Origin of the sequence: Phycicoccus flavus (assembly GCF_004025965.2) — a bacterium.
GTDB classification, from domain to species: domain Bacteria; phylum Actinomycetota; class Actinomycetes; order Actinomycetales; family Dermatophilaceae; genus Phycicoccus; species Phycicoccus flavus.
In genome coordinates this window covers 1-55,286 of sequence record NZ_SAYU02000011.1, presented here as the reverse complement: position 1 = coordinate 55,286, position 55,286 = coordinate 1, and the positions used below count along the sequence as shown (strand labels likewise).

The 55,286-nt window shown below is 72.9% G+C and carries 54 protein-coding genes and 1 tRNA gene (1 of these 55 running past the window's edge); 19 read left to right on the top strand and 36 right to left on the bottom strand.

Going from position 1 to position 55,286, the window contains the following annotated elements; genetic code table 11:
• Nucleotides 1–89: the beginning of a divalent-cation tolerance protein CutA gene (cutA, locus tag EPD83_RS05320; protein ID WP_128365555.1), read on the bottom strand. It extends 283 nt beyond the left edge of the window; only the first 89 of its 372 coding nucleotides appear in the window; the start codon lies at nt 87–89; its stop codon lies beyond the left edge, outside the window.
• 188 nt (nt 90–277) lie between these two features.
• On the opposite strand from cutA, the gene EPD83_RS05315 reads away from it, so the two are divergent.
• Nucleotides 278–351: transfer RNA gene (locus EPD83_RS05315), tRNA-Gly, on the top strand.
• A 91-nt stretch (nt 352–442) separates the two neighbouring features.
• Here EPD83_RS05315 and EPD83_RS05310 read toward each other — a convergent pair.
• The 7 genes from EPD83_RS05310 to EPD83_RS05280 all read right to left on the bottom strand — a co-directional run bounded on the left by EPD83_RS05310 (nt 443) and on the right by EPD83_RS05280 (nt 5,919).
• Entirely contained in the window at nt 443–1,546 is a 1,104-nt protein-coding gene (locus tag EPD83_RS05310; RefSeq protein WP_128365556.1) for a tyrosine-type recombinase/integrase, read from the bottom strand.
• Nucleotides 1,546–1,761 (bottom strand): excisionase family DNA-binding protein, encoded by a 216-nt coding sequence (locus EPD83_RS05305; protein ID WP_235950354.1) that lies wholly within the window; start codon nt 1,759–1,761, stop codon nt 1,546–1,548. The genes EPD83_RS05310 and EPD83_RS05305 overlap by 1 nt, the downstream gene beginning before the upstream one ends.
• A 5-nt stretch (nt 1,762–1,766) precedes the next feature.
• Nucleotides 1,767–3,188, bottom strand: a complete 1,422-nt coding sequence (locus EPD83_RS05300; protein WP_128365557.1) for a replication initiator — start codon at nt 3,186–3,188, stop codon at nt 1,767–1,769.
• Between the two features lie 147 nt (nt 3,189–3,335).
• A complete protein-coding gene (locus tag EPD83_RS05295; RefSeq protein WP_128365558.1) occupies nt 3,336–3,713 on the bottom strand; it encodes a WhiB family transcriptional regulator in 378 nt (125 codons plus the stop codon).
• Nucleotides 3,710–4,543, bottom strand: coding sequence for a hypothetical protein (locus EPD83_RS20325; RefSeq protein WP_205859422.1), 834 nt, complete (start codon nt 4,541–4,543; stop codon nt 3,710–3,712). The genes EPD83_RS05295 and EPD83_RS20325 overlap by 4 nt, the downstream gene beginning before the upstream one ends.
• A 708-nt stretch (nt 4,544–5,251) precedes the next feature.
• Nucleotides 5,252–5,512 carry a hypothetical protein gene (locus EPD83_RS05285; protein ID WP_128365559.1) on the bottom strand — a complete coding sequence of 87 codons (261 nt, stop codon included), beginning with the start codon at nt 5,510–5,512 and terminating at the stop codon, nt 5,252–5,254.
• On the bottom strand, nt 5,509–5,919 hold the full coding sequence (locus EPD83_RS05280; RefSeq protein ID WP_128365560.1) for a plasmid replication, integration and excision activator: 411 nt from the start codon (nt 5,917–5,919) through the stop codon (nt 5,509–5,511). The genes EPD83_RS05285 and EPD83_RS05280 overlap by 4 nt, the downstream gene beginning before the upstream one ends.
• Nucleotides 5,920–6,026: 107 nt before the next feature.
• On the opposite strand from EPD83_RS05280, the gene EPD83_RS05275 reads away from it, so the two are divergent.
• Together EPD83_RS05275 and EPD83_RS05270 are read left to right on the top strand one after the other, a co-directional pair.
• Nucleotides 6,027–6,809 carry a GntR family transcriptional regulator gene (locus tag EPD83_RS05275; RefSeq protein ID WP_128365561.1) on the top strand — a complete coding sequence of 261 codons (783 nt, stop codon included), beginning with the start codon at nt 6,027–6,029 and terminating at the stop codon, nt 6,807–6,809.
• Entirely contained in the window at nt 6,809–7,333 is a 525-nt protein-coding gene (locus EPD83_RS05270; protein ID WP_128365562.1) for a GNAT family N-acetyltransferase, read from the top strand. Before EPD83_RS05275 ends, EPD83_RS05270 begins: the two co-directional genes overlap by 1 nt.
• Before the next feature lie 133 nt (nt 7,334–7,466).
• Here EPD83_RS05270 and EPD83_RS05265 read toward each other — a convergent pair whose 3' ends face one another.
• The 6 genes from EPD83_RS05265 to queD all read right to left on the bottom strand — a co-directional run bounded on the left by EPD83_RS05265 (nt 7,467) and on the right by queD (nt 12,423).
• Entirely contained in the window at nt 7,467–8,168 is a 702-nt protein-coding gene (locus EPD83_RS05265) for a hypothetical protein (RefSeq protein ID WP_128365563.1), read from the bottom strand.
• 618 nt (nt 8,169–8,786) lie between these two features.
• Nucleotides 8,787–9,716, bottom strand: coding sequence for a CBASS oligonucleotide cyclase (locus EPD83_RS05260; RefSeq protein WP_128365564.1), 930 nt, complete (start codon nt 9,714–9,716; stop codon nt 8,787–8,789).
• A 2-nt stretch (nt 9,717–9,718) separates the two neighbouring features.
• Complete coding sequence (locus EPD83_RS05255) at nt 9,719–10,309, bottom strand: hypothetical protein (RefSeq protein ID WP_128365565.1); 591 nt, start codon at nt 10,307–10,309, stop codon at nt 9,719–9,721.
• Between the two features lie 433 nt (nt 10,310–10,742).
• Nucleotides 10,743–11,300, bottom strand: coding sequence for a 7-cyano-7-deazaguanine synthase (locus EPD83_RS21035; protein WP_407676014.1), 558 nt, complete (start codon nt 11,298–11,300; stop codon nt 10,743–10,745).
• 65 nt (nt 11,301–11,365) lie between these two features.
• Nucleotides 11,366–12,082, bottom strand: coding sequence for a 7-carboxy-7-deazaguanine synthase QueE (locus EPD83_RS05245; protein WP_128365567.1), 717 nt, complete (start codon nt 12,080–12,082; stop codon nt 11,366–11,368).
• A complete protein-coding gene (queD, locus tag EPD83_RS05240; protein ID WP_164896131.1) occupies nt 12,079–12,423 on the bottom strand; it encodes a 6-carboxytetrahydropterin synthase QueD in 345 nt (114 codons plus the stop codon). Before queD ends, EPD83_RS05245 begins: the two co-directional genes overlap by 4 nt.
• A 487-nt stretch (nt 12,424–12,910) precedes the next feature.
• Between queD and EPD83_RS05235 the strand changes: the two genes are divergently transcribed.
• Entirely contained in the window at nt 12,911–13,378 is a 468-nt protein-coding gene (locus tag EPD83_RS05235; protein ID WP_128365569.1) for a hypothetical protein, read from the top strand.
• A gap of 448 nt (nt 13,379–13,826) precedes the next feature.
• A complete protein-coding gene (locus tag EPD83_RS05230; RefSeq protein ID WP_128365570.1) occupies nt 13,827–15,131 on the top strand; it encodes a D-alanyl-D-alanine carboxypeptidase/D-alanyl-D-alanine-endopeptidase in 1,305 nt (434 codons plus the stop codon).
• 26 nt (nt 15,132–15,157) lie between these two features.
• On the opposite strand, the gene EPD83_RS05225 is transcribed toward EPD83_RS05230, so the two are convergent.
• A complete protein-coding gene (locus EPD83_RS05225) occupies nt 15,158–15,700 on the bottom strand; it encodes a hypothetical protein (RefSeq protein WP_128365571.1) in 543 nt (180 codons plus the stop codon).
• A gap of 1,013 nt (nt 15,701–16,713) precedes the next feature.
• Here EPD83_RS05225 and EPD83_RS05220 point away from each other — a divergent pair.
• On the top strand, nt 16,714–18,585 hold the full coding sequence (locus EPD83_RS05220) for an acyl-CoA dehydrogenase (RefSeq protein ID WP_165566301.1): 1,872 nt from the start codon (nt 16,714–16,716) through the stop codon (nt 18,583–18,585).
• A gap of 401 nt (nt 18,586–18,986) precedes the next feature.
• On the opposite strand, the gene hisD is transcribed toward EPD83_RS05220, so the two are convergent.
• From hisD to EPD83_RS05185, 7 genes are all read right to left on the bottom strand, one after another.
• Nucleotides 18,987–20,273, bottom strand: coding sequence for a histidinol dehydrogenase (hisD, locus tag EPD83_RS05215; RefSeq protein ID WP_165566300.1), 1,287 nt, complete (start codon nt 20,271–20,273; stop codon nt 18,987–18,989).
• A complete protein-coding gene (locus EPD83_RS05210) occupies nt 20,270–21,568 on the bottom strand; it encodes a DegT/DnrJ/EryC1/StrS family aminotransferase (protein WP_165566299.1) in 1,299 nt (432 codons plus the stop codon). The genes hisD and EPD83_RS05210 overlap by 4 nt, the downstream gene beginning before the upstream one ends.
• A gap of 84 nt (nt 21,569–21,652) precedes the next feature.
• Nucleotides 21,653–21,904, bottom strand: a complete 252-nt coding sequence (locus tag EPD83_RS05205) for a DUF6458 family protein (RefSeq protein ID WP_128367534.1) — start codon at nt 21,902–21,904, stop codon at nt 21,653–21,655.
• Nucleotides 21,905–22,035: 131 nt separating this feature from the next.
• A complete protein-coding gene (locus EPD83_RS05200) occupies nt 22,036–22,218 on the bottom strand; it encodes a hypothetical protein (protein WP_165566298.1) in 183 nt (60 codons plus the stop codon).
• Between the two features lie 99 nt (nt 22,219–22,317).
• Nucleotides 22,318–23,685, bottom strand: a complete 1,368-nt coding sequence (locus EPD83_RS05195) for an FAD-binding oxidoreductase (RefSeq protein WP_165566297.1) — start codon at nt 23,683–23,685, stop codon at nt 22,318–22,320.
• An 82-nt stretch (nt 23,686–23,767) separates the two neighbouring features.
• Entirely contained in the window at nt 23,768–24,574 is an 807-nt protein-coding gene (locus tag EPD83_RS05190; protein ID WP_165566296.1) for a nitrilase-related carbon-nitrogen hydrolase, read from the bottom strand.
• 197 nt (nt 24,575–24,771) lie between these two features.
• Nucleotides 24,772–26,787 (bottom strand): cytochrome c oxidase assembly protein, encoded by a 2,016-nt coding sequence (locus tag EPD83_RS05185; RefSeq protein ID WP_165566295.1) that lies wholly within the window; start codon nt 26,785–26,787, stop codon nt 24,772–24,774.
• Nucleotides 26,788–26,813: 26 nt separating this feature from the next.
• On the opposite strand from EPD83_RS05185, the gene EPD83_RS05180 reads away from it, so the two are divergent.
• From EPD83_RS05180 to EPD83_RS05165, 4 genes are all read left to right on the top strand, one after another.
• Entirely contained in the window at nt 26,814–27,662 is an 849-nt protein-coding gene (locus tag EPD83_RS05180) for a maleylpyruvate isomerase family mycothiol-dependent enzyme (protein ID WP_128367235.1), read from the top strand.
• Between the two features lie 24 nt (nt 27,663–27,686).
• Nucleotides 27,687–28,163, top strand: coding sequence for an SRPBCC family protein (locus tag EPD83_RS05175; protein WP_165566294.1), 477 nt, complete (start codon nt 27,687–27,689; stop codon nt 28,161–28,163).
• 191 nt (nt 28,164–28,354) lie between these two features.
• Nucleotides 28,355–28,825, top strand: coding sequence for a MarR family winged helix-turn-helix transcriptional regulator (locus EPD83_RS05170; protein WP_164896526.1), 471 nt, complete (start codon nt 28,355–28,357; stop codon nt 28,823–28,825).
• Nucleotides 28,822–30,744 (top strand): MDR family MFS transporter, encoded by a 1,923-nt coding sequence (locus EPD83_RS05165; protein WP_128367232.1) that lies wholly within the window; start codon nt 28,822–28,824, stop codon nt 30,742–30,744. Before EPD83_RS05170 ends, EPD83_RS05165 begins: the two co-directional genes overlap by 4 nt.
• 31 nt (nt 30,745–30,775) lie before the next feature.
• On the opposite strand, the gene EPD83_RS05160 is transcribed toward EPD83_RS05165, so the two are convergent.
• Nucleotides 30,776–31,996, bottom strand: a complete 1,221-nt coding sequence (locus tag EPD83_RS05160) for an MFS transporter (protein ID WP_165566293.1) — start codon at nt 31,994–31,996, stop codon at nt 30,776–30,778.
• A 244-nt stretch (nt 31,997–32,240) separates the two neighbouring features.
• On the opposite strand from EPD83_RS05160, the gene EPD83_RS05155 reads away from it, so the two are divergent.
• A complete protein-coding gene (locus tag EPD83_RS05155) occupies nt 32,241–32,618 on the top strand; it encodes a VOC family protein (RefSeq protein ID WP_128368104.1) in 378 nt (125 codons plus the stop codon).
• 6 nt (nt 32,619–32,624) lie between these two features.
• On the opposite strand, the gene EPD83_RS05150 is transcribed toward EPD83_RS05155, so the two are convergent.
• Nucleotides 32,625–33,812: an acyl-CoA dehydrogenase family protein gene (locus tag EPD83_RS05150; RefSeq protein WP_205859421.1), complete on the bottom strand. Its 1,188-nt coding sequence runs from the start codon at nt 33,810–33,812 to the stop codon at nt 32,625–32,627.
• Nucleotides 33,813–33,980: 168 nt separating this feature from the next.
• On the opposite strand from EPD83_RS05150, the gene EPD83_RS05145 reads away from it, so the two are divergent.
• The 4 genes from EPD83_RS05145 to EPD83_RS05130 all read left to right on the top strand — a co-directional run bounded on the left by EPD83_RS05145 (nt 33,981) and on the right by EPD83_RS05130 (nt 37,885).
• Nucleotides 33,981–35,120, top strand: coding sequence for a carboxylate-amine ligase (locus EPD83_RS05145; RefSeq protein WP_128368102.1), 1,140 nt, complete (start codon nt 33,981–33,983; stop codon nt 35,118–35,120).
• A gap of 77 nt (nt 35,121–35,197) precedes the next feature.
• On the top strand, nt 35,198–36,151 hold the full coding sequence (locus tag EPD83_RS05140) for a DMT family transporter (protein ID WP_165566292.1): 954 nt from the start codon (nt 35,198–35,200) through the stop codon (nt 36,149–36,151).
• Between the two features lie 178 nt (nt 36,152–36,329).
• Nucleotides 36,330–36,737 (top strand): YciI family protein, encoded by a 408-nt coding sequence (locus EPD83_RS05135; protein ID WP_128368532.1) that lies wholly within the window; start codon nt 36,330–36,332, stop codon nt 36,735–36,737.
• On the top strand, nt 36,734–37,885 hold the full coding sequence (locus EPD83_RS05130; RefSeq protein WP_235950353.1) for an RNA polymerase sigma factor: 1,152 nt from the start codon (nt 36,734–36,736) through the stop codon (nt 37,883–37,885). The genes EPD83_RS05135 and EPD83_RS05130 overlap by 4 nt, the downstream gene beginning before the upstream one ends.
• Before the next feature lie 134 nt (nt 37,886–38,019).
• Here EPD83_RS05130 and EPD83_RS05125 read toward each other — a convergent pair whose 3' ends face one another.
• From EPD83_RS05125 to EPD83_RS05080, 10 genes are all read right to left on the bottom strand, one after another.
• Nucleotides 38,020–39,492: a Rossmann-fold NAD(P)-binding domain-containing protein gene (locus tag EPD83_RS05125; protein WP_165566291.1), complete on the bottom strand. Its 1,473-nt coding sequence runs from the start codon at nt 39,490–39,492 to the stop codon at nt 38,020–38,022.
• A 3-nt stretch (nt 39,493–39,495) separates the two neighbouring features.
• Complete coding sequence (locus tag EPD83_RS05120; RefSeq protein WP_165566290.1) at nt 39,496–40,986, bottom strand: dihydrolipoamide acetyltransferase family protein; 1,491 nt, start codon at nt 40,984–40,986, stop codon at nt 39,496–39,498.
• A 15-nt stretch (nt 40,987–41,001) separates the two neighbouring features.
• Entirely contained in the window at nt 41,002–41,973 is a 972-nt protein-coding gene (locus EPD83_RS05115; RefSeq protein WP_205859420.1) for an alpha-ketoacid dehydrogenase subunit beta, read from the bottom strand.
• Complete coding sequence (pdhA, locus tag EPD83_RS05110) at nt 41,970–43,169, bottom strand: pyruvate dehydrogenase (acetyl-transferring) E1 component subunit alpha (RefSeq protein ID WP_407676013.1); 1,200 nt, start codon at nt 43,167–43,169, stop codon at nt 41,970–41,972. The genes EPD83_RS05115 and pdhA overlap by 4 nt, the downstream gene beginning before the upstream one ends.
• A 155-nt stretch (nt 43,170–43,324) precedes the next feature.
• On the bottom strand, nt 43,325–43,729 hold the full coding sequence (locus EPD83_RS05105; protein ID WP_128366539.1) for a hypothetical protein: 405 nt from the start codon (nt 43,727–43,729) through the stop codon (nt 43,325–43,327).
• A gap of 139 nt (nt 43,730–43,868) precedes the next feature.
• On the bottom strand, nt 43,869–45,545 hold the full coding sequence (locus EPD83_RS05100; RefSeq protein ID WP_128366540.1) for an alpha-amylase family protein: 1,677 nt from the start codon (nt 45,543–45,545) through the stop codon (nt 43,869–43,871).
• Between the two features lie 31 nt (nt 45,546–45,576).
• Complete coding sequence (locus EPD83_RS05095; protein ID WP_128366541.1) at nt 45,577–46,065, bottom strand: hypothetical protein; 489 nt, start codon at nt 46,063–46,065, stop codon at nt 45,577–45,579.
• A complete protein-coding gene (locus EPD83_RS05090; RefSeq protein WP_128366542.1) occupies nt 46,062–47,243 on the bottom strand; it encodes a molybdopterin-dependent oxidoreductase in 1,182 nt (393 codons plus the stop codon). The genes EPD83_RS05095 and EPD83_RS05090 overlap by 4 nt, the downstream gene beginning before the upstream one ends.
• Nucleotides 47,243–47,932, bottom strand: a complete 690-nt coding sequence (locus EPD83_RS05085; protein WP_128366543.1) for a TIGR04282 family arsenosugar biosynthesis glycosyltransferase — start codon at nt 47,930–47,932, stop codon at nt 47,243–47,245. The genes EPD83_RS05090 and EPD83_RS05085 overlap by 1 nt, the downstream gene beginning before the upstream one ends.
• Nucleotides 47,929–48,603, bottom strand: a complete 675-nt coding sequence (locus EPD83_RS05080) for a glycosyltransferase family 2 protein (protein ID WP_128366544.1) — start codon at nt 48,601–48,603, stop codon at nt 47,929–47,931. The genes EPD83_RS05085 and EPD83_RS05080 overlap by 4 nt, the downstream gene beginning before the upstream one ends.
• 171 nt (nt 48,604–48,774) lie before the next feature.
• Between EPD83_RS05080 and EPD83_RS05075 the strand changes: the two genes are divergently transcribed.
• Nucleotides 48,775–50,190, top strand: coding sequence for a hypothetical protein (locus EPD83_RS05075; protein ID WP_165566289.1), 1,416 nt, complete (start codon nt 48,775–48,777; stop codon nt 50,188–50,190).
• A 36-nt stretch (nt 50,191–50,226) separates the two neighbouring features.
• Here the strand turns inward: EPD83_RS05075 and EPD83_RS05070 are convergent, their stop codons facing one another.
• Nucleotides 50,227–51,279: an NAD-dependent epimerase/dehydratase family protein gene (locus tag EPD83_RS05070; protein ID WP_128367278.1), complete on the bottom strand. Its 1,053-nt coding sequence runs from the start codon at nt 51,277–51,279 to the stop codon at nt 50,227–50,229.
• 4 nt (nt 51,280–51,283) lie between these two features.
• The gene (gene hisC, locus EPD83_RS05065; RefSeq protein WP_128367279.1) at nt 51,284–52,402 is read right to left on the bottom strand and encodes a histidinol-phosphate transaminase; all 1,119 of its coding nucleotides are present in this window, start codon (nt 52,400–52,402) and stop codon (nt 51,284–51,286) included.
• Nucleotides 52,403–52,490: 88 nt separating this feature from the next.
• Between hisC and EPD83_RS05060 the strand changes: the two genes are divergently transcribed.
• The 3 genes from EPD83_RS05060 to galE all read left to right on the top strand — a co-directional run bounded on the left by EPD83_RS05060 (nt 52,491) and on the right by galE (nt 54,917).
• Nucleotides 52,491–53,333 (top strand): aldo/keto reductase, encoded by an 843-nt coding sequence (locus tag EPD83_RS05060; protein WP_128367280.1) that lies wholly within the window; start codon nt 52,491–52,493, stop codon nt 53,331–53,333.
• A 111-nt stretch (nt 53,334–53,444) separates the two neighbouring features.
• Nucleotides 53,445–53,825 carry a phage holin family protein gene (locus EPD83_RS05055; protein ID WP_235950352.1) on the top strand — a complete coding sequence of 127 codons (381 nt, stop codon included), beginning with the start codon at nt 53,445–53,447 and terminating at the stop codon, nt 53,823–53,825.
• A 72-nt stretch (nt 53,826–53,897) separates the two neighbouring features.
• Nucleotides 53,898–54,917 carry a UDP-glucose 4-epimerase GalE gene (galE, locus tag EPD83_RS05050; RefSeq protein WP_128367787.1) on the top strand — a complete coding sequence of 340 codons (1,020 nt, stop codon included), beginning with the start codon at nt 53,898–53,900 and terminating at the stop codon, nt 54,915–54,917.
• Nucleotides 54,918–55,286: the final 369 nt, after the last annotated feature.

Genomic DNA, 55,286 nt, shown 5'->3' with positions numbered 1-55,286 from the left:
ATCCGCAGCGCCGACTCCCGGTCGGGCGTCGTCACGTGCACCTCGACGAGCGCGTCGCCGTCCTCGTGCTCCGCGTCCCGACCGCTCATGCCCGCCACGCTAGCCACGCAACCCAGCGCGCCTCTCGCGAATGTGGACGACGACCGACGTCCCCGGGCAGGATCCCACCCGCGTCCGCAGCGACCGACCGACAGACCGGGGGAGGTCAGGACGATCGGCGACGGTGGGCTAGACTTCCGTGCGCCGGGGAGGACCTGCGGAGGTCTCGACCCGGCTCGCCGGTGTAGCTCAATGGTAGAGCGCCAGCTTCCCAAGCTGGACACGCGAGTTCGATTCTCGTCACCGGCTCCACCCCATCACCCCAGGTCAAGCCGCACGAGGCGGACCCGCCCCCTCACCGGCACCACGGCGCAGGTGCCTCGCGTGCCCAACGCGTGCCCAATCACCGCCCGGCACCCCCACTCAGGACCTGGTTCAAGGTCACCGCGATCCGAGCATCCCGCTCCGCCGTCGCATGCTGGTAGATGAGCGCCGCACGCATGCTCGCGTGTCCCATCCGGTGCATCAGCTCGCGCGTGCTCGCCCCCGAAGCTGCCGCGAAGTGGTTGCCCGTGTGGCGCAGGTCGTGGAGATGCACGCGCGGATCGAGGTCGGCCGCCGACCGGGCCGCGACCCACACCGTGGACCAGTTCGATCGGTGCAGGGTGTTGCCGCGGTGGCCCACGAACAGCCGGCCCTCCGGCCCCTTCTCGGCGAACGCGTCGAGGTGCTGCTCGATGTCCTCACGCAGACCGAGCGGAAGCGCGATGGTCCGCAGCCCCGCCCGCGACTTCGGCCCCTTGACCACCAGCCGGCCCCCGACCTCCGAGACCGAGCGCCGCACCGTCAGGGTCATCAGGTCCAGGTCGAGGTCGTTCCGCTGCAAGCCCATCAGCTCACCCCACCGGAGCGAGCCGTACACCGCCAACAGCACCACGAGCCGGTAGCGCGGCTCGATCACCTCGGCCAGCCGCGCGACCTCGGCCGGGGTGAGGATCGGCCGCTCCGAGGCCACCTCGCTCCCCGCACCCTTGATCCGGCACGGGTTCCGCAAAATCACCTCGTCATCCACCGCCGTCGCCATGATCGAGCGCAGCAGCCGGTACGCCTTCGCGATGGTCGACGCCCCAACCCCCGCATCCTGACGTCCCTGCCGCCACCGCCGCACCAGCGCGGGTGACAGGTACCGCAGCTGAACCTCGCCCAGGAAGGGCGCGAGGTGCAGCCGGAGTAGCGTCCCGTACAGCTCGCGGGTCCGGCCCGTGATCGTCGCCCGCTCCGCCACCCATCGAGCGGCGTACGTCCCGAACGTCACCCCCGCCAGCGACGGGTCGACCCACCGGCCGGTCGCCATATCCGCCGCGACGATCGCGTACGCCGCCTCGGCCTCGGCCTTCGTCCGGTGCGTCTGCTCCAACGTTCGGCGCAGGCCGTCCAGACCCGTGTACCGGACCTGCCAGCGCCCGGACGGCAGCCGGCGGATCGACCCGCGCACCCGCTTGCCCATCACGCACTCCGCCCGCGTGACGGCAGCGGCTCCACCGTCACCGCAGCCAGGTACTCCGGCACCGCCGACGCCGGGAACCGCAGGTGCTTGCCCACCCGCAGGAACCGGATGCGCCGCGCCGCCACGAGCTGCCGGACGAACCCGTCCGCCGTGCCCAGCACCTCCGCCACCTCGTGCACCGTCAACAGCCGCTGCATCTCCGTCGTCTCTTCCATCGCCATCACCTCGTGCTCGTCGTTGCTCCGCTGATCCCTGTCCCCTTGTCGTGTCCGTCCCGTCGATCCGCTCGCCACTGGTCGTACTCCCGGGCCCGAGCCGCAGCCGCTAGGGCGAGGGCTTCCTCGGCGGCGTCGCGCCACCCGGTGCCCAAGTAGGTCCACGAGCCGACGACGACGGTGGTCTCGTCCTCGTCGTCGGCCAGGAGACGACGCTCGAGGTCGCGGGTGTCGATCGGCTCCCCTGTGCGGCGCGACTCCGCGGCCATCGCCTGCCACCGGGCCCGGGCACGGCGGAGCGCGCCCAGAGTCACGGAGTAGCGGCGTGACTTGGTGCCGAAGTGGCCGCGGAAGCCGAGCATGTGGACCCACTTGCCCATCCGCTGGTAGTCGTGCTCCTCGCCGTGGTGCCGTGCAGCACGGTCGGCAAGGTGCTCACAGGCGGCCCGGAAGGCGGCGACGTGCGGCCGATGCTGTCCCTCGCCGTGCAGACCGGAGACGTCCTTGGTGGCGTACTTCGCGAGGTAGCCGGCGACCTGTCCCGGTGTGAGAGCCGCGGTCGGGTCGTCGCTCCGGTGGGCGGGGGTGACCACACGAACGTCGATCTGCACACCCCAGGCCAGGACGCGCGGGCTGTCCTCGTCGTCGATGGCTTCGGCCAGGACGGTCACACCCGGAGCGGCCTCCCGCACCAGAGCCGCGAGAGTCGGGCCGTCGAGAGCCGCGGGTGCCGGTGCACCGATACCGGCGCCGCCGGGTCCGTCGAGGCGGATCAGGGCGTGGAAGTGGACCAGGCCGCGGTCTTGGTACTCCGCGACCTTGGCGTACTGGATCGACGCGCGCTCCCCCAAGGCGGACTCCATCACCTCGAGGTGACCGGCGACCGCGCGGCGGAGCGCGATGGTCGTGCGCCGCCACAGCTCGGGCGCGTGCCACTGCCACATGACCGCCGACGCGGTGTCGTAGCACTCCGGGCACAACGGAGCACCCGAGCGGGCATCGCCGGGCTCGTGGACGGCGGTGCACCACTGCGGGCGTCCGTGGGGGCAGCGGGTGCGGTCGTCCCGACGACGCGGGCGACACGGCTTTCCGCCGCGGTGACCGTGCACCAGCCCGAATGAAGGGGCGGTGAACGTCGCGAACAGGAGCGGGTTGTCCGCCACCTGCTCCGGCACCCTTTTGCCACCGGCGACTCCCGCGCTGATGAGCGCGAAGGTGTCGCGGGCGTAGGTGCGTGAGCAGGCCGGGCAGATGTGGGCGCGGCGGTTGCCGCACGGCCGGTACAGGACCCCCAGCGGCGCGTCGGCCGAGCGAAACGTCGAGAGAACTTCCCCGGTCCGGGCATCGACCGTCGCCGAGGACCCCGCCAGCCGCACCGGGCGGGCGCAGTTGTGCACCGCGGCCATGGTGTCGGCGAATGCGTCCATCGAACCGTCCGCAAACCGGCCCAACAACCCTGCACCGTTCGCACCGCGCAGGGCGGCCACGTCGAGCGGGGCGTCCTCACCGAACCCGCCGAACCGTGCCGGGGGTTCGGTGGTAGGGAGCGCGGCGGTAGGCATGGCGGCCTCGGGTCAGGCGACCCGGTCGGTGTGGAGTGCGGCGTCGACGACCCTGCCCAGCGGCGCGCCGTCGCGGAGGACGTCGTCGAGCGGAAGGCGCTCGTCGGGATCGAGCCCACCCCAGATGCCGTACTCCTCGCCGTACAGCAGCGCGGCGGCCAGGCACTTGCGCCGGACCGGGCATCCCGCGCAGATGGAGCGGGCGCGCTGAGCCGCGGGGGCACGCGTGTCCTCGAACCAGCCGACGTGCGGGGTGCCCGAGCAGGAGCCGCGTTCGCGCCAGCGGATGCCGTCGAGTTCATCAAGGACGGCGGCGCTGGCGTTGACGTACGGCAGGCGGATTCCATGGGGGTGCAGCGCGACTCGGTCCGGGCCGTACCGGTGGCTCATCCCGACCGCCTCCCCTCGGCCGACGTCGCACCGGCAGCGGCACGGGCTCGCGGGGCCCGCGGCGAGCGGGGACGCCGAGCGCGGGGCGCCCTCTCGGGCAGGCCGGACGGCACAGACCGCAGTCGCGGCCCGTCCTCGGCGCTCTCGTCGATGGAGTCCGTGCCCTGCGGGTCGGGCGGGGACGGCACGATCTGGCTCCGGCAGGGGTAGCGAGTGGCCAGCTCGCGGATGGCCGGGTCGGGCCAGTAGTCGGCGCGGACCCGGTCGCTGTTGCCCTCGTCGTCGACCACCCAGGCCGTACCCGGCGCGGTCGGAGAGATCCGGTGTGCCGGAGCAGTCCGGGCCGCGCCGTCCCCGAGGACCATCGCGCTCTCCTGGTCCGACAGCAGCCGGAGGGCGACCCGCTGGGTGAACAGGTTCCGCATCGTCACGACGTCCTTGCGCGGGTCCTGCACGAACGCGGCCACCACCACCCCGAGCGCACGGCCCTTGGTCAACAGCCGGGCCAGCAGGCGCGCCGCCTCCATGCGCGTCTCCCGGTCGGCGTACGCGACCAGGTCGGCCAGCTCGTCGATGACCAGGACGTGGAGCGGGTCGCCCGGTCGCGGGGTGTGGGCGCGGACCTGACCGGCCATCGCCTGCCCGCGCCTCTCCGCGACGTCGAGCAGGGCGGCCAGGACCGCGAGGGCATCGGGGCCGGTGTCGGCCACCGTGGCGAACAGGGCGCGGCCCATCCGCAGCTCGACGCCGTGCTTGAGGTCGATCCCCCACAGCCGGATCGTGTCGGACGGCACCAGCGGCGCGAGCCCGGCGACCAGGCCCCACAGCACCGAGCCCTTCCCGGAAGCCCGAGCAGCCGGCGACGAGTGTGTGCCGCCCGGCGACGGTCAGCCCCCAGGTGCCACCGACGTCCCGGCGTCCGAGCGGCAGGAGGTGGCCCGGCTCGGCAGACGTCCGGGCGAGCGGGACTGTCCCGTCCCGTGGCCCCCGGAGCGCGTCGTGCATGACCAGCTCGACGCGGAGGGTCGAGGTCGAGCCCCGGTAGGCGGTGCACCGCCATGACAGGGCGTCCAGCGTCGCCGCCAAACCCGGCACGCCCGCTTCGAGCTGGTCCAGGGTCTGACCAGCCCGTGCCCGGACGACGAGGGTCACCGTCGAGCCTTCCGCGCGGACCGACCGCAGCCGTGGGACCGCCTGTGCCGACCGCTGCCGGGAGCCGACCACCGAGCGGTCTCTCAGGAGGCGGGTCCAGCCGCACGCCTCCGCCAGACCCGTCCAGTTCCGTCGTACGTGCCGCCGCCACCGCCGACGCCGCGACGGCCCCGCCACGACCCGCTCGTACCCGGCCGGGAGGCACCAGGCCCACCCAGCAAGCGCCAACGGCACTGCGAGCCCCGTCGCGACCCACGCCATCAGCGACTCCCCGCGCACCCACGAGGCCACAGTCGCGAGCACGAGCCAGATCGCAACGATCCGGCGATGCCCGGTCAGCCAGAGCCACAGCCACCGGCCGAACCAGCCCAAGCGGCCAACGGCGCTCATCCCGACTCGCCCCGCTCGTGCGCCTCACACGCCGCCAGGGCCCGGTCCACGCACGAGGCGGCGACGTCCAACCACCCGGCGACGCTCGCCATCGCCTCGGCGAAGCCCGGCACGTCCTCGCCCGCGTGACCCAGCCTGAGGATGTGCTCGGCCGCGTCCTCGGTCTTCGCGTAGACCCCCAGCAACTCCTCCGCCAACGCCTCGTCCGTACCGACCCCGAACGAGCGGGCCAGCGCGTCGAGGTCCACGGAGGTCACGACGCGGCCTTCAAGGGCGAGCCGGGCGCGACCATCCCCTCCGCCCGGAATGACCATGCGAGACGGGGACGGGGCCCGGAGTCGTCGATCCACGCCAGGGCCGTCAGCCCGACGAACTCGACCGGCGTCCAGGGCATGCCCGACTTGTTCTCCGGAGGCACCGGCTGCTGCTTCGCCGCGAACTTCACCGACAGCGCCGTCTCCTTCCGCGAGGCCTCCTCGTCCGCGTCCAGCACCGTCACCTGCCACAAGGGCAGGCCCGTGTCCTTGTCCACCTGCTGGGGACGTGACCCGTCCTCCCGCGGGGAAGCGTTGAAGTCGCCCACCGACTCCACCGCCCCCTTCAAGAAGGCACCGGCCGGGAACACATCGTGGTGCGCCACCTTCATTCGTCGCTGCATCGCCATGACTCGCTCCTCACTCCGGAAGTACTGGCTCAAGCCAGTAGATCTATTGGAGTGGCTTGAGCCAGTGCTGTCAAGAGGTGGCTTGCGCCAGTTGCTACGCTCGCCATGTGGGAGATGACTCGACAGCCGCTCGCGAGCCGGCGAGCCGCCAACTTGCGCAGCAACTGCGCGACCAGATCAGCCGAGGAGAGCTGGCCCCCGGTGACCGCCTGCCCTCGGAGCGCGTCATGGCGGAGGAGCACGGCATCGCACGCAACACGGCACGCGAGGCCGTCCGCCTACTGACTGACGAAGGCTTGGTGACGGCCGAACACGGACGCGGAGCATTCGTCCGCGCCCGGCCGCGCCTCATGCGATTCGGGCAGCACCGCTACTCCCGCAAGGTGCGCGAGGAGACCGGCCTCTCCCCTTTCCACGCCGAGGTCATCGCCCAGGCCCTCACGCCGAACGCCACCCTCGACCGCATCGGTCGCGTTCAACCCCCAGCGCACGTCGCTGAGCGCCTGGACGTCTCGCCACGAACCAGGAGCGTCGTCGAACGCGTGAACTGGTACTTCGTCGATGGTGAGCCCGTCCAGATCGGCACCACCTACATCCCGTGGGAAATCGCCAAGGCGACGGAGCTCGCCAGCGGTGACAGCCTCGGGGCCGGAGACCTCTACGCGCGGTTCGAAGACCAGGGCTACGCCATCACCTACACGCGCGAGGAGGTCACCGCCCGCATGCCCACCCGAGACGAGGCGCGCGACCTCCGAATGCCGAGCGGGGTTCCGCTCCTCGTTGTCACGCACACCGGCCTGGACGCACAGCGCCGACCGTTCGAGCTCACGGAGTTCAAGATGAGAGCTGACCACTCCGGGCTCGACTACACGATGAAGGTGGACGACTGATGGCGGCGATGATTCGGCCCCGGACGGACAACGACTTGCCAGCTCTCGCCAAGGTGCTGGTCGAGGTCCACGCTGTCGACGGCTACCCCGTCGAGGGCGTCGACGACCCACTGGCATGGCTGGACCTACCGAACGCCATCGGAGTCTGGACCGCCGAACTTGGTGGAGCACCCGTCGGCCATGTCGCGCTCACCGAGCCCGGACCGGGCGATGACGCCGCGCGACTTCTCACCGAACAGTCAGGCCCAGAACCTATGGCCGTCCTCGGGCGACTATTTGTCGCGCCTGCTGCACGCGGTCAAGGCCTCGCTGAGCAGCTGGTCAACACTGCCATGTGTGCCTCTGCGGAGATACAGCGTCAACTCGTACTAGACGTAATGGTCAAAGACAGGGCCGCGTTTAGACTCTACGAACGCCTTGGCTGGCGCACCATAGGCGAAATCACCCATCAGTACGGCGCAAATAATGTGGAGGGTGCGCTAGCACTTGCCGCACCACGACCGAGAGAAATCTGCGCACACTGACGTCGAACGTCGCGGGCAAATTGGCCATCCTTTCACCACGTCGACACTTCGCCATTAGAGGTGCCCACACATCCGCCACGCGAAAAGCCGCGGCCCGGCGGATAGCCGGCTACCCCCGGTAGAGCGAGCACGGTTAGGCGGTAGCAAGCATTCGCTCGCAACGGCGACTCTTCGCCCGATGGCACAGCCCCTCGGGGGCGAGGCATCCGACACCACAAACACCATGCATTACCGACCAACGCCATAGCACTACGTCAACTACTGGGACCGGCTCTCCCAACCACTCGGAGATCTCATTGCACATTGCGTCTACCGACGACCTTCTCATCGATTCCGCAATCCGAACGAGGTGTCGGTCGGCCTTTGCAACCTGCACCCCGAGATTTTTGGCCAGATGTCGCCAAGTCACCGGGCCAACATAGGGAAGCCCGCAAAGGAACGGCTCCGGATCAAGCAGTAAGCGCTCAAGTGAATCCTCGTCCAAGCGGCTGGCAATCTCAGCGATACCTAGAATCGCGTCAATCTTGCGTTCGTGTCGAAACAGTTCCAGGGCAGCCGCTCTGGACGCAGAGAGGTCCCCGACCACCGCATTAGGGACGAACTCGTGAAGCGCGACGCTCAACTTAGGGAAACGTTGGCGCACGACCGCTTCTCGCATACCGGCATTCAGCACGACCCATGCCGCCTCGCGGAAGAACCCCTGCGGCGTTATCTGCGCTTGCCCTGTCCGTAGCTGCCAAGCAATCTCATCACAGAAGCCCCCATCAACGACTTCACGCTTAGCCGCCAAGTAAGCTCGCACAAGGTGATCGGTGCCCATCAGACCCTCGCTCACGCGCTGAGCATCCCATGGTTGCCGCGGAAACTGAAGCACCGAGTTGAGCGTGTCTGCCTATCGATGCCGCTTCCACAAGAAATATCGCGCCCGACGCACCGATATGCCCGGGCGCGCGGAGAGGATGCGGCTGATCTCAACCTTTCGGAGATGTTGCGCTTTCAACGGGTTGAATAGCCGCTCGGGAATTGGAGGGACTTGAGACATTATGGCTGTGTACTTAGCCGATATTCTTGTCGATTCTGCGACTTCTTCACCTGGAGGGAGAGCGGCCCGATACTCACTCTTCAATTCAGACAACAGAGTTACGGCATCCTCGCGGCTCCGGGCTGCAGAGCGACGATCTATGAGCAGGTCGATGGTTGTTAAGCATGCCGTCGACACGGCAAGCCACCCCAGCCACGTAGTCCGCTCCGCTGAAACTCCCCAAAGGGTCACACGCACAGATGTGGACGCAAACGCGAATGCCACCCCAACCGTGGAAGCAATCAGGATGAGACTAGTGCTCATGTACGCCACGACATTGTTCCAATCGCGCAACTTTGACTGCATTGTGGCCATTTGGTCCACCAGCCGTCGCTGCCTGTCGAACTCCGCCTTCGCCTCATCCGCCGTCACTTACACAACCCCGAATAGTTCACGGTAATGGGCGGCGGAACGCGCGCTCTCAAGCTGACCTTTGAGTCGGGCAAAGGCGGCACTTACCTTGCGACGCGCTGGACTACGAGCATCGCCCAAATGATCATCGATATGAACCGACTGTCCGGTGATATCCCCTGTCGGTCGGAGGACAGCTTCGGCGCACGCACCGATAAGGTGCTTAAGCATGGAGTCCCTGTCGCGCCGCCCCGTGTAACTGCCGAACGCACTCACGGCGATGGCCTCAACGTGGTACCCACCAAGGCGAGAATCACTTGGGACTGCATTCTGAATCAGCGCCTTGGCAAGCTTGATTGTCGGCACCACCGCGCCCCCATTCGACGCATTCACCTCAGTGAGCTTTTCAGCAAACTTGTGGGGGCGTATGCGCCTCCACTCTTGGCCGCTCCACGAGGGAACCGAGGTGTGACCATCTCGCTCGACAGCCGGCAAGAGCTGGACCTGCGCCCCGTCGCGGTACGTGATCGTCACCGCGAGATTTCCGCGCGTGATGCTCGAAATGTCGCCAATGGATAGTCGCCGTATCAGTGCTTCCTCGAAGCGTTGCACAAGGTCTGATGGCCTAGCCGAGGGGTCGTTAACTACAACCAGGGCATCTACGTCGCTAAGTCCGTCTACATACGTGTGCTTCGCCACGCTGCCTCCGAAGAGCAGTCTATCTACGTCAATGGCAAAGTCCGCGAGGGCATCCTGAAGCGCCTTAAGGCGCTGGCGAGTAAGTTCTGAGTCCCGGCTATTGACCCCCGCCAGTAGTTCCGAAAGCAGGGCGTTGACCTCAGCTTGGGCCTCTTGCTCCTGTAGTTGTTGGTGTATCTCTGCTCGAACCGTGGCGAGGTCATCCTCCGGCCGAATGTAACTCTCGCCTCGACCGCCTCCGCTACCGCCCATCGCTAAACGCCCTTCTCTCGCTCTGCCATGACGAGATCATATATTCCTCGTAGCACCACATGATGCGGGCCAAGTTCCTCGAACCTTGCTGCGTCTGAAGCCCAGATTTGCATGCGGCGTTTCATCCTCGCCAAGTAGGCAAGATTGGCGAAATGCCGCAACTGATCAGCGCGGTCCGGACGGTGGTCGATCTGGAAGTTCAGGATCCGGGCCGCATCGGGATGCATAGCCACGTCGTCATGGTAGGCGTACTTTAACCAACTGAGGCCGTCAAATATCTCAGCTCCGCACATGAAGTACAGCAATGTGAACACTGGGTCCAGTCCCCCGAATACATGGATTGGGACAGCTTCACACCCGCCGGCATCCATCGCCGCGCGCAGCCGGGCGAGACAGACGAGCCGATCAAAGACCGTACCGCCAAGGTCCTTTTCAGTCACGCCGATGACATCGAAGGTTCTCCAATTCTTGATGTCGGGCACAAGAGCCGTGGTCTCGATGTACCGCAACTCGCCCTCAGGCTTTACTAGGAAATCAGTACGCAAGTGCGGCCGGCCACCAAAGAAGTCCTGCGCAGCTTCCCGCTGCTCCACGTAACTTGGGCGACTTGTCGCAGGGCGATCATATGAGACCACCAACAGACTTGCATCGTGCGGAAGTGAATCGATCAGCGCAGAGTACTGTGCAAACGTAAACTCCTTTGGATACCTTGTCCCGCGCGAAGATTCTCCACTTTCGAAATCCGCGCTAAGTTCATATCCACCACTGTCGACTACCACAACACTAGGTGTACCCAACGGGGATTCGGAGTACCTTGCCGAGTCGCGCAGCCAATCGCTTCGGCCGACGTAGCCGTGATGAAGGTCGTACGCTGATACTAGAACAGACTCATTCATGTCGGGATGAGCGAGTTCAAGCACCGGCGCGGTCTCCGAGCGACCATCCTCATCTATAGGGAATCCCTTGCTCGATAGACTTGGCACTAGCATGGGACCAGCAACGCCATCCGGCGAGATGTCTAGTCTTCTACTTCGCGCCAACACGGGCACGCTCCCAGTCTTGACATGAAAGACACTGGCCGCATGGGTCGTTCGCGCGCTCGCAGCTGTGGGTCAAGTGGATGGGCACTTGTGAATAGCGGGCGTGTGAAATGATCTCGTCCTTTCTCCTATGCAGAAGCGGGGCCAAGATCCGGGCAACTCCCCCACTTTGAGCGTCTATCAATTGTTGCCAAGCGGTAGTCCAAGCTGGAGAGCAATCGGCGTACTCAGTTCCTCCGTGGATCCCGACCGCAATGGATCGTCCGGGCAGTGTCGCCCGCGCGAGGGCGATGAGCATGTCGTTTCTGCCCGGTATCTCTCCGCTCTGTGGAACTGACATACCCGTGAGCCCGACCTCCTGCCAGGGAAGGTCATAGTGGGCAGCCACCCTGGTACTCGCGGTGCGTTCCGCTTCGCGCGCTGGCTGGCCATAATCGACAAACAGGGCAGCGATGTCCCACCCCTGACTCCTTAGGGCATGCGCGACGACCGCACTGTCGATCCCGCCACTCAACAACACCGCGCAGGATCCGGCATACGTCATCGCCATGCGCACACCTTGGCATGCCGAGGGGCCCTACAGGATGTGTTGGCGCCTGACGAGCGCTATCAGCGGCCTCTCGCGCCGCCCCAAAGAACAATCTGGAGCCTGTGGCTGAGGGACCAGCCGCGATCTGCCACTGGGCCCGCCAACTCGCGCAGACGCGCTGTCAGTAACTCCGTGTCCGTTCCCTCGGGCATCACCCACACTTGGCTCGGGCGCAAGGCCAAGTCTCTTTGTGCGGTCTCCACCTCAGCAAGGTCGCCACGAGAGGTCACGACGAATTTGAAGACTGAGTGCTTCAAGGCGGCTAGCTCTCGGAGGACCTCTGGCCGCCGCCGATTGCGCAGTGGGATGCCACTGTTCCGCAGTTTGGGGCTTACGACGACCAAGTCGAGTTCATTTCCCAGCGGGCCTAGCGGGACCGTCCCGTTCGTCTCGATCTCGACGCGGCGTTCGCGGCCCCGCAGCGTCTGCGCCAGTGAAAGTAGCGCGGCCCGTTGAAGGGCCGGCTCTCCGCCGCTGATGACAGTGAGCGCGGTGCGCATGTCGAGGACGCGATCTACCACGTCCTCGACCGGGCTGTAGCGCAGCTCGCGGTCAAGGTCGTATCGAGAGGCGTCCCATGAGTAGGGCGTGTCGCACCACGAGCAGGCGAGGTTGCACCCACCCAGGCGCACGAAGCTGGCAGTTTGCCCTGCGCTCGGTCCTTCACCCTGAAGGGTAGGTCCGAAGACCTCACTGATTAGGAGCTGGTCCACGCTCTCGACGTCGCTTGCCGTCATCGCTCAAGCAGGACGGAGCCTGAGTCCGTCTCCCACAACCTCAGCCGACACCAAGGCAGCCCCCTACTGCTCAACTCACGTGCGATGTGCAGTGACGTCATCTCCGCCGTGGGGTTGTCGATGAGGTCGTTGAGAAGGTGGTGATCCAGTTCCGAGAGCACTGGATCGACGACCTCGTCCACGTCGGCGAAGTCCATCACGACGCCGTTCTCGTTTGGTTCCCCGGCGACTTCCACCTCAAGGTGGTAGGAGTGCCCGTGCATGCGGCTGCACTTCCCGGCGTGCCAACTCAACACGTGGGCGGCTTCGAACGAGTAGCGTCGAACAACGGAGAGGCGCACGAGTCGAAGGTATCGGCCCATATGACCGCCTCTCCGAGTTGGCCCGCAAAGGTGCCGCGCGTCTTGACGACGTCACGGTGCTCCGGGCAGGCGATGCGGTCCGTCTCAACCACTTGCCTCACGCGGGCCACCTCCGCAGCTGGGCCCCGCCCCCGGTTCCGTGGCTCCCTCCTCAGGCTCGGAACCGCTCATACAGTGAGCTCGGCAGAGGCGGGTCCCGGTGCCGACTGCGTCGACGCTAAGTGGCGCTACTGGCGTTTGATACTGCAAGACCAATCGTGCAATCGCCCGATGGACGATCGCGCCTCGGCTCATACGGCGGGAGGACTTTCTCTACTGGCTCAAGGCGCGCCTCCGGCGCGCAGGCGCGGGGCCCCGCGACAGGGACCCCCGCGCTCCGGGCGCTTCGCGCCCTCCGCGCACCCCCGTCGCACCCCACGCAAGCAGAACAACGGTGCGAGCTGTGCACGACACCTACTGTTGCTTCGTGCCTGACAACCCGTTCGCGGATGCGGACCTCGACGCTATCGAGCAGCGTCTCGAAGACCTGGCAACCGACCTCGAAGCTCAGTTCGGCAATGCCGTCCGCGTCCAACGGTCTGAGTCGGCTATCGGCAAAACCTGGACTCTCACCCCAGCGAACGATCGCGCCCTTGGTGCGGTCTGGATCGCCTTCCACGCTGGTGACCTGCAGCTCGAATCCGGACGCGGCCCGGGCGGACGGTGGGAGCTGTCCCGCACCAGCGACCACGCATCGTTCATCGAGCAGGCCGTCCATTCCATCGCTGCCGGCCGCGTGACCGAAACCACGGCGAGGGGACGTTCCCGAGTCACCATCACCTTGCCCGATGGCACCCCCAGCAGAGAGACCGGATCTGTCACCCCGGCCGGCTGCCTCCCACTACCGCTGTGGCCGCGATGGGCCGACACCCGCCAGTACGAGCCGTACCGGTGACCGCTCTGACGTTTCCAGGCCCGCCGACCCTGCGCTCCACTCTCCGCCAGCCTCCGGGCCGCATCAAGGGCGCTCCGCGTCGCTGCGCGATGACCTACGGCCACCCTTGACCCGACCACTCCGGCCGGCTCCCCTGCTCCGCTACGGATCGGTGGCTCTCCCTGCCCGCGTGCCCAATCGTGCCCAATCACCCCCAAGAAGACACCAAACAGGCACCACCAAAGCCGCTGCAGCCGTGCGTGAACGCAGCCCGCGATGACCCGTCCGCTCGCTTCCCAAGCTGGACACGCGAGTTCGATTCTCGTCACCGGCTCCGTACCAGCGGCGCAGCATCCGGTCGACCACGATCTGGCGCGTCCTGCGGACACGGACCCGGCCGACGGGTTAGCCTCCTGGCGCCGCAAGCGCAGGGGCGCGGCTCGCATCCATCCGGCCCGAGGACCCCCGCATGCGCATCGCCCGCCAGACCACCCGGCACGCCCCCCGACTCGCCGTCGCCGCCGCCCTCGCGACCCTCGTCGCGATGCCCGCAGCCGCCGCGGCCCCCACGACGGGCGCGGCGCCCCCTGCGGACGCCCCCACCGCCCCGAGCAGCCCCACCACGCTGGCCGCGGCCACCGCCGCCGACAGCCGCATCGCCTCCAAGCTCACGTCCCGCGCGACGACGTCGCGCTTCGGCACGGCGTTCTCCGGCACCGTCATGGACGCCGGAACCGGCCGCATCGTCTGGAGCACCCGCCGCACGACGACACTCATGCCGGCGTCCAACACCAAGCTCTTCACCGCCGCCACCGCGCTGAACACCTTCGGCCCGGACCGCCGCTTCACGACGTACGTCCGTCGCGGCGCCCGCGCCAACCAGGTCGTCCTCGTCGGGGCCGGCGACCCGCTGCTCAGCAGCGCCAAGATCCGCGGCCTGGCCCGCGCGACGAAGGACTGGATCGATGCCCAGGGCTACAAGCACCCCCGGGTCTACGTCGACGACTACTTCTTCCCCTCCCCGAGCCTCGCGTACGGCTGGAAGTCCAGCTACGTCCCCGAGGACGTCACGCCGGTGCGCGCGATCGTGCGCGACAACCGCGACCTCATGAACACGAGCACCGACGCCGGCCGGTACTTCGCCGCCAGCCTCCGCGCCCTTGGGGTGTCCGACGCCCAGTACGCCGGCCGCCAGGACGTCGCCAACACCCGGCGCGTCCTCGCGCGGGTCAACAGCGTCACCGTGGCCGGCATGGTCCGCCGGATGCTGCTGACCAGCGACAACGACGTCGCCGAGATCCTCCTGCGCCGCACGTCCTACCAGCTGCGCAACGGCACCCGCTGGACCGGCGCCAAGGCCACCCAGAGCGAGGGCGCGGCCGCCCAGGGCCTCGGGCTCGGGGTGCTCTACGACGGCTCGGGCCTCTCCCGCGCCGACCGGCTGTCCAGCGGCCAGGTCGCGGCCCTGCTACGCACCGCGGTGACCGGCTCCAACCCCAAGGTCGCGACGATCCGGTCCACGAACGTCCTGCCGACCGCCGGGCGCACCGGCACCCTGGAGTACCGGTTCACGAGCAGCGCCTCCGACTGCGCCGTGGGCAAGGTCTGGGCGAAGACGGGCACCCTCGCGGACGCCACGGCCCTGTCGGGGTACACCGTCGGCACGGACGGCCGGAGGAAGATCTTCTCGTTCATCGTCAACGGCCGCGCCACGGACACGACGCTGCGCAACGACATGGACATGCTCGCCGCCACGGTCAACGGCTGCTACTGACGTCCGCCCGCCGCGGCGGGAACGCCTCAGCCGTTCGGGACGATCCAGTCGAGCACCGTCACGAACCCGATGACGGCGCACACGACGAACAGCGCACCGACGATCCAGCCGATGACCTGCGCGCCGTCGAGCCCGCCCGAGTCCTCGTCGTCGGAGGAGGTGCCGTCGGACGGCGCGGAGTCGGGCGTCAGCGGCGAGTCGCTCCGCTCGAGGTCCGGCTCCCGCGAGAGCGCCCGCTCGCGCAGCGCCTCGATGCGCGGGGGTCGCGGCTCGGACCGGAAGGGCTCGGGCAGCGAGCGCCACATGACGGCGAAGTCGTCGCCCGCCTGCTCACGCCACGCGGCCACCGCGCTGTCGGCCTCGGGCCCACGGGTGCCGGTGGCGAACCACGCGGCGCCGGCCCGCGGGAGGTCGCCCATGCCGTGGTAGACGTGCCCGAGCAGGGTCAGCGCGTCGGTGTCGCGCTCGGACTCGACGTGCCGGGCCAGCAGGTCACGCGCCTGCCAGGTCCGCCCGGCGTCGATGTGCTCGCGCGCCTCCGCGACGACGTCGTGCCCGAGCCCGCTCATGCGCCCACCTCCGTCGACGCCCGTGGCACCCGGACCGCCACCTGCGCCAGGAGCACCGGCCCCATCCGGCTGGCGGAGCGACCGTCCCCGTGCGGGTCGCGTCGCCGGACCGGCCGGCGCAACGGGACGGGGATCGCGGTCACGCCCCCGAGTATGCCGGGACGGCCCGGGTCGTGCAGACGCGCCGGACCGCGTCAGGCCGACGGTGCGCCCAGGTGCCCGGTGGCCGAGGAGATCGCCGACCGACGCAGCACCCTCGGCGTCGGCCCGCCGACGACGGCCTCGTCGTGGCTCCGGCGGCGTCCGTCCCCTCCCGCGCTCCGTCACCCACCGACGTCCGGTCGGTCGACCCGGACCACCGGCAGGCGGCACTCGGCCCCGGGTCCGTCCCCGGGACATCTCGGGCCCTCACCGCACGACCCGGTCACCTCGGTGACCGCGTACTGCGCCTCCCCGTCGGGGAAGGGCCCCTCGTCCGTGACGGTCCGACGCGCGTCCGGACCGGCCTCGACCTCGCGACGACCGCCCACCCGCCGGCGCCCCCGGCGTCGGTCGCGGGCCGCCTGTGGACGGTCCAGGAGCGGACGTCGTCGTCCTCCCGGCCACCCCAGGTGACGGTGACGACGCCGTCGGCCGAGCTCACCTCGACGTCGGGGACCGGGACCCGGCGCGCGCACGCTCCCTCGGCCGTCAGCTCGCGCGGGCCGCCATCCTCGCCGCAGCCGGCGACCCCGAACCGGGGCGAGCAGCAGCACGAGCACGGCGAGACGTGCCCTCGCCCGTCCCCCGGACCGCTCCACCCGCTCACCACCCCCGTCGTGCCTGCGCTGGAGGGAAAGTACCGGGGCGCGCGGGCGCGGCGTCCGGCGATCTGCGGATCGCGCCGCCGGCGGCATCGGCCCGTCCGACGGCACAGAGCTCCGGGCGTTCCCATTCCATCTGCTTGCGATTGTTACCGGCTGGTAGGACACTGGTGAGCGAGCGCTTACTTATCGACGTCGAGAGGACCGGTCATGGGTCACTACAAGAGCAACCTGCGGGACATCGAGTTCACCCTGTTCGAGGTGCTCGGCCGCGGCGACGTGCTGGGCTCCGGCCCGTACGCCGAGCTCGACGCCGACACCGCGCGCGACATGCTGGCCGAGGTCGCCCGGCTCTCCGAGCACGAGATCGCCGAGTCCTTCGCCGAGGCCGACCGCCACCCGCCGGTCTACGACCCGCAGGACCAGTCGGTGACGATGCCCGCGGCCTTCCGCAAGAGCTTCGACGCCTACCGCGACAGCGGCTTCTGGGCCATCGACCTGCCCGCCGAGCTCGACGGCACCGTCGCCCCGCCGAGCCTGCGCTGGGCCGTCAACGAGATGCTCCTCGGCGCCAACCCGGCGCTGGCCATGTTCGCGGCGTCGTACTCCTTCGCCAAGCTCCTGCGCCTCATGGGCACGCCGGACCAGCAGCGGCTGGCCCAGCTCATCGTCGAGCGCGGCTGGCACTGCTCGATGGTGCTGACCGAGCCCGACGCCGGCTCCGACGTCGGCGCCGGCCGGACCAAGGCGGTGCAGAACGAGGACGGCACGTGGACGCTCACCGGCGTCAAGCGCTTCATCACCAGCGCCGAGTCCGACATGGTCGACAACGTCGTCCACTTCGTCCTCGCCCGTCCCGAGGGCGCCGGCCCCGGCACCAAGGGCCTCAGCCTTTTCATCCTCCCGAAGTTCCACGTCGACCTCGAGACCGGTGAGCTCGGCGAGCGAAACGGCGTCTACGTGACGAACCTCGAGAAGAAGATGGGCCTCAAGGTCTCCCCCACCTGCGAGCTCACCTTCGGCGGCGACGCCCCGGCCGTCGGCACGCTGCTCGGGGAGGTCCACGACGGCATCGCGCAGATGTTCCACGTCATCGAGAACGCCCGGATGATGGTCGGCACCAAGGCCATCGCGACGCTGTCGTCGGGCTACCTCAACGCGCTGGAGTACGCCAAGGAGCGCGTCCAAGGCGCCGACCTCACCCAGCAGGCCGACAAGAGCGCACCCCGGGTGACGATCACCCACCACCCCGACGTCCGCCGCTCGCTCATGCTGCAGAAGGCGTACGCGGAGGGGCTGCGGGCCCTCGTCCTCTACACCGCCGCCCAGCAGGACGTCGTCGACCAGCACGTCCTCACCACCGGCGAGCACACCTTCGAGAAGGGGTCGGCCGCCGACGTCGCGAACCGCGTCAACGACCTGCTCCTCCCGATCGTCAAGGGCCTGGGGTCCGAGCGCGCGTGGGTGCTGCTCGGCACCGAGTCGCTGCAGACCTTCGGCGGCTCCGGCTTCCTCCAGGACTACCCGGTGGAGCAGTACGTCCGCGACGCGAAGATCGACACCCTGTACGAGGGCACGACGGCGATCCAGGGCATGGACTTCTTCTTCCGCAAGATCGTCCGGGACCGGGGCCAGGCCCTCACCCACCTCGCGACCCAGATCCAGGAGTTCGCCAAGGACCTCGGCCAGCACGAGGGCCGCATCGACCGCGAGCGCGAGCTGCTGGGCCGCGGCCTCGAGGACGTCCAAGGCGTGCTCGGCTACATGGTCGACCAGGTGATGTCGTCCGACCCGCGGGCCGGCGGCGACGTCACCAACCTCTACAAGGTCGGCCAGAACACGACCCGCCTGCTGCTGGGCGCGGGCGACCTCGTCGTCGGCTGGCTGCTGCTGCGCCAGGCCGCGGTGGCGCTCGACGCCCTCGCCGCCGGCGCCGACGGCAAGGAGCGCGACTTCTACGAGGGCAAGGTCGCCGCCGCGCAGTTCTACGCCCGGCAGGTGCTGCCGCGCCTCGCCGCCGAGCGGGCCATGGCCGAGGCCACCGACAACAGCCTCATGGACGTGCCCGAGTCCGCCTTTTGACCCGAACCGAGGGCGGCGACCCCCGGACTGCGCCTCACGCACGGCGGCCCCCGGGAGTGCGACCGCCGGACGACGGCCCCTGGACTGCGACCGCCGCACGACGGCCCCCGGACGGCGGCCGGTTCGCAAGACAAAGCCGGGGTTCGACGGGGTTGTCTTCCCTGGCGAACCCAGGCTTTCCCGCCCCCGGCGGGAAAGCCGGGACGGACAGGGCCGCTGCTCCTAGCGATCGACGGACGGCGCCCGGTTCGCAAGACAAAGCCGGGGTTCGACGGGGTTGTCTTCCCTGGCGAACCCCGGCTTTCCCGCCCCCGGCGGGAAAGTCGGGACGGGCGGGGGCGGCCGTTCCCTTGTGAACCCCGGCTTTTCCGCCCCCGGCGGGAAAGTCGGGACGGGTGGGGTCAGGTGGTGGCCGAGGGGAAGTACTTCTCGACCCGGACATCGCCGGAGCGGGCGTGGCCCTCCATGCCCTCGACCCGCGACACCCGGGCCGCGACGAGCCCGATGTCGCGGCTGGCCTCACGGGTCATCTGCTCGAAGGTCAGCGTCTTGAGGAACTTCCCGACCCACAGGCCGCCGGTGTACCGCGACGCGCCGCGCGTCGGGAGGATGTGGTTCGGCCCGGCCGACTTGTCGCCGTACGCGACGGTCGTCTCCTCCCCGAGGAAGAGCGTCCCGTAGTTCCGCAGCCGCTCGTGCCACCAGGGCAGGTCCTCGGCGTGCACCTCGACGTGCTCGGAGGCGTACTCGTCGGAGACCTCCGCGGCCTCCTCGCGGGTGTCGCACAGGACGACCTCCCCGCAGTCCGCCCACGCCGTGCGCGCGGCGTCGGCCATCGGCAGCGGGGCGACGGCCTCCTCCATCCGCTCCATCACGGCGTCGGCCACCCGCCGCGAGGTCGTGACGAGGACGACCGGCGAGTCCGGCCCGTGCTCGGCCTGGCTGGCGAGGTCGACGGCCACGACCCACGGGTCCGCGGTGTCGTCGGCGAGCACGAGCGCCTCGGTGGGGCCGGCGAAGACGTCGATCCCCACCCGTCCGAAGAGCAGCCGCTTGGCCTCGGCGACGAACCGGTTGCCCGGCCCGGCGAGCACGTCGGCGCTGCGCCCGGTGAAGATGCCGAACGCCATGGCCGCGACGGCCTGGACTCCGCCGAGCGCGAGGATGGCGTCGGCCCCGGCGCGGTGCATGGCGTAGAGCGTGGCGTCGTGGATGCCCGCGCCCTCGCGCGGCGGCGAGGCGGCGACGACGAACTCCACGCCGGCGGCCTTCGCGGTGCCGATGCTCATCGCGGCCGACGCGGCGTGCGCGTAGCGCCCGCCCGGGACGTAGCAGCCGGCGACGGAGACGGGGATGTGCCGGTGGCCGGCGACGAGGCCCGGGCTCAGCTCGACCTCGAGGTCGACGAGCGTCGCTCGCTGGGCGGTGGCGAACCGGGTCACCTGGTCCAGCGAGAAGTCGATGTCGGCGCGCACCTGCTCCGGCAGCCGGTCGGTGGCCGCCTGGATCTGCTCCGCGCTCACGAGGAAGGACTCGGGGCTCCAGCCGTCGAGCATGGCCGAGATGCGACGCACGGCCTCCTCACCGCCCTCCTCGACCTCGCGCAGGAGGCGCTCGACGACGGCCGTCGTCTCCGGGTCGGCCTCGGCGGCGGTCGTCGGGGCCGACTTCAGGTGGGTGATGCTCATCGTGGCTGCCTTCTGGGGTCGGAGGTGGGGTCGGGGGCCGGGGAGGGGGCGGTGACGCGTCGGGCGCGGTCCATGGCGTGGCCGACGATGGCGACGAGGCGCTCGACGTGCTCGTCGGTGAGCGCGAGCGGGATGCGCACGTCGACCAGCCGGGACACGACCCGGTCGGTGTGCGGCAGCGGCTCGGGCTCGGCGTAGAGCCAGGACCGGTAGGACGCGGTGAACCCCGACGGCTCGGGCGCGCCGAACCACTTGAGGTGCACGCCGAGCGCGCCGGCGGTCCGGCACAGCTCCTCGACCTGCTCGGGGGCGAGGTCGTCGACGAAGAACTGCAGCGAGCTCCCGACGAAGTGCTCGCGCGGGTCGCGCACGGTGAGGCGGACGCCGTCGACACCGCAGAGCCCGGCGGCGACGGCGTCGTAGAGGGCCCGCCAGCGCACGACGCGCTCGTCGAGCAGCGGCAGCTGGGGCCGTAGCACCGCGGCGGCCAGCGCGCTCATCCGCATGCTGTGGTTCGGCTCCTCGCCGAGCAGCGGCTCGAAGACCGACAGGTCGGGCCGGCTGTGGTGCTGGCCGTGCAGCCGGTAGCTGCCGGACGCGAGGACCGCGCGGGCGGCGACCTCGTCGTCGTCGGTGACGAGGACGCCGCCCTCGCCGGAGTTCAGGTGCTTGTACCCCTGGGTGCTGAAGCAGCCGGCGACGCCGAAGGTCCCGGTCGGTCGCCCGTCCCACGACCCGCCGAGCGAGTGCGCGCAGTCCTCGACGAGCCGCAGCCCGAACTCGTCCGCGACCTCCCGCACGGCGCCCAGGTCGGCGACGTGGCCGCGCATGTGCGAGAGCAGCAGCACCGCGCCGGGGTGCTCCGCCGCCCGGGCGCGCAGCGACCCCAGGTCGACGGTGAGGTCGGGCGTCGTCTCGACGAGGACCGGACGACCGCCGGCGTGCACGACGGCCCCGGGCACGGGGGCGAGCGTCCAGGAGTTCATGAGCACCGGGTCGCCGGGCCGGACGCCGAGGCAGTGCAGCGCGAGGAACATCGCGGCGCCGCACGAGCTCGTGGCCACGGCGTAGCGCCGACCCAGGTAGGCGGCGAACTCGGTCTCCCACTCCGCGACGTGCGACGGCTGGCCCGAGCTCTCGGCGTAGCGGAACAAGGCCCCGCTGCGCATCAGGGCGACGGCGGCCTCGATGCCCTCCGGCGGGATCGGCTCGCTCGTCGCGAGGTCGAGCCCGAGGGGCTCGGGGGGCGCGGCCTGCGCGGTCGCGCCGCTCCCCGGTGACGGAGGTCGGTCCATGGGGACAAGGCTATGGCTCGTCCGGCCCGGGCATGCAGACGGCCCGCCCCCGGTGGGGACGGGCCGTCCGGCGTGGTCTTCGGCTCAGCCGGGGTCGACGTCGGTGCGGTCGACGCGGGTGCCCGTGGCGGGGTCGACCGTCGACTGGCGCGTGGCCGTGTACCCGCGGTTGTTCCGGCCTCGCATGGCGAAGGACAGGACGATGGCGAGCAGGCCCGCGATGACGAGGATGATCCCGATGACCGACAGGTTGACGCCCGCGACGACCGCGGACGGCACCGCGAACAACAGGATCGCTCCGACGACGAGCAGGAAGATGCCGAGTCCGATGTACATGGGGTCTCCTCTGACGGACGGGGTTCGGCTGGCGTCTCGACTCTACTCGCGCGAACACCCTCCGTCTAAGGTTTGTGCAAACCGATCCGGGCGTGTCCCGGCGGCCCCACAGGCACCCCGACCTGCGAGGACTAGGGCCACGGCCCGCCGTCGACGTCCGCGGCCGGGGCGTGGGGGTCCGGCGCCGCGTCGGGCCGGGACGCGGTGCGGCTCGTCGACGCGCGCACGGCGAGCACGAGGACGAGGGCGACCGCCGTCAGCACGAGCAGGCCGACTCCCGCGAGCAGCGCCACGCCCAGCACAGCACTCGACATCGCACCGACCCCCGCTCCGGTCCGCACGGTGCGGACCCTCGCGGCCCGAGTGTCCCGGACGCGCGCGACGGCTGTCCACCGTGCACGCCGCGAGGACGGTCAGACGAACGAGCCGGGGTTGAGGATGCCGTCGGGGTCGAGGGCCTCCTTGACGCGCCGGTTGAGGGCCATGACGTCCGGGCCGATTTGGTCCTCGAGGCAGCCCTTCTTGAGCCGGCCGACCCCGTGCTCCCCGGTGATCGTGCCGCCGAGGCGGATCGCGGCGTGCATGACGTCGTCGAAGGCGAGGCGGGCACGCCGCTCGGAGTCGGGGTCCGCCGAGTCGTAGACGATCGCCGGGTGGGTGTTGCCGTCGCCGGCGTGCGCGACGACGGGGATCTCGACGTCGTGCCGCTGGCCGATGGCCTCGATCTCGGCGAGCAGCTCGGGCAGCTGGGGCACCGGGACGCCGACGTCCTCGGGCAGCATCGCGCCGCGCGGCTCGAGGGCGGTGAAGTGCAGCCGCCGGGCCTGGACGAACATCTCGCCGTCCTCGGGGTCGTCGGTGTCGACGACCTCCTTGGCGCCGTGCAGCTCGCAGGCGGCGACGATGGCGGCGACCTCCTCGGCCCGCGCGCCGCTCGGGGCGTCGGACTGGACGAGCAGCAGCGCGCCGGCGTCGCGGTCCAGGCCCATCGGCTGGAAGTCCTCGACGGCGTTGATCGAGGCGCGGTCCATGAGCTCGACCATCGACGCGCGCACGCTGCGGCCGAGCTCGACGACGGCGGCCGCGGCGTCGGCGACGGTGGGGAACGTGGCGACGACCGTCGACGCCGGCTGCTGGGCGGGGACGAGGCGCAGGACCGCCCGGGTGACGATGCCGAGGCAGCCCTCGGACCCGACGAAGAGCTTGAGCAGCGACAGGCCCGCGACGTCCTTGACCCGCTTGCCGCCGAGCGTGACGAGCGTGCCGTCGGCGAGGACGACGTCCATCCCGAGCACGTAGTCGGTGGTCACGCCGTACTTGACGCAGCACAGGCCGCCGGCGTTGGTCGCGATGTTGCCGCCGATGGAGCAGATCTCGAACGAGCTGGGGTCCGGCGGGTACCAGAGCCCCTCGGCCGCCGCGGCCCGCTTCACCTCGACGTTGAGGGCGCCCGGCTCGACGACGGCGACGCGGGCGGCGAGGTCGATCTCGACCCGGTTCATCCGCTCCAGGCTGAGGACGACGCAGCCGTCGACGGCCATCGACCCGCCCGACAGGCTCGTGCCGGCGCCGCGCGGCACGACGCCGATGCGGTGCCGCGCCGCCCAGCGGATCGTCTCCTGGACCTGCTCGGCGTTCTCGGCCCGCACGGCGGCGCGGGGATGGCCGGCGCTCGCGTCCCGGGTCCAGTCGTGCCGGTACTTCTCCAGCGCGGACTCGGTGGTGACCACGACCCCCTCGGGGAGGGCGGCCCGGAGCTCCTCGACTGCATCGTCGTCCATCACTCCACTGTCGCAGAGTCGGGTGCCCAGGTGGCTGTCCGAGGAGCCAGGTGAGGATCCGGCTCCGGCCGGAGGGGTCCGGTCAGAGGCGGCGGTCGGCGAGGACGGGGAAGTCGGCGCGGTAGACGTCGGTGGCGGCGAGGTCGACGTCGAGCGACAGGACGGCCCCGTCGGGGTGCGGCGCCTCGGCGAGGACCTGCCCTGAGGCGGCGACGACCTGGCTGTGACCCCCCATCGGCGTCCGGGCGTGGGTACCGCCGGTGTTGGCCCCGACGAGGACGCACTGGTTCTCGACGGCGCGGGCGCGGCCGAGCAGGCTCCAGTGCCCCACCCGGGCCAGCGGCCAGGCGGAGACGACGACGAACATCCGGGCGCCGTCCTCGAGCTGGCGGCGGTAGAGCTCGGGGAAGCGCAGGTCGTAGCAGGCGGAGATGCCGGTGCGGACGGTGCCGCCCGCGCCGTCGGGCAGGTCGAGGACGACGACGTCGGTGCCGGCCTCCATGAGCTTGGGCTCACCGCTGCCGAACCCGAAGCGGTGCACCTTGCGGTAGGTGGCGAGCAGGGCGCCGTCGGCGCCGAGCACCAGCGAGGTGTTGGCCAGGTCGTTGCCGTCGGGGCCGGGCTCGGGCAGCCGCTCGACGAAGGACCCCGCGTGCAGCGTCACCCCGGCCGAGCGGGCGGCGTCGGCCATCGCCGCCGCCCACGGCCCGTCGTGCGGCTGCGCCTCGTCGGCCCAGCGGCGGTAGCCGAAGCCCGTCGGCGCCCACAGCTCGGGCAGGACGACGAGGTCGTGCCCGGACTGCTCGGCGACGAGGCCGGCGACGCGGTCGACGCGGGCGTCGAAGGACTCCTCGTCCCCGTAGGCGAGCTGGACGACGGCGATGCGCATCCGGCCATCCTCGCAAACGCCGACGCGCCCCGGGGGCGGTCGTCGGCGTCGGGTCGAGGGGCAGGCGAGCGCCGACACCCCGGTTCGTCGCCGAGACACCCCTTTGGAACAGGGGTCAGGACGACATTTCGGGGTCACCCCGAAATGTCCGGGGCCGCGGGACGGCCGGGAGCGGCGGATCTCCACGGACGACGTCGTCAGCGGCCGTCGCGCTCCATCCGCTCGGCCTCGGCGCGGAGCCGGTCGAGCCGGGCGTTGTAGGCCTCGAGCTCGGCGCCCCCGTCGCGGTCGGCCTGCCGGTCGGCGCGCACCGCCCTGCGGGTCTCGGCGCGGTACCACTGCGCGGCGACGACGACGGCGAGCACGAGCGTCGGGGCCTCCCCGATGCCCCACGCGATCTCGCCGGCGGTGCGCTGGTCGGCCAGCGGGTCCGGCGACCACGGCAGGTCCAGCGCCCGCCAGAAGTCGCCGGCCAGCAGCTCCTGGCTGCCGGTGACGACGACGCCGAAGAAGGCGTGGAAGGACACCGTGGCGAAGAGGATGACGAGGAGCATCATCGGCGACCACTTCGGCGGGCCGGGGTCGGTGCCGATCATCACCTGGACGAGGAGGTACCCGGTGAGCAGGAAGTGGGCGAGCATCAGCAGGTGCCCGGTGTGCGTCGTGAGGGCCAGGCCGAACAGCGGCGAGAAGTAGAACGCCGCGAGGCTGAAGAAGAACAGCGCCGCCGCGACCACGGGGTTGGACAGCACCCGCAGGAGCCGGGAGTGCACGACCTGGAGGACGACCTCGCGCGGCCCCCACGTCCGGTCCGCGCGCGCCGGGAGCGCCCGCAGCGCCAGCGTCACCGGCGCCGCGGGGACGAGCATCAGCGGCACGATCATCGCCACCGTCATGTGCATGACCATGTGCGTGCTGAACAGCACCCGCCCCCAGATGCCGGGCGCCCCGCACGTCGCCCAGGCGAAGACCGCCCAGCCGAGGACCCAGAGCACCGACCGCAGCAGCGGCCAGGAGTCGCCGCGCCGCCGCAGCCGCCGGACCCCGCCGAGGTACACCGCGACGGCGAGCACGGCGACGGCGACGAAGAGCCAGTCGAGCCGCCAGGCGGTGAACCAGTCGGCGGCGGTGACCGGGCCGGGGTCCGGGTAGCCGGTCAGGGAGAGGACGGGGCTCGGGTCCGGCACGGCGTCCGGCACCGGCGGCCGGCTGCGCGAGAGGACGACCGCGAACCCGGTGGCCACCCCCATGAGGACGACCTCGGCCAGGGCCAGCCGGGCGAACGCGCGGCCGTCCGACGGGTCCGCGGCCAGCCGACCGGCGAGGACGCCCCGCTGCCGCCACCCGAGCCAGCCGAGGAGGAGCAGCACGAGCGTCTTCCCGACGACGAGCGCGCCGTAGCCGGTGAGCAGCCCCCCGGGCGACCCCACCCGGATCCAGGCCTGGAGCAGCCCCGAGAGCGCGACGGCGCCGAAGGACCAGGTCGCGACGACGGAGAAGCGGGCGACGCTGCTGCCGAGGTCGGCGCCGAGCCGTGGCCGCAGGACGACGAGCGCGACGAGCCCGCCGACCCACAGCGTCACGCCGAGCAGGTGCACGAGCAGGCCGTTGACGGCGTCCTCGTGGCTGGCCGACCCCGCCGCGTGCCCGGTGAGCGACAGCACGAGGACCCCGGCCAGCGCCACGAGGGACAGCCAGGCCGTCGGCGCCCGCCGGGTCACCAGCTGCGCGCCGACCGCCACGACGAGGGCGCAGAGTCCGCTGAGGACGAGCACCCGGGTCGTCTCCAGCTCCCAGGCGAAGCGCAGGAGCTGGTCCAGCAGCCCGGGGGTCGTCAGCGGCGAGCCGGCGAGGTCGGCGAAGCCGAGCACGACCTGGAGCAGGACGAGGACGAACCACACCCCGGCGAGCACCCCGGCCAGCCGGGTCGCGGAGCCCCGGCGGTCGGTGCTGCGGCGCTCGGGGACGACGAAGGCCGCGAGCCCGAGCAGCCCGACGACGGTGACGGACACGAGGTCGGCCAGCGCGTCGATCACCGGCAGGCCCCAGCGGACGAACGGCCCGGGGTCGGCGAGGGCCAGCGGCGCCACCGCGCCCGTGACGAGCGCGGCCGGCACGAGGACGACGAGCGCGGCCCCGAGCGCCGCCCCCAACGGGCGCAGGCTCACCGGCGCGACGCCGCCCGCCGTGGGCACGCGCTCGCGGACGGACATGACAGCAGCGTAGGTACTGTGGCCGCATGTCGCTGCACCCCCCTGCCCCTTCCGGCTTCGCCGAGACCGTCGACGCCTGGGCGCAGACGGTCCGCGCGGTCGCCGACCTGGGGCGCACGATGCGGCCCGAGCACGCCACCCTCGACACCGACTGCCCGGGCTGGACGGTGTTCGACCAGATCGCGCACGTCGCCAGCGCCGAGGCCATGGTCGCCGGCGAGCCCGTGCCGGAGGTCGACGTCAGCGGCCACGCCTACGTCCGCAACGACTTCGGGGCCCGGCTGGAGAAGCTCGTCGCGTCGCGACGCGGGCGCGACCTGGAGGACCTCCTCGACGAGCTGGAGTGGCGGCTCGAGGAGCGCCTCGGGGTCTACCGGGCCGACGACGTCACCGGCGAGGAGCCCGTCGAGGGCCCGTTCGGCCCGACGACGCTCGCCGACCTCGTCGCCACCCGCACCTTCGACGTGTGGATGCACGAGCAGGACATCCGCGAGGCCCTCGAGCGCCCCGGCGACCTCGACACCGCCGCGGCCGCCGTCAGCGTGAGCCGCCTGTTCGCGGTGCTGCCCCGGGCCGCCGCCCGCGACGCGCAGGTGCCGCCCGGGCACGCCGTCGTCCTCGACCTCACCGGACCCACCGTCGGCCGGGCCGGCGTCCGGGTCGAGGAGCAGGACGGCCGGCCGCGCGGCATCCCCCTGTTCACCGGCGGCACCGACGAGCACCCGGACGTCGTGACGACGACGCTGTCGATGTCCACCCGCGTCGCCATGCGACTGGCCGGCGGCCGGCGCGACCCCGACGACCTGCCCGTCACCGTCGTCGGCGACGACGAGGTGGCACGCCGGGTGCTGCAGGCCCTGGCCTTCACCCCCTGACCGCGCCCTGGCTACGGTTCTGCGATGACGACGTTCACCACGTCGACCCGGTCCTCCGCCACGGTCACCGCCTCCCCCGAGGCGGTGTGGTCGGCCATCACCGACCCGGACACCGTCGCCCGGCTGACCCCGTTCCTCGCGCGGGTCACCGAGCGCGGCGAGCACTGGGTCTGGGAGATGACGAAGGTGCCCGTGCTGGGCACGAGCGCCTCCTTCACCTTCACCGAGCGGATGACCTTCGTCGAGCACGAGCGGATGGAGTTCACCCACGACCCCGCCGCCGCTGACGGGGACGAGATCGCCGGCGTCGAGGGCTGGTACGACCTCGCCCCGAGCACCGACGGCACCCGGCTGGAGACGTCGATGGCGATCAGCGTCGACCTGCCCTTCCCCCGCGTCGCCCGCTCCGGCGTCGAGGCGGGGATGAAGGGGGTCGTCGCCCTCATGGGCCAGCGCTTCTCGCAGAACCTCCTGACCCACCTCGGCGCCCGCGCGGCCTGAGCACCCGCCGCCGGGCCGCAGGCCGGTTCCACCGCCCCGGCGGTCGAGGGGTCGCGACACGCGGCATCGAGGCGGCCGGGTGCCGCGCGTCGCGACCCCTCGTCCCACCCTGAGCGGTTCTCAGCGACGGGAACAGGTCCGCGGACCGAATGGTTGTATGGTGCAAGCAACTGTTCGGAAAGGACCCCCACGTGCACTGCACCTCGACCTCGACCCCCGCGGGCGCGCTCGGTGACGAGCTCGTCCGGGTGGTCAAGCTGCTGCACGTCGCCCGCCAGCGGATGCCCCGCCAGCACCCGCTCGTGGACCCCATGGCGTACCCGCTCCTGTTCCACCTGGCGCGCGAGCCGCGCCGGGTGTCCGAGCTCGCCGACCTCGTGCACGCCGACACCTCGACGGTGAGCCGCCAGGTCAGCACGCTCGTGGACCACGGGTTCGTCCGGCGCGAGCCGGACCCGGACGACCGCCGGGCCCAGGTCCTCGCCGTCACCGACGACGGCAGCACGCTCCTCGCGGCCATCCGCGAGGGTCGGCAGGCCTGGCTCGACACCCTGCTCTCCGACTGGACGGACGACGAGGTCCGCTCCTTCACCCAGCAGCTCTCCCGTCTCGCGGGCGAGCTGGAGACCTCACTGACCACGACCACCAGGACGGACCCATGAGCACCAGTCCCCGGCACGCCGACCCGGCGCAGCCGACCAGCCACTCGAGCGGACCGGCCGAGCCCGGCCGCCACCTCGAGGGGCACACCCCCGCCGCGACGGCCACCGCCGCCGGCCCCACCGACACCGGCGACGACGGCGCCCTCAGCCACCGCCAGATCATCACGATCCTCGTCGGCCTCATGATGGGCATGTTCCTCGCGGCCCTGGACCAGACCATCGTCGCGACGTCCATCCGCACCATCGCCGACGACCTCCACGGCCTGGACCAGCAGGCGTGGGCGACGACCGCGTACCTCATCACCGCGACCATCGTCACGCCGCTGTACGGCAAGCTCGGCGACATCTACGGCCGCAAGCGCCTCTTCCTGTTCGCCATCTCCATCTTCATCGTCGGGTCGGCGCTCTCCTCGTTCGCGACGTCGATGTACGGGCTCGCGGCCTTCCGCGCCGTCCAGGGCATGGGCGCCGGCGGCCTCATGAGCCTCGCGCTGGCGATCATCGGCGACATCGTGCCCCCGCGCGAGCGCGCCAAGTACCAGGGCTACTTCCTCGCCGTCTTCGGCACCTCCAGCGTCGCGGGCCCCGTCATCGGCGGCTTCTTCGCCGGCGCCGACTCCATCCTCGGCCTCACCGGCTGGCGCTGGGTCTTCCTCGTCAACGTCCCGATCGGCCTCGCGGCCCTCGTCGTCGTGTCGCGGACCCTGCACCTGCGCCACCAGCGCCTCGACCACCGCATCGACTGGGCCGGCGCGTTCCTCCTGTCGGCCGCCCTCGTGCCGCTGCTCATCGTCCTCGAGCAGGGCCGTACCTGGGGCTGGACCTCCACCGGCGCCTGGATCGCCTACGCCGTCTCGGCGGTCGCCGCGGTGTCGTTCGTCGCCCAGGAGCTGCGGATGAAGGAGGAGGCCATCCTGCCGCTGACGATCTTCCGCAACCGCACCGTCGGCGTCTCGTCGCTGGCGTCGGTCATCATCGGCGTCGCCATGTTCGGCGGCCTCGCGTCGCTGCCGCTGTACCTCCAGATCGTCAAGGGCGCCTCGCCCACCGAGGCGGGCCTGCAGCTCATCCCGCTCGTCGGCGGCATCATGGCCGGCTCGATCAGCTCGGGCCAGATCATCGCCCGCACGGGCCGGTACCGGATCTTCCCGATCATCGGCTCGGGGCTGCTCGTCCTCGGGCTCTTCGGGTTCCACTTCGTCCAGTACGACACCCCGCTGTGGCAGACGATGATCGTCATGTTCTTCTTCGGCACGGGCCTCGGCTTCAACTTCCAGCCGCTCACCCTCGCCGTGCAGAACGCGGTCCCCGCCCAGCAGATCGGGGTCGCGACCTCCACCGCGACGACCACCCGCCAGCTCGGTGGCACCATCGGCACGGCGATCTTCCTCTCGATCCTCTTCTCGGCCGTCCCGGACCGCATCTCGACCGCGTTCCAGAACGTCGCCGGCACCCAGGACTTCCAGGCCGCGGTGGCCCGGGGCCTCCAGGCTCCGGCCGGGTCGGCGGACAACCAGGTGGCGAGCGCGCTGCAGCAGGCGGCGCAGAGCGGTGACACCGGCGCCACCGCCTCCAGCGGCGTCCTCTCGGACTCCTCGTTCCTGTCCGGGCTCGACCCGGAGCTGGCCAAGCCGTTCCTCATCGGCTTCTCCGACGCGATGGACCTCGTCTTCCTCGTCGGCGCGATCGTCATGGTCGCGGGCTTCCTCGTCATGCTCTTCCTGCCGAACGTCGAGCTGCGCGGCGGCTCGGCCTACAGCGAGCGCAACGAGGCGGCCGGCCGGGCGGCGGCGGAGCGGGCCGCGGCGTCGGCCGCACCGCAGGCCGTCGGCGCGGCGGCGGACGACGACCAGCCCGCCGACGGCCCGGAGCGGCCCGCGGGTCGTCCCGGCGAGCCGGCCGGAGCGCCCGTCGTCTGACGGCGCACCACCCGACGCGGACCCCCGGTGCTCACGTGAGCCCGGGGGTCCCCGGCGTCGTGGCGGCGGTCTCCGCCTCCTCGAGCCGGCGGTAGCGCGCGGCGACGATGCCGACGGCGACCGCGCCGGCGAGCACCGGCACCGCGTAGGCGCGCTGCGGGCCGAGCCACTCGACCGCCCAGCCGCCGAGCACCGACCCGGCCGAGATGCCGACGAGGATGCCGGTGACGGCGACGGCCATGCCCTCGGTGACGAGCGCCGCCGGCACGAGGCGCTGGGCCAGGGACAGGCTCGTGATGAGCATCGGCGCCGTGGCCGACCCGGCGACGAGCATGACGACCGCCAGCTGCCAGGTGCTGCCGACGAGCAGGGCGGGCGCCTCGAGCAGGCACATCCCGGCCGCGGACACGAGCAGCCGGCGGGTCAGCGTCGAGCGGAACACCCGGCTGCCGACGACGACGCCGGACACCGTCGACCCGACCGCGAACAGCCCGAGCACCACGCTGGACGCGCTCTTGGCGCCGTCGGCCTCGGCGTAGGCGACGGCGATGACCTCGTTGGTCCCGAAGATCACCCCCGTGAGGACGAGGGCGCCGGCGACGACGACCAGGCCGGGGTAGCGGACCGCGAGGCCGGGCGGGCGGTCGGCGTGCGGGACCACCGGCGGCTCGGTGGCGCGGGCCGACAGGAACATCACGGCGCCGACGGTGAAGAGCACCTCGGCGAGGACGAGCCCGGCCTCGGGGAACCACAGGGTGGAGACGAGGACGGCCGCGACCGGCCCGACGACGAACGACGCCTCGTCGGCCACCTGCTCGAAGGACATCGCCGTGTGCAGGCGGTCCGGGTCGTCGCGGAAGATGTGCGCCCAGCGCGCCCGCGACATCGGGCCCGGCTCGGGCAGGGCGGCGCTCAGGCCGTAGAGGACGAAGAGGGTCCAGACGGGCCAGCCGAGCACCGACGAGAGCGCCGTGGCCAGCCCCGCGCCGGATGCGACGGCGACGAACGGCAGGGCCACCCGGCGCTGGCCGTGCCGGTCGATGAGCCGGCCGAGCACCGGTCCGGCGACGGCGAGGACCGCGAGACCGACGGCGCTCACGGCGCCGGCGAGCCCGTAGGAGCCGCGGCGGTCGCTGACCATGACGATGACGGCGACCCCGAACATCGCGCCGCCGACCCGGGCGAACATCGTGCCCGCGACGAACGGGAGCACGCCGGGGACGCGGAAGAGCGGGGCGTAGGCGGACAGCACGGGCGACCTCGACGGGCTTCGGTGGGGCGGCGCTCCGGGTGGTCCGGAACGCGGGCGGGGCGGGGGCGGCCGGACGGCGGCGGCCGGCGCGGGCGGTCCGGCCGTCGGCGCGGGCGGGACGGGGGACCAGCCCGCCATCCTCTCACCGCCGCGCCCCGCCCCACGACCGCGGCCGGGCCGGCGGGATGACGGCGGCGGGCCCGCGGGTTCATCCTCGTGACGACCCCGACCGAGAGGACCTCCCGTGCTCAGCGACAGCGCCGCGTTCAGCGGCTTCAGCGTCGACGACCTCGACGCCGCCCGCACCTTCTACGGCGAGACCCTCGGGCTCGTCACCCGGTCCGGCGGCCCCGGCTTCTACCTCGAGCTCACCGGCGGGACGACCGTCCTGGTCTACCCGACCAAGAGCCACCAGCCCGCGTCGTACACGGTGCTGAACTTCCCGGTCGACGACGTCGAGGCGACCGTCGCCCGCCTCGCCGAGCGGGGCGTGCGGTTCGAGCGGTACGAGGGGACCCCGGCGCAGACCGACGACGACGGCGTCTTCCGCGGCGGCGGCCCGCTCATCGCCTGGTTCACGGACCCGGCCGGCAACACGCTCTCGGTCGTCGCCGACGAGTGAGCAGCCTCAGCGGAAGGCGGACTCCCCGGTCAGGGCCTGCCCGATGACCAGGGTGTGCATCTCGACCGTGCCCTCGTAGGTGAGGACGGACTCGAGGTTGTTCGCGTGCCGCATGACCGGGAACTCGCCGCTGATGCCGTTGCCGCCGAGGATCGTGCGCGCCGTCCGGCAGATCTCGATGGCCTTGGTGACGTTGTTGTACTTGCCCACCGACACCTGCTCCGGACGCAGTCCGACGGTGTCCTTGCGCCGGCCGAGGTGCAGGGCCAGCAGCCGGCCGAGGGTCAGCTCGGTGGACATGTGGGCGAGCTTGGCCTGGGTCAGCTGGAACCCGGCGATCGGCCGGTCGAACTGGGTGCGCTCGGTCGAGTAGCGCCGCGCCGCCTCCAGGGCCGTCCGCGCCGCCCCGAGGCAGCCCCAGACGATGCCGAAGCGCGCCTCGGACAGGCAGGCCAACGGCCCATTGAGACCGGTGACCTCCGGCAGCACCGCGTCGGCCGGCAGCCGGACACCGGTGAGGGTCAGCTCGGCCGTCACCGACGCGCGCAGCGACATCTTCGTGTGCAGCTCGCGGGCCTCGAAGCCGGGGGTGTCCGTGGGGACGACGAAGCCGCGGATGCCGCCGTGCTCCCCCCCGGCGTTGGCCCAGACGACGGCGACGTCGGCGATGGTCCCGTTGGTGATCCACAGCTTGCCGCCGTCGAGCACCCAGTCCTCGCCGTCCCGGCGGGCGCGCGTGCGCATCGAGGCGGGGTCGGAGCCGTGGTCGGGCTCGGTGAGGCCGAAGCAGCCGATGACCTCGCCGGTGGCCATCCGCGGCAGCCACTCCTCCTTCTGCTCCGGCGAGCCGAACATGTGGATGGCGGCCATCGCCAGCGACCCCTGCACGGAGACCAGGGACCGGATGCCCGAGTCGCTGGCCTCGAGCTCGAGGCAGGCCAGGCCGTAGTCGACCGAGGACATGCCGGCGCAGCCGTAGCCCTCCAGGTGCATCCCGAGCAGGCCGACCTTGCCGAACTCCAGCGCGAGCTCCCGGGCGACGGGCAGCTCGCCCTTCTCGTACCACTCGACGACGTGGGGCTCGACGAGGTCGTCGCAGACCTGGCGCACCGTCGCCCGGATCGCCTTCTCCTCGTCGGTGAGCAGGGCGTCGACGTCGACGAGGTCGAGCGGGTCGGACGGGCGCTTGGGCATCGACGACGGTGTCATCGGTCCATCATGCCCCGCGCGGCGGCGGCGTCGCGTCCGGCCGAGGGGGCGGGACACCGGGCCGGGGCGCCGCCGGTGGGGTGAGACGAAAGCCCCCGCCGGCGGGCCCGACCGGGAGACTGGCCCGGATCCACACCCGGAGAGAGGACACCGATGGCCGTCCGCACCGTGGGCGTCGAGGAGGAGCTCTTCCTCGTCGACCCCGAGACCCGGGCGAGCGCACCCCGCTCCCCCGAGGTCCTCAAGCGCTTCGCCGAGAACGAGCCCGACGCCGACCCCGAGGACCTCGGCAAGGAGCTGTTCAAGCACCAGCTCGAGACCCGCACGCCGCCGCGCCGCTCGCTGGAGGAGCTGCGCGAGGACCTGGCCCGGGGGCGCCGGTTCGCCGCCCAGGCGGCGGAGGCCGCCGGCCTGCGGACGCTGGCCTCGGGCACCGTGCCCACGCCGAGCCCGGAGGGGCGGCTCACCACCGACGACCGCTACCACGACATGGCCGGCCGGTTCGGCGAGATCGCCCGCCCCCAGGGCACCTGCGGGATGCACGTCCACACCTACGTCTACTCCCCCGAGGAGGGCGTCGCCGTCATCGACCAGGTGGTGCCGTGGCTGCCGGTCGTCCTCGCGACGACCGCGAACTCGCCGTTCTACCAAGGCCACGACACCTCGTACGCGTCGTGGCGCTCCCAGGTGTGGGCCCAGTGGCCGAGCGCCGGGCCCACCGAGCCCTTCGGCGACCTCGAGACCTACCGGACCGTCAGCCGGCGGATGCGCGAGGCCGGCGCCGCCCGGGACGACGGGATGCTCTACTTCGACGCCCGCCTCGCCGCCGACCACCCGACGGTCGAGGTGCGGATCAGCGACGTCTGCACCGACCTCGACAACGCGGTCCTCGTCTCGGCGCTCGTGCGTGGGCTCGTGACCCGGGCCGCCGCGCGCGCCGCCCAGGACGACGAGGAGCGCACGGCGGCCGGCCGGTCGGCCGACTACGTGTGGCGCGCCGAGCTGCTGCGCGCCGCGCAGTGGCGGGCCGCCCGGTACGCCCTCTCGGACCGGCTGCTCGACCCGGAGACCGGCGACCTCGCGAAGGCGACCGACGTCCTGCGGCGCCTCGTCGAGGTCGTGCGCGAGCCTCTGGAGGAGGCCGGGGACCTCGAGCTCGTCGAGGACGGGGTCAGCCGCGTCTCGGCGGGGGCCGGGGCCGCACGGCAGCGGGCGGCGTTCGAGCGCACCGGCAGCGTCGAGGGGGTCGTCGACGACCTCGTCGAGCGGAGCAACGCGGTGTGGCGGGGCTGACCCCGGCGGGGTCACCGGGACGGTCGCCACGTCGGCGGCCGCGGAATGCCTCCCGGGCGGGGCCGGTTGGGCACCAGGTGGAGACGACGCAGCGACCGCTCGGTGCGCTGCCGCTCGTCCCGGCCGGCGCCTTCGTCCTCGTCTGGTGCTCGGGCTACATCGCCGGGCCGGCCTCGGTGCGGGCCGTCGGGCCGTTCACCGCGCTGGCCACCCGCTTCGTCCTCGCCGCGCTCGTCACCGCCCTCCTGGCCCGGGTCCTCCGCGGTCCGCTGCGGATCCGGGGAGCGGCGCTCGTGCGGGTCGGCCTCGTCGGGCTGATGATGAACGCCGTCGTGTTCGGGCTCATCTACGTCGCCTTCGACGCCGGCATGGGCGCCACGCTGGGGTCGCTGCTGCACGCCCTGAGCCCGGTGCTCACCGCCCTGCTCGCGGGGGTGCTGCTCGGGGAGCGGCTCACCCGGCTGCAGGTCGTCGGGTTCGTGCTCGGCGTCGTCGGCGTGGTCGTCGTCCTCGGGCCGGACGTGGACCAGGCGGGCGGGCTGCTCGGGATCGGGTTCGGACTGGCGAGCCTCGTCGGGCTGAGTCTCGGCACCCTCGGACAGCGCTGGTACCACGACCCGTCCGCCGCGGGACCGGCCCCGGACCCGCTGTGGGCCGCCGCCGTGCAGTTCGCCGTGTGCGTGCCGCCCCTGGCGGTGCTGGCGCTGACGCTCGAGGGGGTCCACCCCGTGGCCGACCCGGTCGCGGGGGTCGTGTCCGTCGTGTGGCTGGCGCTCGTCAACTCCATCGTCGGGCTGCTGCTGCTGGGGATGCTCGTGCGGCGGGGCGGTGCCGGGGCGTCGGCGTCGCTGTTCTTCGTCTGCCCGCCGGTGACGGCGCTGCTGGCGTGGCTGACCTTCGGCACGACCCTGGACCTGCGCGAGTGGCTCGGCATCCTCGTCGCCGTCGTGGGCGTGGCCGTGGCCACCGGCGTCGGCCGCCGCTCCGGCGCGCCCGGGTCCGCCGACCCCGCGCCCGTTCGCACCCCCTGACGCCTCCCCGCCCCCTCCCCTCGCCGCGAACGTGTGTGAACCCGCCGGGGTTCTCCGGCGTGTTCACACACGTTCGCGCCGGACCGACGCGGGAGGGGCGATGTCGAGAACGGGCGGTCGGCTCCGTCCCAGGGGTGAGCGCGGCCAGAATGGGCCGCACCACCGAGAGGAGCCGACCATGGCCAAGTACCTGCTGCTCAAGCACTACCGGGGTGGCAAGGCGCCCGTGAACGACGTGCCGATGGACCGCTGGAGCCCGGAGGAGGTCGACGCGCACGTCCGGTTCATGGACGACCTCGCCGACCGGCTGCGCGAGTCCGGCGAGTTCGTCGACGCGCAGGCGCTCTCCCCCGGCGGCACGTGGGTCCGCTACGACGGCGAGGGCAAGCCGCCGGTCGTCGACGGCCCGTTCGCCGAGACCAAGGATCTCGTCGCGGGCTGGATGGCCATTGACGTCGACAGCGAGGAGCGCGCCCTCGAGGTCGCGGCCGAGCTGTCCTCCGCCCCGGCCGCCGGTGGCCGGCCGCTCGGTGAGTGGCTCGAGCTGCGGCCCTTCCTCGACGACCGGCCGAACGCCGGCGAGTGAGCACCCCGCTGGACGAGGGCCTGCTCCGGGCCGTCGTCCCCGAGGTGCTCGGCGTCCTCGTCCGCCGCGGGGCGGACTTCGCGTCGGCCGAGGACGCCGTCCAGGAGGCGCTCGTCGCGGCGGTCCGGACCTGGCCGGACGACCCACCCCGCGACGCCAAGGGCTGGCTCGTCACCGCCGCCTGGCGCCGTCACGTCGACACGGTGCGGTCCGAGTCCTCCCGGCGGGACCGCGAGGACCGGGTGGCCGACGAGCCGCCACCCGGCCCGGCGGCCCGGTCCGACGACACGTTGCGCCTGTACTTCCTCTGCGCGCACCCGTCGCTGTCCCCTGCGGCCGCGACGGCGCTGACGCTCCGGGCGATCGGCGGGCTGACGACGCGTCAGGTCGCCGCGGCGCACCTCGTGCCGGAGGCGACGATGGCGCAGCGCATCAGCCGCGCCAAGCGCACCGTGGCCGGGATCCCGCTCGACACCCCGGGCGACCTCGGCACCGTCATGCGGGTGCTCTACCTCGTCTTCAACGAGGGCTACGGCGGCGACGTCGACCTGGCGGCGGAGGCGATCCGGCTGGCCCGGCAGCTCGTGACGCTCACCGACGAGCCCGAGGTGCAGGGGCTGCTCGCGCTGTTTCTGCTGCACCACGCCCGGCGTCCGGCGCGGACGTCGGCCGGCGGGGCGCTGGTCCCGCTGCCGGAGCAGGACCGGCGGCTCTGGCGCACCGACCTCGTCGCCGAGGGGGTGGGGATCCTCCAGGCCGCGCTGGCCCGGGACCGGCTCGGGGAGTACCAGGCGCAGGCCGCCATCGCCGCGCTGCACGCCGACGCACTGCGGGCCGAGGACACCGACTGGGTGCAGATCAGCGAGTGGTACGACGAGCTCGTCGCGATCACCGACAGCCCCGTGCACCGGCTGAACCGCGCCGTGGCCGTCGGGGAGGCCGACGGCGGCCCGGCCGGCCTGCGGGCGCTGGCCGAGGTCGACCCGTCCGTGCCGCGGCACGCCGCCGTCGCCGCGCACCTGCACGAGCGGTCCGGCGACCTCCGGGCCGCCGCGCGCCTCTACCGCGAGGCCGCCGACGCCGCGACGAGCGTGCCGGAACGCACCCACCTGACGCGGCAGGCCGCACGCCTGCACCAGCTCCTCTAGCACGAACGTGTGTGAACACGCCGGGAGATCCCGGCGTGTTCACACACATTCGGGGGAGGGGGGAGAGGAGAGAGGGGGCGCGGGAGGGGGGAGGGGAGGGGGCGCGGGAGGAAGAGGGGGAAGGGGGCGGGGGGTCAGCGGGCGGAGGCGGCGCCGAGGAGGGCGGCGAGGCCGAGGGCGCTGCGCGGGTCGTAGGCGCACCGCCAGAGGCCGCCGTGCGCGGCGGCGAACGCCTCGTCCTGCCACGGGTGGTCCTGTGCGGGCGGCCGGGCGACGAGGTCGTGGACGAGCAGAGCGGCCATGAGCGTGTTCGCCGTCCCGGGCTCGAAGACCTCGACACCGAACCGGTGCGCGCCGGAGTACGCCGCGGCCAGCGCCCGGTTGCGGACGACCGATCGGGTGCGGGTGGGCGGCGCGACCTTGAAGGACACGGCGGCGCCCTCGGCCCGCGCCGCGGTGGCCCGCCAGCGCTGGACCCGCTTGGCCAGCAGGTAGTTCGGGCCCTGCTGGGTGACGACGGAGTCGTTGATGCCGGGGTCGACGCCCGGCAGGTAGTTGCGCCGCAGCAGCCGGCCGCCGGACACCGTGCGCAGCGGGACCCGCAGCAGCTTGGACGTCCGCCGCTGCGCGTACGCCTCGACGGCGGCGTCGACGGCCGCGCCGGGCACCGCGAAGACGTCGGTGGGCGTGGCTAGGAACGCCAGCGCCACCTCCGAGCGCTGCCGCCGCACGGCCTCGGTGAGGGCGTCGACCGCCACGCTCACCCGGACGTTGGTCGACCCGTCGGCGTAGACGTAGTTGCCAAGCACGAGCGGCCCCGGCAGCGCGCTGGTCCAGGCGCTCGCCGCCGGCAGGTCGTGCAGGACGTCGAGCCCGGCGCGCTGCGGCAGGTCCTCCGGCCCCGGCCGGACGGGGACGACGAGCCGGCCCGCGAGGTCGCGGGTGTCGTCGAGCAGGCGGGTCCACAGGTCCGGGCGCGGCAGGTCCACCGCGGCGACCGTGGCGCCCCAGCGCAGCAGCGCCCGCAGCGGCCCCATCTCGGCGGCGGCGCCGAGGACGACGACGGTGCGGCCGTCGAGCCGCAGCCAGTCCGGGTTCTCCAGGACGGCCGTGACAGCCTCGCGCAGGCTCGGCTCGACGACCCCGGCCGCGACCCAGGTGTCGAGCTGCCGACGCAGGTCGTCGCCCGCGAGCCGGCGCCCGCGGTAGGGCACGGTGAGGGCGGTGTCCGGGCGGCCGGTCCCCGCGACGGTCTCGGTGCCGACCCGCTCGGCCGACCCGGCGGACATCTCGGCGAGCGGCCCCGCCATCGCGGCCCCGAGCACCTGCTCCTCGCCGTCCTGCGGCGCCCACCGCATGCGGGCGTGCACGGAGGCGAGCCCGGCCTCGGCGATCGAGCGCGCGGCGCCGTAGCTCGGCAGCCCCGCCTCGACGAGCCGCCGGAAGTGCGGACCGTAGCCGCTGCGCCAGCTCGTCTCGCGGGCCGCGGCGTCGGCACCGACGGGGTCGACCGGCCGCAGTGCGTCGGCGACGACGGCCCGACCGGTGGCCGACGTCGAGCGGCGCCCGTCGACCTCGGGGAAGACGACCCCGTGCTCACCGGCCACGCGTCAGCCCCAGACGAGCCCGCGCGCCGGGTCCGCGAGGACCGCGGCGACGTCGGCGAGGAAGCGCGACCCGAGCTCGCCGTCGACGAGCCGGTGGTCGAAGGACAGCGCGAGCGTCGTGACCCAACGCGGCTCGATCCGCTCCTCGGCGCCGCCGCCGACGACCCACGGCCGCCGTGTCACCGAGCCGAAGGCGAGGATCGCGGCCTCGCCGGGGTTGAGGATCGGGGTGCCGGCGTCGATGCCGAAGACGCCGACGTTCGTCACGGTCATCGTCCCGCCGGCCATGTCCGCCGGCGGGGTGCGGCCCTCGCGCGCGGTGGCGGTGAGGTCGCCGATGGCCTCCGCGAGCTCGCGCATCGTCATCCGGTCCGCGCCCTTGACGTTCGGGACGACGAGCCCGCGCGGCGTCGCCGCGGCGATGCCGAGGTTGACCCCGTGCTTGAGCACGATCTCCTGGGCGTCCTCGTCCCAGCTGGCGTTGACCTCGGGGTGCCGGCGCGCCGCGAGGCACATGGCCTTGGCGACGACGAGCAGCGGGGTGACCCGGACGTCGCGGAACTCGCGGTCGGCTCGCAGCCGGTCGACGAGCTCCATCGTCGCCGTGACGTCGACCGTCAGCCACTCGGTGACGTGCGGTGCGGTGAAGGCGGAGGCGACCATGGCCTGCGCGGTCATCTTCCGCACGCCCTTGACCGGGACGCGGGTCTCACCCGGCGACTCCGCGGACGACGAGCCGGCTGCCGTGGCCGGCACGCTCTCCGCGCCCGCCCGGTCCGAGGCGGCGGCGGCCTCGACGTCGGCACGCGTGACGACGCCGCCATCGCCGGACGGGGTGACCGCGAGCAGGTCGACGCCGAGGTCCTTCGCGAGCTTGCGCACCGGCGGCTTGGCCAGCGCCCGCACCCGCTCACCGGGCGTCGCGTCCGACCGCGCCGTCGACGCCGGGCCGTAGGGCAGCCCGGCGGGGGGCTGCTCCGGCGGCTCGTGGTGCGGCTCGGGCCGGCGGACGGCGGGGCCGTCACCGGCGGCGGGCGATGCCAGCGAGGTCTCGACCGACCGGGCCTCGGCCGGGGCCTTGCGCGCCCGACGCTTGGCCTCGGTCTGCTTCACCCCGTACCCGACGAGCACGGCGGTGCGCTCGGGCGTCGCCGGCGTGGCCGGTGCCGCCGACCCGCCGGAGCCGGACGCGCCCGCGGCCTCCCCGGACGTGGACGCCCGCTCGGCCGGGGCCGCGGGGGGCCCGGCGTCCGTGCCGTCGTCGACGGTGACGATCGGGGTGCCCACCTCGACGGTGTCGCCCTCGGCGACGAGCAGCTCGCCGACGGTGCCGGAGAACGGCACGGGCAGCTCGACGAGCGACTTGGCGGTCTCGATCTCGACGACGACGTCGTTGACCTTCACGGTGTCACCGGGCGCGACGTGCCAGGTGACGATCTCGGCCTCGGTGAGGCCTTCCCCGGGGTCCGGGAGCTTGAACGTCCGAACAGCCATCTGCGGCAGTGCCTTTCAGTACGCGAGCGAACGGTCGACGGCGTCGAGCACCCGGTCGAGGTCGGGGAGGAACTCCTCCTCCAGCCGGCTCGGCGGGTAGGGCACGTTGTAGCCGCCGACCCGCAGCACCGGCGCTTCGAGCTCGTAGAACGCCTCCTCGGTGAGCATCGCGGACAGCTCCGCGCCGATGCCGAGGAAGGTCGAGGCCTCGTGGACGACGACGACGCGGCCCGTCTTGCGGGCCGAGGCCAGGACCGCGCCGGTGTCCAGCGGGGACAGCGAGCGCAGGTCGACCACCTCGAGCGAGCGGCCGTCCTCCTCGGCGGCGGTGGCGGCCTGGAGGCAGGTCTTGACCATCGGCCCGTACGCCAGCAGCGTGACGTCGTCGCCCTCGCGCACGACGCGGGCGCTCCCGAGGTCGCCGTCTGGGGCCTCGCCGACCTCGCCCTTGTCCCAGTAGCGGCGCTTGGGCTCGTAGAAGATCACCGGGTCGTCGGACTCGACGGCCTGCCGGATCATCCAGTGCGCGTCGTGGGGGTTCGAGCACGCGACGACCCGCAGGCCGGCGGTGTGCGCGAAGTAGGTCTCGTTGGACTCGCTGTGGTGCTCGACGGCGCCGATGCCGCCGCCGAACGGGATGCGGATGACCATCGGCATGCGCACCGTGCCGAGCGAGCGCGAGTGCAGCTTGGCGACCTGGCTGACGATGTGGTCGAAGGCGGGGTAGACGAAGCCGTCGAACTGGATCTCCACGACCGGCCGGTAGCCGCGCAGGGCCATGCCGATGGCCGTGCCGACGATGCCGGCCTCGGCCAGCGGGGTGTCGATGACCCGGTCCTCGCCGAAGTCCTTCTGGAGGCCCTCGGTGACCCGGAAGACCCCGCCGAGCTTGCCGATGTCCTCGCCGAGGAGGACGACCCGCGCGTCCTTCTCCATCGCGGCCCGCAGCCCGGAGGTGATGCCCTTGGCCAGCGTCGTGCTGCTCACCGGGCCACCTCCTCCTCGAACGAGGCGTGGTAGCCCTCGAACCACTCCCGCTCCCGCGCCGTCACCGGGTGCTCCTCGGCGTAGACGTGCCGGAACATCTCCGGACCCTCGGGGTCGGGCATGGCCAGGCAGCGCTCGCGGACCGAGCCGCCGAGCTCGTCGGCCTCGGCGTCGACCGCGTCGAAGAAGTCGGCGTCGGCCTTGCCGGTCGTCGTGAGCCAGCGCTTGTACCGCTCGATGGGGTCGCGGTGCTTCCACACCTCGACCTCGGCCGAGACGCGGTACTTCGTCGGGTCGTCGGACGTGGTGTGCGCGCCCATCCGGTAGGTGAAGGCCTCGACGAAGGTCGGGCCCTGGCCGGTCCGGGCGGCGTCGAGGGCCTGCTTGGTGACGGCGTAGACGGCGAGGACGTCGTTGCCGTCGACGCGGATGCCGGGGAAGCCGAAGCCGCGGGCCCGGTGCCAGAGCGGCGCGCGGGTCTGCTTCTCGTTCGGCTCGGAGATGGCCCACTGGTTGTTCTGGCAGAAGAACACGACCGGGCTGTTGTTCACGCCGGCGAAGACGAGCGCCTCGGACACATCCCCCTGCGAGGTCGCGCCGTCGCCGAAGTAGGCGATGACGGCGGTGTCGCGGCCCTCGTCGCCGGTGCCGACGTCACCGTCGCGCTGGACGCCCATCGCGTAGCCGGTGGCGTGCAGCGTCTGGGCCCCGATGATGATCGTGTAGAGGTGGAAGTTCTTCTCGTTGGGGTCCCAGCCGCCGTGGTTGACCCCGCGGAACATGCCGAGGAGGTTCACCGGGTCCACCCCGCGGCACCAGGCGACGCCGTGCTCGCGGTAGGTGGGGAAGGCGTAGTCCTGTCGGCGCAGCGCCCGCCCGGAGCCGACCTGCGCGGCCTCCTGGCCGAGCAGGCTGGCCCAGAGGCCGAGCTCGCCCTGGCGCTGGAGCGCGGTGGCCTCCGCGTCGAAGCGACGGACGAGGGCGAGGTCGCGGTACAGGCCGCGCAGCGCCTCGTCGGACAGGGCGTCGACGATGCCGTCGAGCTCCGGGTGCGGGACGCGCTCCCCCTCGGGCGAGAGCAGCTGGACCATGTCCGGACCGCCCTCCTGGGCGGGCCGGTCCGGGGCGTCGGCCCGGGTGACGTGGTGGTCCACGCCGTACGCGGTCTCGAGGGGGGCGACCTCGTTGTCGCTCACTACGCACTCCTGTTCCGGCCCACGGGTGACGAGGGCCGTCCTGGGGGTCGTCGTGACCGCAGCGCGGGGTGTGGCGGGCGGTCACGGCCGGTGTCGGCCTTACCGTACCCGCCAGGCCGGGACGTGCGGCAGCAGGTGCGTCGCCCCGCGGGGGCTCAGACCGTGCCGGTGCAGGTCTGCCCGCCGACGACGACCACCGTGTAGGAGATGTTCGTGACCGTCGTGTTGGACCCGTTGTCCTCCCGCGGCACGACGAACGTCACGTTCTGGGCCGTCGCGTTGGCCGTGAAGGAGATGGTGGACGAGGTCTGGGTGCCCCGGGGGTCGGTGACCCGGATGGACGCGGTGTAGGTCTGTCCCACGACGAGGCCGGCGAACCGCAGGACCACGGTCCTGGTCTTGTTGTTGCCGGACCCGGTGTCGGTGACGCTGACCCGCGTCGCGCTCGGGCACGGGACGGTGCTGGCGGCCAGGGCGGGCGCGGCGGCGCCCACGGCGATGACGGGGACGGCCCAGGCGGCGGCCGAGGTCAGGGTGCGGCGGGAGGGGGAGGTCGGCATGGCAGGGGGCCTTCGCAGAGGGAGGACGGACGCGGAGCGACGTCGGTCCGGGGTCGAGAGTGCCCGACGCGGCGGCCGTCGGTCAACCCCCGTCCGCAGGTCAGGGCCCCGGTCGGGGGTGTCGACGCCCCGGACGGGCTCAGGCGAAGGGCTCCTGCCCGGGCCGCAGCAGCCGCAGCCACCGGCCCTCGTAAGGCTCCAGGACGAGCTCGACCGCGCCCCCGTCGCCCACCGGGTGCTCCGCGCCGTCGCCGAGGACGTCGTGCAGCACGAGCCCGTCGGCGTCCTCCAGGCGCAGCGAGACCGCCGCCGTCTCCGGGCCGAGGTTGTGCACCGCGAGCATCCGCCAGTCGTCACAGCACGCGAGGTGCGCGAGCACCGCGGGGGTGTCGTGCTCCAGCACCTGCGGGCTCGACCAGCCGAGCTCGGGCATCTGCCGGTACCGGCGGATCAGGGTGCGCACGAACGACCACAGCGAACCGGGGTCGCGGCGCTGGTCGCGGACGTTGACGTGCTCCGGACCGTAGGGGCCCCGGACGACCGGGCGGGTCAGGCGGCGGCGCGGCGCGGTCGAGAAGCCGCCGTTCTCGCCGGCGTTCCACTGCATCGGGGTGCGGACCGCCAGCCGGCCCGGCACGTCGAGGTTCTCGCCCATCCCGATCTCCTCGCCGTAGAAGAGGGTGGGCGTGCCGGGCAGCGAGAACATCAGCGAGTACACGCAGCGGACGCGCCGCGGGTCCCCGCCGAGCATCGGCGGCAGGCGCCGCCGTAGCCCGCGGTCGTACAGCTGCATGTCCTTCTCGGGCCCGAAGGCGGCGAACACCTCCCGGCGCTCAGCGGGGGTGAGCTTGTCCAGGGTCAGCTCGTCGTGGTTGCGCACGAAGTTGGCCCACTGGCTCGTGACGTCGAGCGCGGGTCGCTCGGTGAGGGCGGCGGCGAGCGGCCCGGCGTCACCGCGGGCCAGGGACAGGTACATGGCCTGCATGCCGTTGAAGTCGAACTGCATGTTGAGGCCGTCGCCGTCCCCGCCGCCGAAGAACTCCTTCTGGCCGGCGTAGGGCAGGTTGACCTCGCCGAGCAGCGCGGCGTTGCCGAGCCGCCGGGTCACGTACTTGCGGACGTCGCCGAGGTAGCGCATGGGGTCGAAGGAGCCCTCGTGGGCGCCGGGGTAGTCGTCGGTCTGGAAGAGGAAGGGCACGGCGTCGATGCGGAAGCCCGAGACGCCCAGCTGCAGCCAGAAGCCCAGGGTGCGGGCGATCTCCTCGCGCACCTGTGGATGGGCGACGTTGAGGTCGGGCTGGGTCTTGTAGAAGTGGTGCAGGTAGTACTCGCCGGTCTTCTCGTCGAGCTCCCAGATGCTGTCCTCCGCGTCGGGGAAGACGACCTCGTCCTTCGTGGAGCGCGGCTCGCGGGTGGACCACACGTACCAGTCGCGGTGGGGGTCCTCGGTGCTGCGCCGGGCCGCGCGGAACCACGGGTGCCGGTCCGAGGTGTGGTTCATGACGAAGTCGACGATGACCCGGATGCCGCACGCGTCGGCGGCGCGCACGAGCTCCACGACGTCGCCGAGCGTGCCGAGCCGCGGGTCGACGCCGAGGAAGTCGGTGATGTCGTAGCCGTCGTCGCGGCCGGCCGTCGGGTAGAGCGGCATGAGCCACAGGACGGTGACGCCGAGGTCGGCGAGGTACTCCAGGCGGTCGGTCAGGCCGCGCAGGTCGCCGCAGCCGTCCCCGTCGGAGTCCTGGAAGGTCTGGACGTCGGCGCAGTACACGACCGCCGACTTCCACCACACGTCACCGACGTCGCTGCTGCGCATGCGCCCACGCAACCGGACCGGCGGCGGTTCGTCAACGGGCGGCGTCGTCCCCGGGCCCGGCCGGTCCGGCGGACGGGCGCCGGCGCGCGGTCCAGGCCGCGACGGCGAGCAGGGCCAGGACGACGATGGCGAGGTAGCCGGCCCAGTACGGCCGGTCCAGGAGGGTGGGGTTGTCCGGGCGGGCGCCGTAGCGGCCGAGGACGGGGACGGCGGCGAGGGTGAGCGGGCCGAGGACGACGAGCAGCCCGACCAGGGGGGTGCGCAGCCGGTCCGGGACCCGGGCCGCCGCCAGCACCCCGAGCCCGACGACCACGGGCGCGATCACGGCGTCGTGGAGGACGACCCCGCCGACGAGCCAGGTCGCGACGGCGAGCAGCTGCTGGGTCCCCGAGCCGAGGAGCAGCACGAGGCCGTAGCCGAGGACGAGGAGCCCGGCGGCGCCGAGCACGACGCGGGTGACGAGGACCCCGCGGCCGGCCGGAGCGGCTCCGACCGGCGTGGCGTCGGGGCCGGCGGTCATGCCCGCACCACCTCGACCTCGGTGAGCCACTTGGTCTGCAGGACCCCGGGCCGGGCGGGCGCGATGAGCCGGCAGGGGTAGCCGTGGTCGGGGTGCAGCGGCTCCCCGCCCAGGGTCAGCGCCAGCAGCGAGTCCTGCTTCGCGACCCAGGCGGCGGGCAGGGTGCTCTCCCGGTAGGCGCCGCGCGGCTGGAGCGAGCGGACGGTGACGTCGTCGTCGGGGGTGCCGCCGACGAGGGCCGCGACGTCGCGCACCGGGACCCCGCCCCAGGTGCCACTGGCGCTCCAGCCCTCGACGCACGCGATGGGCAGCACCGCCTCGTGCTGCGGCATCGCCCGCAGGTCCTCCAGCGACAGCTCGACCGAGCCGGTGGGGCCGCTGACCTGCAGCCGCCACCCCGGGTCCTGGACGAGGTCGGCGACCAGCGCCCCGGCGGCGCTGCGGTTGACCGGCACCCCCTGCGGGCCGTTCCCGGAGCGGACCGCCAGCACGGCGATCCGGCGCAGCGGCGTCTGGGCCGCGGTCGTCGCGACGACGGCGACGGCCGCCGCGACCCAGGTCGCGCGCAGCAGCGTCCGCCGCGACGGCGCGCCCGCCGTGGCCGGCCGGGTCTCGGGCGGGACCCCGAAGGCCTCGCGGATGACCGGCAGCTTGACCGCCACGTGGAGCAGCACCGACCCCGCGGCCACCCACCCGACGGCGAAGTGCGCGGCGATGAAGTCGAACCGCCACGGGTACCACTGCGCGCTGTTGGGCAGGCCGGTGGCGAGCTGGAAGACCGCGGAGGACACGAGCAGCGCGATCGAGCCCTTCTCGAGGACGTGCAGCACGAGCCGCCGCGGCTCCAGCGGTGGGCGTCCGAGCAGCCGCGGGAAGACCGACCACAGCTTGACGAGCAGCAGCGGCACGGCGGCCGTCCCCGCGGCGACGTGCAGCCCCTGCGTCACCTGGTAGAGGCGCGCCGGACCCGTCGCGAGGGGCACGGCCGGCGTCGGGTGTTGGAGGTAGTGGCTGTAGAGACCGGTGAGGAAGCAGACCCCGAAGGCGACCCCGAGCCACGTCCCGACCCGGGCCGCCGTCCGGGGTCCGCGCAGGTCGCTGTCGAAGTCCTCCGGACGCGGGATCCGCGCCTCGATCCGCGCCGCGACCCCGCTCAGCTCGCGCGTCCCCGCCGCCATCAGCCGCGCTCCTCGCGGTGGGCGGGCAGGCCCGCGTGGTCGCGCCAGAGCTGGGCGAAGCGGGTCGTCGGGGCCTCCGCCGCGACGGCGTGGGCGTCCTCGACCTCGTCGACGTCGCGCAGCGCCGGGGCCGCGAGGGAGGGGTGCCCCGCCGCGGCCAGCGCCTTCGCGGTGAGGCTGCCGGTGTCGGGCCGGCTCGTCGGGACGGCGGCCAGGGCGTCGGCCTGGTCCGGGTGGGTCGTCACGAGCACCCACCAGCCGCCGTCGAGCGCGGGGCCGAGCACCGGCCGCCGGCCGTCGTGGGCGAGCGCCGCCACCTCGCGCAGCAGCGCGCCGGTGACCTGCGGGGTGTCCATGCCGACCTGGAGCACCGGCCCGCCGGCCAGCCGGTGCGCCTGGCGGTGGCCGTCGACGAGCCGGGCGGCGAAGTCGGCGCCGCTCTGCGGGACCACGAGCCAGTGCGCGGCAGCTGCGCGGACCTCCTGCTCGCGGGCGGCCTCGGCCAGGTCGCCGGCCAGCGCGAGGACGCGCCGGCCCTCGGGGTAGGCCTCGGCCGCGGCCTCGAGGGTGTCCAGCAGCGCGGCGGCGGCGAGGTCGGCGGCCACCGCGTCCCCGACGACGGCGGCCAGGCGGGTCTTGGCGCGGCCGGCGACCGGCGCCTTGGCCATGACGAGGACGCTGCCCCTCATCGCAGGCCCTCCGTCGCGAGGACCTTCGCGAAGTCGCGCCCGGCGCGGACCGTGCCCGTGACCGACCCCGACACCTTGGAGCGGGTGCCCTCGGCGCGCGGGCGGTAGGTGATGTCGTGCTCGGTGAGGACCCAGCCGGCGCGCTGGGCGCGGACGAGCATCTCGACGGGGTAGCCGAAGCGGCGGTCGCGGACGCCGAGGGCGAGCAGGTCCTCGCGCCGGCACACCCGCATCGGGGCGATGTCGCGCACCGGCAGCCCGGTGCGGTGGCGCAGCCAGGCGAGCACGACGGCGTTCCCGGCCCGGGCGTGCCACGGCCAGACGCCGCGGGCCGAGGGCCGCCGCCGGCCGCAGGCCATGCTCGACCGCCCGGCGCGCACCTCCTCGAGCAGCGGCAGGACCTCGCGGACGTCCATCGAGCCGTCGCCGTCGAGGACGGCGACGTACTCGGCGGACGCGGCCTCGATCCCGGCGTGCACGGCCGCGCCGTAGCCGGGGGTCGGCTCGTGGACGACGGTGGCGCCGAGGCCGCGGGCGACCTCGGCCGTGCCGTCGGTGGACCCGTTGTCGACGACGACGGCCCGCAGCCCGGCCGGCAGGTCGGCGAGCACCCCGGGGAGGGCCGCCGCCTCGTCCCGGCAGGGGAGGACGAGGTCGCAGAGGATGGTCACGGGCTCGACGATAGGGGCAGCCGGCGGAACCGGCGCCGCCAGACGCCCTTACGGACCGGTGACGCGCACCCGCCGCGGGGGTGCGAGTCGCCCGCCCGGTTCTCACGGACCGGTGACGTCCGCCGGGGCGGCGGTGGGGCGGGCGGCTCCGCGCCAGGCATGCTGGGACGCGTGACCTCCTCGACGACGACCCGGCCGGGCGTCGACGCCCCCACGGTCCCGGACCCCGGCGCGGGCCGCCGGGCCTGGGTCGGGCTCGCCGTCGGGGTCGCCGTCGTCGCCGTGTCGATGCTCGTCCCGCCCCTGTTCGACCTCGAGGTGACGGCCGGCGGCGCACCGCCGCTCATCGGCGACTGGGTGCTGCGGGTGGGGCCGAGCAGCGTCGTCGCCCTCCTGCTCGTCGGGCTCGCGGCCCGGCCGGGGTGGCGGACCCGCGTCGCGGTGCTCCCCTGGCGGCGGCTGCTGCTGCTGTCCTGGCTCGTCGCGATGGTCTGGATGTTCTCGCTGGCGCTGGTCGACGGCCCGCGCGGGGTCGGCAAGATCCTCGACCACGGCACGGAGTACCTCGAGAGCGCCCGCAAGATCGACGACGTCGGCGAGATGCTGCGCGTCTACGTCGAGCGCATCCCGCTGGACGCCCCGGACCACTGGCCCGTGCACCTGGCCGGACACCCGCCCGGCGCGGTGCTCATGTTCGTCGGCCTGGACCGGATCGGCCTCGGCGCCTGGCAGGTGGCCGGGCCCATCGTCGTCGCCGTCGCGGCCACCATCCCCGCCGCGGTCGCGGTGACGCTGGACCGGCTCGGCGCGCGGGCGGCCGCCCGGACGGTGCTGCCGGTCCTCGTCCTCGGGCCGTCGGCGGTCTTCCTCGCGGTGTCGGCGGACGCGGTGTTCGCGGCCACGGTGGCGTGGGGCATGGCGGCGCTCGCGGCCGCGGGCGCCGCGACCGGGGCCCGGCGCTGGGGGCTCGCCGTCGTCGCGGGGCTGCTGCTCGGGTGGTGCCTCATGGAGTCCTACGGCCTCGGGCTCGTCGCGCTGCTGGCGCTCGGGGTCCTCGTCGCCGTCGGCGGGCCCGTGCGAGAGCGGGCCGTCCTCGCCGTCGTGACGGCGGGGGTGACGCTCCTCGTCGTCCTCGCCTTCGTACCGTTCGGCTTCGCCTGGTGGGAGGCGTTCCCCGTGCTCCACGACCGGTACTGGGTGCCCGGCGACGTCGCCAGCCGGCGACCCGCCGCCTACTGGGTGGTCGGCAACCTCGGGGACCTCGGGCTCTCGGCCGGGCTGCTGCTCGCGGCCGGGCTCGGCGCGGCCTCGGTCCCCGTGTGGCGGCTGCGGACGGCGGCCGGACGCGCCCGGGCCGCGGCGTGGGAGCGGGCCGTCGCGCCCCTGCTCCTTGGTGGCGTGGCCATGGTGCTCGTCGCCGACGCCTCGCTCATGTCCAAGGCCGAGGTCGAGCGGATCTGGCTGCCGTTCATCCCGTGGCTGCTGCTGTCGGTGCTGTGGCTGCCGCCGCGCTGGCAGCGCTGGGGCCTGGTCGGCCAGGGCGTGCTGGCCCTGCTCGTCCAGCACCTCGTCAGAACCGTCTGGTGACGGCGCCTGCCCCGGCGTCGCCGGGGGCGGGCGTGCTCAGGGGCGCAGGGGGGCGGTGGCGAACGCGGCCAGGCCGTCCTCCGGGGTGACCTGCGCGGTGAAGCCGAGCTCCGCCCCGGCCCGCTCGGGGGAGGCGACGACGTGCCGCACGTCCCCGATCCGGTACTGCCCGGTGACCCGCGGCTCCAGCGCCGAGTCCGCCCCGTGCGCAACGTGCCGCGCGACGTCCGCGATCGCCACCGGCCGCCCGGAGCAGACGTTGTACGCCCGGTGCGTCGCGAGGTCGGCGCCGGCGACCGACCGCAGCGCGGCGACGTTGGCCCGGGCGACGTCGTCGACGTGGACGAAGTCGCGCATCTGCCGGCCGTCCTCGAACACGGTCGGCGGCTCGCCACGCTCCAGCGCCGACCGGAACAGCGCGGCGACCCCGGAGTACGGGGTGTCCCGCGGCATGCCCGGCCCGTAGACGTTGTGGTAGCGCAGCGACACCGCGGCGCCGGGCGACTGCCGCACCCACGCCGACGCGTACCCCTCCTGCGCCACCTTGCTCACGGCGTAGCTGGACCGCGGGTCGAGCGGCGCGTCCTCGTCGACGAGCGCCCAGTCCAGCGGCCCGCCGCACACCGGGCACGGGGTGTCGAAGTCGCCGGCGTCCAACGCGGCCGCGGTCCGCGGGCCCGGGGCCTGCGCGCCGTGGTCCGGACACGTGTAGCGGCCCTCGCCGTAGACGACCATCGACGACGCCTGGACGAACCGGTCGACGCCGCGGGCGTGCATCGCGGACAGCACCGCCGCCGTCCCGAGGTCGTTGTGGCCGGCGTAGAGCGGCAGGTCGTCGGCGCTCGCCCCGGCCCCGACCATGGCCGCGAGGTGCAGCACGGCGTCGGCGCCCTCGAGCAGGTCCGACCAGGCCGCGACGTCACGGACGTCGAGCACGTGGACGCCGGCCGGCGGGTCCTCGCGCGTCGCCCGGCCGTGGGCCTGCGGCAGGAGGAGGTCGAGGGCGACGACCTCGTGCCCGTCGGCGACGAGCTCGCGCCACGTCGCCGTCCCGATGAACCCGGCCGCGCCGGTGAGGAGGACGCGCACGTCGTCAGCGGGGGTGGTCGGCGAGGAAGCGGCCGGCGACCTCGACGAGCCGGTTGTTCGCCTCGGGCTCGGCGACCGTCGCACGCACGCCGTCGGTGAGGTACGGCCGGACGGTGAGGCCCTCGGCGTCGCAGGCCTCGGCGAAGGCGGCGGTGTCCTCCCCGAGGTCGAGCCACACGAAGTTGGCCTGCTGGTCGGGGATCTCCCAGCCCTGCTCGCGCAGCGCGGCGACGGTGCGCTCGCGCTCGGCGACGAGGTCCTTCACGCGCACCACCAGCTCGTCGCCGGCCTCCAGCGAGGACACCGCGGCCACCTGGGCCAGGGTGTTGACGCCGAAGGGCAGGGCGGCCTTGCGCAGCGCCTCGGCCACGGGCTCGTGCGCCACGGCGTAGCCGACCCGCAGCCCGGCGAGCCCGTAGGCCTTGGAGAAGGTCCGCAGGACGACGACGTTCTCGCGGGCGGCGTGCACGGCGAGGGCGTCGGGGGCGTCCGGGGCGTCGACGAACTCGACGTAGGCCTCGTCGAGGACGACGAGGACGTCCTGCGGGACGCGGTCGAGGAACGCCTCGAGCTCGGCGGCGCCGACCGTCGTCCCGGTGGGGTTGTTCGGCGTGCAGACGAGGACCATCCGGGTGCGGTCGGTGACGGCGTCGGCCATCGCGTCCAGGTCGTGGCGGGCCCCGGGCGCCAGCGGCACCATGACCGGCCGGGCGCCGGCGAGCGTGACGAGGATCGGGTAGGCCTCGAAGGAGCGCCAGGCGAAGACGACCTCGTCGCCGTCGTCGCACGTGGCGCGCACGAGCTGGTCGAGGACGCCGACCGACCCGGGCCCGGTCGAGATCCGCTCCGGCGGCACCCCGAGGTGGGCGGCGATGCGCGTCGTCAGGGTCGCCACGGCCATATCGGGGTAGCGGTTCATCCCGGCGGCGGCCTCGCGCACGGCGTCGAGCACGGAGGGCAGCGGCGGGTAGGGGTTCTCGTTGCTGCTGATCTTGTACGCGGTCAGCCCCTCGCGCACCGTCGCCGGGCGGCCGGGGGTGTAGGCGGGGAGGGTGTCGAGCGCGCCGCGCAGCCGCACGGGCGGGGCCGGCACGCCGGCCTCGGCGAGGGGGTCCTCGGTCATGCCGTCACTCTATGGCCGGGCCGGGGCCGGCCCCTCCGGCGGTGGTGCGGCCGGGGCCGGGGCCCGGGCGGCGCGTAGCGTGCCGGGCATGACGCCCAACCCCACCTCGCACCACCTCTCCGACGGCACGACGGCCCCGCTCGTCGGCTTCGGCACCTACCCGCTGTCGGGTGCCGACGGCGTCGAGGCCATGGTGTCCGCCCTCCACGCCGGCTACCGCTACCTCGACACGGCCGTGAACTACGGCAACGAGGAGGAGGTCGGCGAGGCCCTGCGCCGCAGCGACGTCCCCCGTGAGGAGGTGCGGGTCGCGACGAAGATCCCCGGCCGCCACCACGCGCACGACCTCGCCCTGCAGTCGCTGCGGGACTCGGCCGGCCGCCTCGGGCTGGACCGGATCGACGTGGCCCTCATCCACTGGCCCAACCCCAGCCAGGACCTGTACCCCCAGGCCTGGGCGGCCCTGGTCGAGGCCCAGCGCGAGGGGCTGGTGACCACGATCGGGGTCAGCAACTTCACAGAGGCGCACCTCACCCGCATCGTCGAGGAGACCGGGGTGACGCCGGCGCTAAACCAGATCGAGCTGCACCCTCTCTTCCCCCAGGCCGAGATGCGGGCCGTGCACGAGCGGATGGGGATCCTCACCCAGGCCTGGAGCCCGCTCGGCAAGCGGCAGGCCCCGTTCGACGCCGACCCTGTGGCCGCGGCGGCCGCCGCCCACGACGTGACGCCCGGGCAGGTCATCCTGCGCTGGCACGTGCAGGTGGGCTCGATGCCGCTGCCGAAGTCCGGGACGCCGGAGCGGCAGCGGGCCAACCTCGACGTCGAGGGCTTCGCGCTCACCGAGGACGAGGTGCACGCCATCAGCGGGCTCGCCCGTCCGGACGGCCGGCTGTTCGACGGCGACCCGGACGTCCACGAGGAGATGTGACGCGACGCCGACCGCGGTCGTGCCGCCGCCCTCGGCGTGGCCACCCCGACCGCCGCGCCCACCCGTCGCGCACCGCGACCGGCGTCCCGTCCGTGCCAGACTGAGCGCGTGATGAACTTCCTCGTCCGCGTCGCGGTCAACGCCGTCGCCCTCTGGGTGGCCGCGCTCGTCGTGCCGGGCGTCGACCTGGCCGAGGACCAGGCGGCCTGGACCTCCAAGGCCGTGACGATCGTCCTCGTCGCGCTGCTGTTCGGCCTGGTCAACGCCGTCGTCAAGCCGATCGCGACGTTCTTCTCCTTCCCGTTCATCGTCCTCACGCTCGGGCTGTTCACGTTCGTCGTCAACGCGTTCATGCTCCAGATCACCGAGTGGGTCAGCGACGCCATCGGGCTGTCCTTCACCATCGACCACTTCTTCTGGTCGGCTGTGCTCGCGGCGCTCGTCATCACGCTCGTGTCCTGGGCGCTGAACATCGTCCTGCCGGAGGACTGAGCCCGCCGGCCGCGCGGCCCGCCGGCGGACGGTGACGGCGCGGCGCCCCGGCCGCTGGCTACGGTGGACCCCATGCGCGTCCTCGTCTCCGGCGGTGCCGGCTACATCGGCTCCCACACCGTCGTGCAGCTCGTCGCAGCCGGGCACGACGTCGTCGTCGTCGACTCCTTCACGAACGCCAAGCCGACCGTCGTCGGGCGCGTCGAGGCCATCACCGGACAGCCGCTCGACGTGCGCTCCTTCGACCTCACCGACCAGGACAAGACCGAGCACCTCTTCGCCCACGAGCGGTTCGACGCCGTCATCCACTTCGCCGGCCTCAAGGCGGTCGGGGAGAGCACGGAGAAGCCGCTGGAGTACTACGAGAACAACCTCGGGTCGACGTTCTCGCTCGTGCGCGCCATGCGCCGACACGGGGTGCGCACGCTGGTGTTCTCGTCCTCGGCGACGGTCTACGGCGCCGACGCGCCGGTGCCGATGCACGAGGACCTGCCGACCTCGGCGACCAACCCCTACGGCTGGACCAAGGTCATGCAGGAGCAGGTGCTGCGCGACGTCGCCGCCGCCGACCCCACGTGGCGCGTCGCGCTGCTGCGGTACTTCAACCCGGTCGGGGCACACGCGTCGGGGACCATCGGCGAGGACCCCTCGGACGTGCCGAACAACCTCATGCCCTACCTCGCCCAGGTCGCCGTGGGGCGGCGGGAGCGGCTCTACGTCTTCGGCGACGACTACCCGACGGTCGACGGCACGGGCGTGCGCGACTACATCCACGTCGAGGACCTCGCCGCCGGGCACGTCGCCGCCCTGGAGCGGCTGCGCTCCACCGAGCAGCCGGTGTCGACGTGGAACCTCGGCACCGGGCACGGCACCTCGGTGCTGGAGCTGCTCCAGGCCTTCGAGCGGGCCTGCGGCCACACGCTGCCCTACGAGGTCGTCGCCCGGCGTCCGGGTGACGTCGCGGCGTCGTACGCGGACGCGTCGCGAGCGCAGGCCGACCTCGGCTGGCGGGCCGAGCGCACCGTCGACGACATGTGCGCCGACAGCTGGCGCTGGCAGTCGCGCAACCCCGACGGCTACCCCGACGCCTGACCCTCGGCGACGCTGGTCGCCGGCCCGGCCCTGCGCGGGTCGCGGGCAGGCGCGCGGACGCGTCGCCGCGTCAGTCGCCGCCGGCCCAGGACGGCGGCGGGGGCGGAGGCGGCGGCGAGGGGTCCTCGCCATCGCCCGTGTCGGCGGGGTCCGGCCGGTCCCTCGGGTCGGTGCCGGGAGGGGGCTTGGCCGGGACGTCACGGGCGGGCATGACCGGCGCCGTCGACGGGCCCGACGGCGGGGCGGGCGGAGCCGCGGTGTCCGGCGCGGCCGGCACGACCGGCTCCGCCGGCGGTGGCTCGGCCGGCGGTGGCTCGGCCGGTGCGGCCGGCGACGGGTCCGCGGCCGCACCCGGCGGCGGGGGTGGCG

Excerpts from the sequence above, each read along its gene's own strand:
- EPD83_RS05310 (WP_128365556.1), bottom strand. The coding sequence starts at position 1,546 with ATGGGCAAGCGGGTGCGCGGGTCGATCCGCCGGCTGCCGTCCGGGCGC.
- EPD83_RS05305 (WP_235950354.1), bottom strand. The coding sequence starts at position 1,761 with ATGGAAGAGACGACGGAGATGCAGCGGCTGTTGACGGTGCACGAGGTG.
- EPD83_RS05300 (WP_128365557.1), bottom strand. The coding sequence starts at position 3,188 with ATGGACGCATTCGCCGACACCATGGCCGCGGTGCACAACTGCGCCCGC.
- EPD83_RS05295 (WP_128365558.1), bottom strand. The coding sequence starts at position 3,713 with ATGAGCCACCGGTACGGCCCGGACCGAGTCGCGCTGCACCCCCATGGA.
- EPD83_RS05280 (WP_128365560.1), bottom strand. The coding sequence starts at position 5,919 with ATGGCGATGCAGCGACGAATGAAGGTGGCGCACCACGATGTGTTCCCG.
- EPD83_RS05270 (WP_128365562.1), top strand. The coding sequence starts at position 6,809 with ATGGCGGCGATGATTCGGCCCCGGACGGACAACGACTTGCCAGCTCTC.
- EPD83_RS05260 (WP_128365564.1), bottom strand. The coding sequence starts at position 9,716 with ATGGGCGGTAGCGGAGGCGGTCGAGGCGAGAGTTACATTCGGCCGGAG.
- EPD83_RS21035 (WP_407676014.1), bottom strand. The coding sequence starts at position 11,300 with ATGACGTATGCCGGATCCTGCGCGGTGTTGTTGAGTGGCGGGATCGAC.
- EPD83_RS05245 (WP_128365567.1), bottom strand. The coding sequence starts at position 12,082 with ATGACGGCAAGCGACGTCGAGAGCGTGGACCAGCTCCTAATCAGTGAG.
- EPD83_RS05230 (WP_128365570.1), top strand. The coding sequence starts at position 13,827 with ATGCGCATCGCCCGCCAGACCACCCGGCACGCCCCCCGACTCGCCGTC.
- EPD83_RS05225 (WP_128365571.1), bottom strand. The coding sequence starts at position 15,700 with ATGAGCGGGCTCGGGCACGACGTCGTCGCGGAGGCGCGCGAGCACATC.
- EPD83_RS05220 (WP_165566301.1), top strand. The coding sequence starts at position 16,714 with ATGGGTCACTACAAGAGCAACCTGCGGGACATCGAGTTCACCCTGTTC.
- hisD (WP_165566300.1), bottom strand. The coding sequence starts at position 20,273 with ATGAGCATCACCCACCTGAAGTCGGCCCCGACGACCGCCGCCGAGGCC.
- EPD83_RS05210 (WP_165566299.1), bottom strand. The coding sequence starts at position 21,568 with ATGGACCGACCTCCGTCACCGGGGAGCGGCGCGACCGCGCAGGCCGCG.
- EPD83_RS05205 (WP_128367534.1), bottom strand. The coding sequence starts at position 21,904 with ATGTACATCGGACTCGGCATCTTCCTGCTCGTCGTCGGAGCGATCCTG.
- EPD83_RS05200 (WP_165566298.1), bottom strand. The coding sequence starts at position 22,218 with ATGTCGAGTGCTGTGCTGGGCGTGGCGCTGCTCGCGGGAGTCGGCCTG.
- EPD83_RS05195 (WP_165566297.1), bottom strand. The coding sequence starts at position 23,685 with ATGGACGACGATGCAGTCGAGGAGCTCCGGGCCGCCCTCCCCGAGGGG.
- EPD83_RS05190 (WP_165566296.1), bottom strand. The coding sequence starts at position 24,574 with ATGCGCATCGCCGTCGTCCAGCTCGCCTACGGGGACGAGGAGTCCTTC.
- EPD83_RS05185 (WP_165566295.1), bottom strand. The coding sequence starts at position 26,787 with ATGTCCGTCCGCGAGCGCGTGCCCACGGCGGGCGGCGTCGCGCCGGTG.
- EPD83_RS05180 (WP_128367235.1), top strand. The coding sequence starts at position 26,814 with ATGTCGCTGCACCCCCCTGCCCCTTCCGGCTTCGCCGAGACCGTCGAC.
- EPD83_RS05175 (WP_165566294.1), top strand. The coding sequence starts at position 27,687 with ATGACGACGTTCACCACGTCGACCCGGTCCTCCGCCACGGTCACCGCC.
- EPD83_RS05165 (WP_128367232.1), top strand. The coding sequence starts at position 28,822 with ATGAGCACCAGTCCCCGGCACGCCGACCCGGCGCAGCCGACCAGCCAC.
- EPD83_RS05150 (WP_205859421.1), bottom strand. The coding sequence starts at position 33,812 with ATGCCCAAGCGCCCGTCCGACCCGCTCGACCTCGTCGACGTCGACGCC.
- EPD83_RS05145 (WP_128368102.1), top strand. The coding sequence starts at position 33,981 with ATGGCCGTCCGCACCGTGGGCGTCGAGGAGGAGCTCTTCCTCGTCGAC.
- EPD83_RS05135 (WP_128368532.1), top strand. The coding sequence starts at position 36,330 with ATGGCCAAGTACCTGCTGCTCAAGCACTACCGGGGTGGCAAGGCGCCC.
- EPD83_RS05120 (WP_165566290.1), bottom strand. The coding sequence starts at position 40,986 with ATGGCTGTTCGGACGTTCAAGCTCCCGGACCCCGGGGAAGGCCTCACC.
- EPD83_RS05105 (WP_128366539.1), bottom strand. The coding sequence starts at position 43,729 with ATGCCGACCTCCCCCTCCCGCCGCACCCTGACCTCGGCCGCCGCCTGG.
- EPD83_RS05100 (WP_128366540.1), bottom strand. The coding sequence starts at position 45,545 with ATGCGCAGCAGCGACGTCGGTGACGTGTGGTGGAAGTCGGCGGTCGTG.
- EPD83_RS05095 (WP_128366541.1), bottom strand. The coding sequence starts at position 46,065 with ATGACCGCCGGCCCCGACGCCACGCCGGTCGGAGCCGCTCCGGCCGGC.
- EPD83_RS05090 (WP_128366542.1), bottom strand. The coding sequence starts at position 47,243 with ATGGCGGCGGGGACGCGCGAGCTGAGCGGGGTCGCGGCGCGGATCGAG.
- EPD83_RS05085 (WP_128366543.1), bottom strand. The coding sequence starts at position 47,932 with ATGAGGGGCAGCGTCCTCGTCATGGCCAAGGCGCCGGTCGCCGGCCGC.
- hisC (WP_128367279.1), bottom strand. The coding sequence starts at position 52,402 with ATGACCGAGGACCCCCTCGCCGAGGCCGGCGTGCCGGCCCCGCCCGTG.
- EPD83_RS05060 (WP_128367280.1), top strand. The coding sequence starts at position 52,491 with ATGACGCCCAACCCCACCTCGCACCACCTCTCCGACGGCACGACGGCC.
- EPD83_RS05055 (WP_235950352.1), top strand. The coding sequence starts at position 53,445 with ATGAACTTCCTCGTCCGCGTCGCGGTCAACGCCGTCGCCCTCTGGGTG.
- galE (WP_128367787.1), top strand. The coding sequence starts at position 53,898 with ATGCGCGTCCTCGTCTCCGGCGGTGCCGGCTACATCGGCTCCCACACC.